Here is a 57,324-nt window from a genome sequence, read left to right as displayed (position 1 = left end):
GATCCTCGCGTGCCGAACGCAAGTATTTCTCCAACAGGACGCCAGGCGGTTCATCCGAGAATGCCGCGTGCGGCGACCTACTTGAGGCCGAGCCGCTTGGCAAGACGGTTGAGGTTGGCGCGATCCAGGCCGAGTTCACGCGCGACGGCGGCCCAATTCTGGTTGTGGCGAGCCAGCGCGTCCACCACCATGGTTCGCTCGAAGGCTGTCACGGCGCTACGAAAATCCCGCTCCGCGCTCGGCGCCGCCGCGTCATCAGCCGCCGCTGCGCCACGCTCGCTGTGACTCGCAGACAGCGCCAGGTCTGCTGCCGTCAAGGTGAGGATGCGGCGCCGATCGCGATTGGACGCCAGTGCCTTCAGTGCGCTTCGTCCGATCAGATGCTCGAGTTCGCGCACATTGCCCGGCCACGGATAACGCAGCAGGGCTGCTTGCGCGTCAGCGGCCAGACGTATGCTGAGCAGGCCCAGTCGCGAGCGGTTTTCTTCAATGAAGAACCCGGCTAGCAGCAACACGTCATGCCCTCGCTCGCGTAGCGGCGGCACACGCAGCGGGTAGACGCTGAGACGGTGATAGAGATCTGCGCGAAAACGTCCAGCGCGAACCTCTTCGGCCAGGTCGCGATTGGTGGCCGCGATCAGCCGTACGTCCACCTGATGTTCGTGGTCCGAACCGATGCGCTGTAACTGGCCGTTTTGCAGCACACGTAGCAGCTTTGCCTGCACGGCGAGCGGCAATTCGCCGACTTCGTCAAGAAACAGCGTGCCGCCGTCAGCGAGTTCGAATTTGCCGCGCCGGTCCGACGATGCGCCCGAGAATGCGCCGCGTACATGTCCGAACAATTCACTTTCGACGAGCGTATCCGGCAACGCCGCACAGTTGAGACTAATCAAGGGCTTGCCGGACCGCGACGAGAGCGCATGGATCGCATTGGCCACCAGCTCCTTGCCGACGCCCGTTTCGCCCGTGATCAGTACGGTGAGATCGCTGCTGGCGACGACTTCGATCTCTTCGGTCAGATGTTTGTGCGCCTCGCTGCTACCGATCATTTCGCGGCCGCTTTGGCTACTGGCCTGCCGGTAGGCTTCCGCGCGCTGCCGTTCCTCCTCGCTCGTGCGAGCCAGCGTATCGATGCGCTCCACCACGCTGACGGTCGCGGCTGCGAGGCTCAGGAAGGCCTGCAGTGAAGCCATATCCGTGGTGTCGAAACGCGCCGGGTCCAACGCGTCGAGCGTGAGCAGACCCCAAGGCCGGCCGCGGACGAACAACGGGCACCCGAGGCAGTCGTGAACCTCGAGGTGCGCAACCACGCCTTCCACGAGGCCGTCGTAGGGATCGGGCAAATCGGAGTCCGCGGCAAAGCGTGTCGGTTCAGGTCGCGACAGCAGTTGCGCGAAGCGCGGATGCTCGCTCACGCGAAAGCGGCGGCCAAGTGTATCGCTGCTCAATCCGTCGATGGCGAGCGGCACCAGCGTGTCGCCGTCCAGCCGCAGCAGCGCGGCTGCGTCGGCAGGAAACAGCGAACGCAGGCTACTCAACAAACGTCGATAGCGTTCGTCGTCAGGCAGGTCATGCGAGAGATCCTGCACCAGCGGAGTCAGCGCGTCGAGCACGGCGCGCGCAGTCATTCCGACCTCGTTTGGAGTCGATCTGACTAGTGTCGAATGGACCATCTGATTTTTCAAGTCATTGATTTGCAGCGATTTTACACCTGGCACAGAACGTGGATATAGAGAAGCACCAGTCACCCTTGCCTCAACTTTCACGTCACAAGGAATCCACACCATGCTCTCCGCCGAACACCGCACCATCGTTAAAGCAACTGTCCCTCTCCTCGAAACCGGTGGTGAAGCGCTGATCAAGCACTTCTACACCCTGCTGATGGACGAACATCCCGAAGTCCGGCCGTACTTCAATCAGGCGAATCAGGCGAGCGGCGCGCAACAGCGCGCGCTGGCCAACGGCGTGCTGATGTACGCCCGTCACATCGATGAGCTCGAACAACTTGGCGGCCTCGTCGGCCAGATCATCAACAAGCACGTGGCATTGAACATCTTGCCCGAGCATTATCCGATCGTTGGCCAGTCCCTGCTCAGATCGATCCGTGAAGTGCTCGGCGCGGAGATCGCCACTGACGCGGTCATCGAGGCATGGGCCGCCGCGTACCAACAGCTTGCCGACCTGCTGATCGGACTCGAAGAGCAGATGTATGCCAAGCGGGAAGCGGCACCCGGCGGATGGCGCGGCCTGCGTCTGTTCCGGGTCGCGCGCAAAGTGCAGGAGAGCGATGAGATCACGTCGTTCTACCTGCGCCCCGACGATGGCGGCGCAGTGCTGGCGTTCGAGCCGGGCCAATACATTGGCGTGCGGCTCGTCATCGAAGGGGAAGACGTTCGTCGAAATTATTCGCTGTCGGCGGCCGCCGATGGCCGCGAGTACCGCATTAGCGTCAAGCGCGAACCCAATGGCAAGGTCTCGAACCATTTGCATGCCAACGTCAACGAAGGCGATACGCTCGGACTGCTGGCACCGGCAGGCGACTTCAAGCTCCAAAACAGCGACAAACCCCTTGTGCTGATCAGCGGCGGCGTCGGCATCACCCCGACTCTCGCAATGCTGCAGGCCGCGCTCAAAACCAATCGTCCCGTGCACTTTATCCACTCCGCCCGTCACGGCGGCGTGCATGCGTTTCGCCGCACGCTCGATGAACTTGCTGCCCGTCACCCGCAACTCAAGCGTTTCTACTGCTACGAGCAGAAGCGCGCAGAAGATGGCGAAGTAAGCGGTATTGGCTACCTCGATCAGGCACGGCTCGCTGAATGGCTGCCTAAAACGCGTGACGTGGATGCCTACTTCCTCGGTCCAATTGGATTCATGAAGGCAGTGAAGAAGCATCTGAAGGCGATTGGAGTACCGGAATCGCAAAGCCACTACGAGTTCTTCGGTCCTGCTGCCGCCCTTGAATAACACTCTGTCGTGCAGCTAGTGCAGCAATTGCGCCGCGGGGTCGTCCGCGCCTCAGTGACCCAGGCCGCTCGCGGCAATCTGCTGCTCCACAAACTGCGCGAAGAGCGAATGCAGGTGCGTCGTTGGATGCAGGTCGTCGGCGAACATGTATGTCTGATCCGCGTTGGCGCTCACGTAAGTGGCCGGCGAGCATAGCAACGACGTGTCATCGGGCGTTTTCTTGGGGTCGCAGGCCTGGCCAGTGTTCGACACGGAGAAGCCATTGGCCTGAAAGTTCGCGATGATCCCGTTCAGCCACGTGTAGGCGTCAATCTGGATAACCTTGCTTTGCAGGCCGTTGGTCTGCAAAGTGGAGGTCAGCGTACTGTTGAAGAGTTCGGATAACTGAGTGAAGTTTGCCCCGCCATCGGACGAAGCGAGGCCCTCGGGCGATAGCCCAATGTTCGGAAGATTGACCACCACGACATGCGTGGCGCCATTCTGGACGATCTGCCCAACCAGCTGCGCGAGCGTCGTAGCGGCGATCTGCACGGTAGTGGTTGCGGCCGGCGGCGTCCCGGCCCGCAGCACGTCGTTGGCACCGGCCCATACCAGCACCAGTTGATTGGAGTTAAAGCTCGTGTGAGCGCTCAGATAACTCGAAACCTGCTGGTTGACAGGCATTTCGATATTGCCAATGACGTCGGTCAGGAAATCGTTCTGGTTGGCCGGCGTCGCTACCGTGGCGCCGCCTTCCGCGTAACCAAAGCCACCCTGAGCCTTGAGTTCATGCGTGAGGTCGATCGTGTACGCCGCGGTAAGCGTATCGCCGTAGTATTGCGCGACATTCTGGGTCCACACTTGTCCGGGATTGGTCGTGAAACGCCCGCCGCCAACGGTGCTTGCGATCGGCGCATAAGTGCCGACGTCCGAGAGGCTGTCGCCGAACGAGACAACTTGCAGATTGATGCCGCCCGCTGGAGTAGCTGGTGTAGTTGCGCTGCCGCTGCTCGAACTGCCGCCTCCGTGCCCGCCGCCGCAAGCGGAAAGCAATGAGATCGCGACGGCAAAAATTGCAGCGCGTACCGTGTCATTTAATGCTCGCATCGCTACTCCTCAGTGACCGGCTGGGGCGCTGCGGGCACTTTAAGGCCTGATCTCGCGCATCGCCCTCAATAATCCCTACGGAGTAGCAAAAAGCGTGCACCATCGCGGTCGGGCAGATCCGGTGAGATCCGCCCCACTCGCGGCTTACGCGACGGCAGGGTAGAGAAAGGCGCCGAGGCGCAAATGGCCAGTGCGTGTGGTCATGGTGGGCTGCGAGGAGGCGTCAGTGGACTTTCGGAAAACCGTGGCGTTCGGCGAGCAACGCGAGGGTTCGAGGACTAAGAGGAGGTCTCGGCTCATGATGTGCGGCAGTCCAGAGAGTAATGAGTCGAACGATTCTCAACGCTTGCATGGCATTGCGCCACGAAGAAATCTGCACAACGATATGCGGCCTGGAACTTAACACGACCTGGCGGGTGCGCTGGAATCGGCCCAGCGCACGGTGCGATAGCCATGCGCCCTTGCCGACCTGCATCCGGCCCCATCCCTCTCCTCTGCAAGGCATAAGCTTCAAACAAAAAATTCGTTGCATTGGCCGGGCGAAACCCTATGGTAGTGGGTCTGTAATGCATCACAGCATGATGAATCCATCCTGAGCCCCATGTCACCCCATACCGAAACGATTGCCGACTGGTTGTTATCCGGTCTCGAACTGAAAAGCACGATCTTTCACGTCGGCCAATATTGCGGCGCCTGGCAGGCGTCGACGGCCGGACGGCATCGGGCCAGCTTCCATCTGGCGCTACACGGCGAATCGTGGCTGCACCTGCCTGCCAACGCGGAGCGCGCCGCGCAAAGCGTGCGCCTCGCGCCCGGTGACGCGGTGTTCCTGCTGCACGATATGCCGCATTGCCTGTCACCGGATCCGAACCCTCCGGCCAGTGGCCGAGAAAGCGAACGGATTGGCACGATGTCGCCGCTGACCTCGCCCGACGATGCGCGCGCGCCCGCCGACGGCAGCGTGGGGATCGCCTGTGGCTTCTTCGAGTTCAACTCGGGACTCGACGACATGCTGCTTAGCCTGTTGCCGGACTATATCGTCGCGCGGCGCGACAACCCATCGCTCGATGGCGCACGCGCGATTTTCGACCTGATTCGCACCGAAGCGCTGCGCGACGTGCATACGCCATCGCCGCTGATTGCCCGTCTGACCGACCTGCTGTTCGTCTACGTGCTGCGCGCCGTAGCGGGACGCGACGAGATCGCGCCCTGCTTCTGGTCGTTGATGCGCCGGCCGGAATTTGCGCCGCTCGTCGCGGCCATCATCGAAGCGCCCGCGGAGCGCTGGACCACCGACACGATGGCTAGTTTCGTCCATATGTCGAGGGCGCGCTTCTGCAAGCAGTTTGTCGATATCTCAGGGCAGCCGCCCGCCCAGTTCGTCACGCTGGTTCGCATGAAAATGGCAGCGGCCATGTTGCGTGGCGGTTCGAGCATGCCGGATGCTGCCGAGCGGGTCGGCTATCAATCGGAATCCGCGTTCGCGCAGGCGTTCAAGCGCGTCACCGGCGTGCAACCTGGCGCCTACCGCCGCAGCGCCGTGAAGCCCGCGGGACAGCAGGCTCGAGCGGCCGGCAGCACGCCGCCGTTCGCCGCGCTGCATTGATCAACGGGCTGCGAGTGGTGCCGACGCCCGGCGGTCGAAGCTGGACAAACTCGCAGGATTCGCAGACAGGCGCGCATTGTTCGAACACGGTTGCCGGACTCACAATGAGGCATCATCTGTGAGGAACCATCATGAGCCGTCTTCGTTTGCACACCACCGAGAGCGCCCCTGAGGCGAGCCGCCCCTACCTGCAACGCGTGCAGGCAAACAATGGCTACCTGCCGAATCTCGTCGCATCGCTCGCCAACGCGCCTACCGCGCTTGAAGCCTACTTGACGGTGGGAGAAATCAACGGACGCAGCGGCCTCACCCTGGCCGAACGCGAAACGATACAGATCACGGCCGCCGGTATTCATGGCTGCGGTTTCTGCGTGGCGGGACACACCGCGGTTGCACTGAAGAAGGCACAGCTCGAGCCGCACGTCGTCGAGTCGATTCGCGCCCAGCAACCGGTGTCGGATCCACGCCTCGAGGCCGTGGCCGTGTTCACGCGGGCGGTAATTGCCTCGCGCGGTGCTGTTACGGACGAAGCGCTTGCGACATTCCGCGCAGCTGGCTTTAGCGATGCGAATGTGCTGGAAGTCGTACTCGGCGTGAGTCTCGCCACCCTGTGCAACTTCGCCAACAACCTGGCGCAAAACGAGTTGAACCCGCAACTCGCCGCGTACCGCTGGACGCCACCGCAGGGACAGGCGACATGAATGCGCTGCCGTTAGCGAGCCGCGCGCCCGCGCTCGCGGCGTGGCTCGATGAGCATGCCGAAGCAATTGACGCCGACCAGGACCTCGCCGCGCAGATCTTGCCGCAGCTCGGTCGTGCGCAGCTATTGCGGATCGGCGTGCCGGTCAATCTGGGCGGTTCCGATGGCACCACGGTCGACGCGATCGACGCGATTGCGGGCGTCGCCGCGCACTCGCTCGCGGCCGCCTTCGTCTTCTGGGGGCAGCGGACCTTCATCGAGTATCTGCTGCATAGTCCTAACGAGGGCTTGCGCACCCGCTGGTTGCCGTCGCTCCTGAGCGGCGAACTGGCCGGCGCAACAGGTCTCTCGAACGCCATGAAGTACCTCTCGAGTCTGGAATCGCTGCAGATGAATGCAACGCCGCTGGGCGATACGGATGGCATCAGGCAATGGACATTGAACGGCAGCCTGCCGTGGATCACGAACTTGCGCCGAGAAGGGTTTCTGGCCGCGGCTGCTTTCGATCATAGCGACGGCGCACCGCCTTCGATCTTTGCGTTACCACATGACGCTACCGGCCTCACGCGCAGCGACGACCTCGACCTGATCGCGCTGCGTTCGAGCAACACAGCGGCGTTGCGGCTCGATGGCGCAGTGCTCGACTCGAGCTGGCAGATCACCGACGACGCACGCAATTTCCTGGTGCGCGTGCGCCCCGCCTTCCTCGGTCTGCAATGCGGCATGTCGATTGGCCTCGCGCGCCGTGCGCTCGCGGCGGTCGAAGCGAGCAGCGCTGCCGCACGTGAGGCCGTAGCAGACGAAGCGGCATATCTGACGAACGAACTGGATGTACTGTCGCAGCGTTTGTTCGACGGCGTTCAGCACGGCACCTTCCTCGCCACGCCGGCCGCGTTGTTCGAAGTGCGCATCGCGCTGGCCGCGCTTGTGGATGCGGCCGTTCGCCTCGAAGTGCAGACAACCGGTGGACGCGGCTATTTGCGCGGCCAGAGCGGCTCCGCCCGCCGCACGCGTGAAGCGGCCTTCGTGCCGATTGTCACGCCGAGCATCGTGCAGCTGAAAAACCAGCTTGCCCAGCATCGACAGACGAAAGCGGCATGAGCCACGCGATCGGCACGTCCGCACCGCGCGTCGAACTAGGGAAGTTGGCCTGAGCTACCCAGGCCGGCACGTACTGCACGGCGTCGGCCTGAGCGTGCAGCCGGGAGAGCTGGTGTCGATACCAGGGCCGAGCGGCTCCGGTAAATCCACGCTGTTGCGTATCATCGCGGGTCTGCAGAAACCCACCAGTGGCCCGGTTCTGGTTGACAGTGAAGCCGTCGGCGGCTCACGTCCCGATGTGGGAAATGCTCGGCGTCAGCTCCGGAGTCGGTTATCTGATTCTCGATACGGCGAGATTGCTTTATCGGCGCTTTGGCGCAGCCCAGTTGCAGTCCGACGAAGGATAACGCGGCTTACGGCTTGCGCCCCGCTCTCTTCTTTTGATCGTAAAGCAATGCGCCAGTCTCGACCGGAATGAACGGCGCCTGAAAATGGTTGATCAAAAAGTCGATAAATGCACGGGCACGCGCAGTCTGGTTGCGCTGGCTGGGATAGTAGACAAACAGGTCGGCTGACGGCAGCACGATATCCGGCAACACCAGTTTGAGCCGCCCGCTTTGAACGTACTTTGCCAGATCCCATTCCGAGCGGATCAATATCCCGTGTCCGTCGAGCGCCCAGCGCAGCACGATATCGCCATCATTGCTTGAAAGCGCACCTTTGACTTTCAACGCTTCGGCGTGGTCTCCCTGCATATACCGCCACACACCGTAGGCATCGTCGTTCTGGCGATGAATGATGCAGCGGTGCCGAACGAGATCCTCTACACGCTCCGGTGTCCCAAAGCGCTCGAGGTATTTCGGGGAAGCGCAAAGAAAACGGCGATTGCTCATGATGCGCCGGGCGCTGAGCCGGCTGTCGGGAAGCGTTCCAAAACGGATCGCCATATCGAACGCTTCCTCAACCAGATCGATGGGCCGGTCGGTCACTTCAAACTGGATTTCCACGTTGGGAAACCGCTTCGCGAACTCGGACACGAGCGGCGCGATGGTCGTGCGCCCGAAGCCGAGCGTCGCGTTGACCCGCAACAGACCGTGGGGATCGGATCGAGCCCCGGATATTTCATCTTCCATTTGCCGGACCTGTCCGATGATCTGCGTCGCGTAGCGCAGGTAAGTCTCGCCTTCCGGCGTCAGGCTGACACTCCGTGTTGTCCTGTTGACGAGGCGCGCCCCGAGTCTTTGCTCGATGAGCCCAAGTCGCTTGGTTGCGGCCGGTGGCGTGAGATCGAGCGCGCGTGCCGCCCCCGACAGGCTTTTGAGTCTGGCGAGCAGAATGAAAAATTCGAAATCGGACGCCGAATCGCTTGTCACCTCAGTGTTCACCTAAAGTAAAAAATGAAATGAATTCAAGTGAATTCTAACCCCTCATTTCGTCGCTAAGCTAGCTTCCATCGTAGTCAGACGCATGCAGTCGCATGCAATGCGTGCCCAAAACTCAGGAGACACCGCCATGAGAATCGTTGAAATCCGCGAATTGACCGTTCCGATCAGCTCCCCCATCCGCAATGCCTACATTGATTTCAGCAAGATGACGCTGAGTCTCGTCGCCGTGGTGACCGATGTGATCCGGGACGGCAAGCCGGTTGTGGGTTACGGCTTCAATTCCAACGGCCGTTACGGCCAGGGCAAGCTGATGCGCGAGCGCTTTATCCCGCGCATCGTCGAAGCCGATCCCGCCACGCTCGTCAACGACGCGGGCGACAACCTCGATCCGCACAAGATCTGGGCGACCATGTTCCAGAACGAAAAGCCTGGCGGCCATGGTGAGCGGTCGGTCGCGATCGGCACCATCGACATGGCGATCTGGGATGCGGTAGCAAAGATCGAAGGCAAGCCGCTGTTCCAGTTGCTGGCTGACCGTTACGGTAATGGTCAACCTAACCGCAAGGTTTTCGTGTACGCGGCGGGCGGTTACTACTACCCTGGCCAGGACCACGGGAAGCTGAAAGACGAAATGCGCAGCTATCTCGACCGCGGCTACACGGTCGTGAAGAAGAAGATTGGCGGCGCTTCGCTCGACGAAGATCTGCGTCGCATTGATTCGATTCTGAGCGTGCTCGGTGACGGCCAGAAACTTGCCGTCGACGCCAACGGCCGCTTCGATCTCGACACCGCCATCCAGTACGCGAAGGCGTTGTCGCAATACGACCTGTTCTGGTATGAAGAACCGGGCGATCCGCTCGACTTCGAATTGCAGGCGACACTGCGCAATTACTACGACAACCCGATGGCGACCGGCGAAGACCTGTTCTCGATGCAGGACGCCCGCAACCTGATCCGTTATGGCGGTATGCGTCCGGATCGCGACTGGTTGCAGTTCGACTGCGCATTGAGCTATGGCCTCGTCGAGTATCTGCGCACGCTCGACATGCTGCATCAGCACGGCTGGTCGCCGAGCCGCTGTGTTCCGCACGGCGGACACCAGATGTCGTTGAACATTGCGGCTGGCCTTGGCCTGGGTGGCAACGAATCCTATCCGGACCTGTTCCAGCCTTATGGCGGCTTCCCCGACGGCGTGAAAGTCGAAAACGGCTTCATCACGATGCCCGATCTGCCCGGCATCGGCTTTGAAGGAAAGGCGGATCTCTACGCCGAGATGAAAAAGCTGTCGGCATAAGCCATCAACCGGCAAAACGCGCCGGCGCAGCGAGCAACAGCAGCGCCGGCGCAGCATTCATACAAGAAGAAGATGCCACGCATAGGAGACAGTCATGCGGGTTTCAAGGATCGGAAAAACTCTTTCCAAGCTCTATGTACAGGTTCTGATTGGCATTATTGCCGGTGTCCTCGTCGGCCATTTCTACCCTGACATCGGTTCTCAACTTAAACCACTCGGCGACCTGTTCATCAAACTGATCCGGATGCTGCTTGCGCCGATCATTTTTGCATCCGTTGTGGTCGGCATTGCCCGCATGAACGACCTTCATGAGGCCGGCCGGGTCGGCGTCAAGGCGGTCGTCTACTTCGAGATCGCATCGACGATTGCGCTCGCGGTTGGCCTCGTAATAGTGAACGTCATCAAGCCGGGCAGTGGTATGAACATCGACCCTGCACATATCGACAGTTCGGGCATTTCCACTTACACCCACGCGGCACAGCAGCACGGGATGCTTGATTTCCTCATGAGCATTGTTCCGAACAGCATTGTCGGTGCGTTCGCGAATGGGGATATGCTGCCCATCATCTTCTTCTCGGTTCTGCTCGCCATTGCTTTTGCCCGGCTGGGTCCGCGCACCGCGCCGTTCGTCGACATGCTCGACATGCTGCTTCAGGGCATGTTCGGCGTCGTGCGCATCGTGATGTATGCCGCGCCCATTGGTGCCTTTGGCGGCATGGCATTCACCATTGCGCGGTACGGAATCGGCACTCTGGCATCGTTCGGACAACTGATGCTGTGCCTTTACCTGACCTCGATCTTCTTCGTGGTCGTCGTACTTGGCCTCGTGATGCGAATGTGCGGGCTGTCGCTGTGGAAGTACCTCCGCTATATCAAGGATGAAATTCTGATTACCCTCGGTACAGCGTCGACCGAAGCGGTGCTCCCCCAGATGCTGATCAAAATGGAGAAGCTGGGCTGCTCACGGCCCGTTGTTGGGATGGTGTTGCCTACGGGCTATACCTTCAATGCCGATGGTACGGCGATCTATCTGACCATGGCTTCGATGTTCGTTGCGCAGGCGCTGAATATCCACCTGACGATCTGGGACCAGTTGCTGCTCCTCGGCGTAATGCTGCTGACATCCAAGGGGTCTGCAGGCGTGGCCGGAGCCGGATTCGTGGCGCTGGCTGGCACCTTAGCCTCGATGCACAAGATTCCTGTGTCGGGGCTGGTGCTGCTGCTTGGCGTTGATCGCTTCCTCAACGAGGCTCGTGCGGTCACGAACCTGATCGGCAATGGCGTGGCGACCATTGTGGTAGCGCGATGGGAAGGAGCCCTCGATATGAACAGGGCGCGGGCGATGCTCGACCGGAATGCCGACATGAGCCTCGATGCATTGCAATCCATCGACGAGGCGCAGGCAGACCGGACGCCAGCGAACGACGGCATGATTACGCCGCACACGCATTAAGGCTTGTGCGGTCATGTTCGGCCCATTTTGGCCCTTCGACATTGCCGCCTGAATCGTCGACAATTGCGAGCATGTCACTGGCCATAAGCTAATGGGCCAGCGCTTCGAAGGGGCGGGAAAACGGCTTCAGTTGGCGAAGAGGGTCGGCGAATATGAACTCAGCTCGTCTCCGATCGATAGTCCGCGACGCTACCGGCGCCCTTGCCGGTGCGTTGACCGTCGTCCCCATCATCCTCAGTTGTGGCGCCGTGCTGTATGAAAGCATGGGGTCGGCCTGGGTGACGGCCGGCATATCGGCTGCCTTTGTCGCGGCGGTTCTGGCTGCCATCGTCGCGGCGCTGTTTGGTGGCACGCCGTTGCACATGAATTCGCCGAAAACAACCCACGCCGCCATTTTGTCGGGGTTGATTGCCAGCGTGGCGATGGATCCGTCGTTTAGCGCTGGAAACGGCAGTGGCGGCGCCGTGCTCCTGCTGGTAGCGTCCACCGCACTGCTGGTTTCCGGCATCGTTCAGACGATTCTGGGCGCGTCGCGCCTCGGCTTGCTCGTCAAGTTCGTGCCGTATCCCGTTCTCGCGGGGTTCATCAATGGCTTTGCGATCCAGATTATCCTGAATCAATTACCCCGCGCCCTCGATATCGACGGGCCGCAAGAGCTACTGCGGGCGTTCAACGGCACGGTGCCGGTCAACTGGTGGGCGTTGGGATTCGCCTTCCTGTCCGGTGGATTCGCTATTTTGGCGAAAAAAAGAAGCGGGCCTGTGCCAGCGGCATTGATCGGCCTCTTTGCCGGAACCGCACTTCAGATGCTGTGCTTGCGTCTGGTTCCCCACGAAGACCTGGGCGCCACGATTGGAGCGCTGCCGCCAGGCATCCCGCTGAGCTTGCGCATCGCCGACATCCTCAACTTCGTCACCTCTGCCGGCTTTCGCAATCACGCTGCTGTGATATTGGCGACCGGCATCACGATCGCTCTGGTGTCGTCCATACAATCCCTGCTGAGCATTTCGAGCACTGAACAGCTCTTCGGCGCCCGCCACAACAGTAACCGCGAACTGGTCGTGCAAGGCGCCTCCAACATCGCGTCCGCACTGTTTGGCGGCGCGCCCAGCGGCGGCTCGCCGAACATTACCCGAATCGTCCATGCAAGCGGAGGGCGGACCGCGTTTGCCAACTTCGCTTACGCATGCATGCTTCTGGCGCTGTCGTATGGGTTGAACCGGATTGTCGGCTTGATTCCGCTGTCAGTGATGGCGGGTGTGGTGATCGTGACCAGCGCGGAGGCGATGGACAAATGGACACATCAACTGCTGATCGGAGTGGGTTATGGCGGCCATTCTTCGACCCGTTGGGAGATTTACCTTAACCTGACGCTGGTGTTCGTCGTGACCGCGTTAGTCGTGTTTACCAGCGTACTGGTGGCGCTGGGTGTGGGTTTCGCCGCTGCGTTGATCGCATTCATCTATCGCTCGAATGCGCAAATGATCCGGCGCGTACAACACGCAACACAGCTTCGCTCCAGAACGCAAAGATCGCGTGCGGCGCTTGACGCGCTTGGCCAGTATGGTCGTCGGATCGCTATCGTCGAACTCGACGGCCCGCTTTTCTTCGGCTCGGCGGAGAGAGTTGAGCGAGTGGTTGGAGATGAATTGTCCGCTAGCGACTGGGTGTTGCTCGACCTGAAACGTATCAGCCATTTCGACAGTAGCGGCGTATTGATGTTGAAGCGGCTCGATGAACTGCTGGTCAGGTCCGGGAGACGTCTGTTTCTTGCACCGCTTGTCGCCGGGGGACGCCGCCGGAAGTTTCTGACCGAATGGGGGCTGACGAAGCCGGAAGCCGAGTTGCGCGTATTCGAAAGCACCGACGCCGCGCTTTCGCAAGCCGAAGACGAACTGCTCGACAAGTTGGCCGCGCAGGAGAGCGATGAAGAAATCGATCTTGCCGCCTTTCCGGTGACTCAGGACATGAACGATAGCGAGCGCGCGCTGTTGATGAGCCTGGCGATGCGCAGGTCCTTTGCTGCCGGTGATGTCGTGATTGGCCGCGAGGCCCCGCGTGGTGGTTTGATACTGCTGACACGGGGCCGGCTTAGCGTCCTGTGGGAAAAAGACGGGAAGGCCTTGCGCACTGCGAGTTATCGGGCGGGCATGGCGCTCGGCGAAATACCGTTGATGCTGGAGCGGCAGCGTTTGTTAAAGCTCGTGGCCGATACGCCTGGTGTCTTGCTGGAGCTATCGCAGGAGGCGCTTGGACATCTGCGCGCGACGATGCCGGGCCTTGACGCGAAACTGATGCGGAATTTGAGTAGTGAAATCGGCTATCGTCTTTGCGATCTGCTTGAAATGGTGAGAGACCTCGAGGGCGACTGAGCGGCGGGTGGGCGCGGTGCGGCCTAACCGGTGTGTTGTAGAACGCGAGCGACGGCCGCACGGTCTCCTCAAGGCCATAGCGCCGCAAGACAGGCTGTGCGCAATGGTGTCCGGCGCGCACGGCAATGCCCTTGGTTCATCCCTCGCCTGCAGACTTTCCTGTCCGCGAACGACGATTTGCGTGAGGAACTGCTCCCGAAAGAACACCACACGCCATTTCAGCAACGCCGCGCGTATCTCGGCGACCTGCTGAACCGATAACTTCTGCGTGAGATCGACACCTTGAATTTCCGCACCGATATGCGCCGAGAGAGGCGCAACCTGGAGCGAGGTCGCTTCGGCTGAGACGGCTGCACACATTGAAGACTCCTGATAGATGGATCACATAGGCGACAACCCATCAACAGTAAAGTCGTGCCCGCACCGATCCAACCAATCTTTGCGCATATGCAAAACAGTTCCGGTGCGAAACGCACAGTCATGACGCGCGCTTTTAGTGGGCCCGAATCAGAAGTTCGAAGGTGGCATCGACGCTCGCGGTGGACTTTCGGCCGCGCCCCCAGCCTACCGCGTCGCGATAGCTGCCCATCAACGCGCTGTCCGTGACACTGGCTTCGTCGACAGCGCAAGCACCCTCAGCCTGCGGCGCAACGAATAACGCATCCTCCGGGCAGTAAAGCTCGCACATGAAGCAGGCTGGCACTCCGGGAATAAGCTGCCCCCGCCGACGGTATAGCAAGAGAGAAGACACGAAACGGTGGACAAAATGGACATCATCGAACTGGCCCGGTCATCGGGCATGGCAGTCATCCTCGACGGCAGGATCGGACGCGAGGAATATCAGAGCGTATGCGGTTCTCTGTCGGCGTTACAGCGATTTGCCGAAGCGGTGAGTCACTGCGTCGCGACCGGGAATCAAAGTCATAAGCGCGGGCGCAAGGCCTCCCGCCGCGCGCCAATACCTGCGCGGCCGCCGCTATGAGACTCGTTCCGTCCGGCCCCCACATCAAGGGAGTTTCTGTGCAACTCGTTTTGCGCCGCTTGCAGCTCACATCGGGCCTGGTACTGCTGACCTATCTCTTTCTTCATCTGGTCAACCACGCACTCGGCATCTGGTCGCTGGATCTGGCCGGACGCGGCCTCACCCTGGCCATCAGGCTCTGGCATAGCTGGCCAGGCACACTCCTGCTATACGGAGCAGCCTCCCTGCATTTTTCGCTGGCGCTGCACACGATCTATGGTCGCCGCGACTGGACGCTGACGCCGACCGAGTGGGTTCGCCTCTGGGCCGGCCTGAGCCTGCCGCTGCTCTTGATCCGCCACGCAGTCTCAACCCGGCTCGCAGCGTCGCTCTATGGCTTCGAACCGAACTACGAGCGCATCGTCATCCTGCTGATTACCAGCGGCACGCAAGGCTTGCAGCTTGCGCTGCTCGCACCAGGATGGTTGCACGGTTGCTTAGGACTGTGGCTGCGTTTGCGGCACTATCCGGCTGTGCGGCGCGCGAAGCCCGCACTGCTTGCGGTACTGGTGGGCATGCCCCTGCTGTCGGCGGCAGGCTTCGTGCGGATGAAACAAGCTGTGCTCGCCATGCATGCCAGCCTCCCTGCGCCTGATCCAAAACTGGTTGACCATCAGGCGTCGCTCGACGCGTGGCGCCACAACCTCGTCGCCCTGTATATAGCGCTGGTCATCGGCGCCTTGGTAGCCGGTCTGTTGCGCAACTGGCTTGAGGTTCGAATGTTGCGAGCGCGTGATTTGAAACAAGTCACCACCTCGCCGGCCGAAAACTGAGCCAGGTATCACCGCCTTACCCAGCGACAAATTGTACGTTGTGCCTGTATTGGCTGGGTGTCACGCCTTGCTGACGAACGAAGAAACGCGTGAAGTTTCCTGGCGAGTCGAAGCCGAGATCGAGCGCAATATCCTGCAGGGCGGTCTCATCCCGCGAGACGCTTTCAATCGACAGATCCATCCTCAGCATGCTGCTGAAAGTCGCAGGCGTCATGCCTGTCTGCTTGCGGAATAGATGAAAGAAATGCGGACGCGATAGCCCAACGGTTTGCGCGAGATTGTCGAAATCGGGTGCGACGCCCCGTACCTGCTTCATTGCGTCGATTGCGCGACGAATCCGGACGTCATACGCTATTCCGCCAACGGACCCGGCTCCTGACAGTTCGTTCCTGCGGGGTGACATACCGACCAGTTCGCCGGTCAGGTCCGCGATCAGCCCTTGGACCGCCTGAAGCGATTGGCCCTCGCGGTCGGTCAGAATATCGAGCAGGTCAGCATGGAGGCGCTTAAGCTTCCCCTGCACCGGCACGGAAGGCCTCGGAAAGAAACGGGGATGAATGCTGTACGCGAAACGCCGGTCGACATCCCTCAGCCAATCCGGCTCCAGATAGAGTGCAAGCAGCACCGTCGGCTGCGCTTGTGGTCGATGCTCATAGAAATGCGGCTCCCAGGCATTCACCAGTAGCACGTTCTTGTCTGACAAAACGCGCTCACGATTGCGGACTCCGAACTGGATGTCAGAACCGCCTTCCTTGAAGATGACGTGAGCAACCCGATGTGCATGCAAGACCATGCTTTTGTCGAGCAGCAGCCACGCCACTCTTCCAAACGGCCCGTGAATGATACGTAAAGGTTCCGACATTGCTCGCCTCCTGCCGTCCCGATGACTTCAAAGCGTTTTTGCTGTCTCTCCGCCGCCTCGGGCAAAAAACCACCATCCTCAGTGATAAATCGGCCTCGTCGGTGACAAGTTTGCATACGACCCGGGCCACTACAACTGGGACATTCGCCTACTCTGCGTACAGGCTCTCTCGCTCTGCAGCGATTGAAGTACGGTCCAGCGGCCGGCCAACACGTTTTGAAGTCCGAACGTGAATGGCGTTTGCTGCAATGCGGAGCCCCCTCGCTACACTCGCACACTTAAGGAGACGATCATGGCTGGCGTCGGCAGTGAAAAAGTATTTGAAAATGAACATGTCATTGTATGGAACTTTGTGCTCGCTCCGGGCGAGGAAACACCGGTACATACTCACACGCATTCGTATATGTGGTACGCGATCGAAGGCGCGCCCTTGCATATATTCGACGAAAACGGCGGGGACCTCGGCATCTTCGAAGTGCCAACGGGCGCGATTTACTCGCTCAAATGCGCGGACGGGTATCTGGAAGTGCTGTCCGAGATCGGCAAGGGCGCCAAGGTCCCTGCGACTCACAAGGCGCGCAACGAGGGAAGCACGGCCTACCGCGAAGTCCTGGTCGAATACAAGTAGCAGCGCGCTTGTGTGAGTCTGTCTGAGCAGACTCCCCGAACGCCCCCTGAAGCGAGGCGGCGTTCGGGCGAAACTGCAACTGCGCAGACAAACGCCACGCGAATTTTACGCACGAGATCAAACCGCGGCTTAAGCCCGATGCTGCAGCAGCGCTGTCATGTTGCGAGTCTCGAGTTCGATGAACTGTGCCACGGCATCAACACCATCCAGCGACAGATCCGGGTCAAGCCCGTCTGCGAGACGTTCGAGCTGCATGTTGTTCCATGGAAGAAGATGGAACGGATGGAGCGCGGCTTCAGGGCTGGCAGCACGATCGACCTCACCCGAGAGAAGGCGCTTCGGAACATCAGGATCGGCAACGATGGGTCGGCCGAGCCCGATCATGTCCAGTTCGCCGCGCTCCAACGATTCGATCATCGCTGCGGTCGTGCGAAATCCCCCAACCACCATGACCGGCATCTTCGCCGCCGCGCGAACCGAGGCCGCAAAGTCCACAAAGAATGCTTCGCGCTTGACGGTACTTTCGCGCGGCGCGTCTTCTCCCTCGTCCTTCAACGTGAGACCGGCGATCTTCGGCTGTTCGAGTGAGCCGCCTGACAGCTCGAGCAGATCCAGCGTCGAATCGTTGAGCTGCTTCACGAGTTCAATGCACTCCGCGTTGGTGAAGCCGCCCTTCTGGAAATCCGAGGAATTGAGCTTTAGCGCAACGGGGAAAGCGGGCCCGACAGCGGAGCGAACTGCAGCCACGACCTCCAGCACGAAGCGGAAACGGTTTTCAAGCGAACCTCCCCAGCGGTCGGTACGCTTGTTGGCAAGCGGGCTAAGGAACTGCGAAATCAGATAGCCGTGCGCCCCATGCAGCGAGACACCGGTGAAACCGGCCTCGCGGACCTTCCCGGCCGCGAAGGCGAATTGGCCGATGGCCTGCAGGATCTGCTCCTCGGTCATTTCACGCGGCGTGGCAAAAGAAAATCCTGCGCCCCGCATCACATCAATATCCACAGAGGATGGCGCGAGTGGCGAGGGATTGATCGCGTCTTGCACCTGCCGGCCGGTATGACTGAGCTGGGCCCAGAAATGCGCGCCTTCCGACGTTCCGGCTGCGGCGAGCCGCGCCAGTTGCACCTGCCCGCTATCGTCATGTATGACGATGTTGCCTGGGCGCTCGAGGTGCCACCGATCCACCTGGATATTGCCGGAAAGGAGAAGGCCGGCGCCAGAACGCGCCCAGCGGCGGTACAGCGCCTCGAGGCGCGGTGTCGAATGGTTGTTGGCATCGGCCATGCCTTCGCTCATCGCCGCCTTGGCGAGACGGTTTGCCAGGATGGCGCCGCCGGGCAGGCGCAGCGCCTGCGAGAGAGGATTGATCATCTGAATGTCCATCGGGGAAAGGTTATGTGGAGGTCGAGCCCCTCCCTGACAACGTAAAAGCGACTCGCCGCACAAACGACAGTACTCGCTGTCGTTTGTAGTATAGTGATCGCTGTCGTATGATGCGTCAAGCAGATAAAAGAGGGACACGTGATGGTCAAGACCTGGTCGGACGACAATCCAAAGGCCGCGCTGATGTCGCGCAAGCGAACGATGATCGTCGACGCTGCGCTGCGGGCGTTCCTTGAGAATGGCTATGCGGAGAGTTCAGTCAATCGCATCGCCGAGGAAGCGGGCGTGTCGATCAAGACGCTGTACCGCCACTTCGAGAGTAAGGACGATCTGTTCAGTGCGGTGATGCACGCGGCCTGCTCAACGCCGGATACCCAGTCGATTTCCACAACGGGAGTAAAAGAGGCCGACGAGCCGGACTGGTTTCATGCCCCCCCGACGGTCGCACTACCGCTAGCAGGGGGCGAGTATCTTAGGCATGCGCTTTCGGAAGAACAGTTGGCCTTATATCGCGTAGTCACGCGCGATGCGCCTCGTTTCCCCGAACTGGCCCGCCGGTACCGTGAGCAGGTTACGGGTACGCGCGACGCACTATTCGCGAGCTACCTGGAGCGGTGGCTGCCTGTCGTGGGCTGGCAGGTAGCCGACAAATACGGTGCTGCCGCCGTCTTTGCGGCGCTGCTAAAGGCCGCGCTTTTTGACGATGTGTTGTTCGGCGTGAAAGGCGTCAGCGAAGAAGAGATTGCCTCTTGTGCCAGCAACGCTGCGACTCAGATGCTGGCCCTCATGGAAGGCGGCCGGCTCTAGCATGATTGCTGTTGAGGAAACGGGCGTGCGCGTCCGGAGGCAAGCTGACGGCGTCAGTGCCGGCTACGCCGCCCGTGCCATGCCAGAATTGAATGGCGATATCCCTCGGGGAGTGCAGCGGGGAGCGCATTGATGTCGAAGGCGCCCGCCTGGAGGTGCTCTTCGCTAATTTTCAGGGGGAGCGCCCCAGCCAGCCTGCAGCCGTATGTCACGACATACCGATCGTTTAGGCGTTTGCAGGACTCCCGCCCACGGCAAGCGGATCGACATAATCCTCAGCGTCGATGTCGTACCCCGACGGCTCCCACCGGATTGCCAGCAAAACCAGCAGCGAAGTCAGTGGCGCAACCGCGATCACCCAGAACACCTTCGTGCCAAGCGCGGCCGAGAGGACCGGAAACAGAAACAGCGAAACCGTCGAAGCCGAGCGCACGAGTGTCTGGTTAAATCCCACGCCAATGCCGCGAATAGAGGTCGGATAGCTGAGCGATGCATAGGTCATCGAATGCGATCCAGGCCCAAAGCCCTGCCCGAACAGATAACCCCCCAGCAACAGAATGGCCAGCACCACGAGCACACCGCTGCCCGGTTTGCCGATCAAGGCGAGCCCGATCAGCGAGGCGAACTGCAGCGAGTGCCCAAGCACTGTCATCTTCCATGCACCGACGGTCGGCGCGGTGCGCACGCCGATCAATCCGCCGACAAAAGCAAACGCCAGATTCAGCGTTAGCGCGGCGATGATCGTCGTGAGCGGTCCTTGATGAAAGAAGCTGGTGATGATCACAGGCAAGCCGAAGATGATCGCGTTGTAGCCGAATGACGATGCAGCGCCAATCGTGGCGGCGAGAATCGTACGACTGCGGTAAGTCCGGTTAAACAGCACTCCGTAGTTGCGCCAAGACGCGGCGCGCGGCGCCTTGACCGGCGCGGCGCTTTTCTCGACCACAGCATCCACGCCATACGAGCGCTTGAGAATGCGCGCGGCTTCATCCAGATCGCCCTGATTTGCAGCCCACACCGGCGACTCGCTGATGTAGCGGCTGCGCACGAGAATAATCACGATGGCGGGCACCGCGCCAAAGGCGAGCGTCAGGCGCCACAGCCAGCCCAGTTGATGCTCGGGGAGGATCGCATACAGTCCGAGGATCAGCAGATAACAGGTACTGGTAGCCGCATACCACGCCGGGCACCACGCAGCCACACTGGCCGCCTTGTTGCCCTTGCCCGCTACGCGCGAAAACTCCGCCAGAAACGCCATGGCCACCGGCAGATCGAGGCCAACACCGAAGCCCATCAGAAAACGCGCACCGCCAAGCACCCATGCGTTCGGCGCAAGACCCGCCGCGATGGCGGCGACCACGAAAAACAGCATGTCAGCCATGAACACGCGATAACGTCCGATCCGGTCGGTCAGATAGCCGCCAAAAAGCGCGCCGAGAACGGCACCAAACGTGATCGCGGATGAAACGAAGCCCACCTGTACCGGCGAAAGCGAAAATTGGCGCGCGATGTCCTTGATGCCGTAAGCGAGCGAAGTCAGATCGTAGGCGTCCAGAAAGACCCCACCCAGTGCAATTGCAATCACGACGCGAGCGTTGCTTCCTTTCGCAGCGCCCGCGTTGACGATGCGCGAGACGTCCTGAGCGGAGCGGATGACGGCGGGACGGGAAGCACTGCCGGCCTCCGGCTGCGTGTCGACGGTCGTCGACGGAAAAGCAACGGTGGACATGATGTCGGATTTCGCGTGAGTAGCTGAAGCGTTGCATGGTAGCCATGCGCACTGCATCGGCAAAACGACGAATTCATATATGCAAATCTGCCCTTTGCCCGGTAGCCCGCTCCCCCCTTCAACCCCGATTTTGCAGCGTGCCCGATAACCTAAACAGCAAAACGCGGATAAGCATCTGAGGATTCGTTATTGGAGGGGCTCCTTGCCCATTCTTATACTCAGTCACGGTCAGCACTCGCCAGCGAAGAGTGCCAAATCTCCTCCGCAGGAACGTCTAAATAAGCCTACGTCCTTTGCATGATCGCGTCATCGTCAAGCGTCTCGATCAGGCGACCAAAACTGCCTCGGGCATCGTGATTCCCGAGAGCGCCGCCGAAAAACCCGACCAGGGCGAAGTGCTCGCCGTCGGTCCCGGCAAGCGCGATAGCGACGGCAAGCGCATCGAGCCGGATCTGAAGGTGGGCGAGCGCGTGTTGTTCGGCAAGTACTCGGGCCAGCAGGTCAAGGTCGACGGTACCGACCTGCTCGTGCTGCGCGAAGAAGACATCGTCGCCGTAGTCCACCAATAACGGAGCATCACAAGATGGCAGCCAAAGAAATCGTCTTTAGCGACAACGCGCGTTCGAAACTGGTCGAAGGCGTGAACCTGCTCGCGAATGCAGTGAAGGTCACTCTGGGTCCGAAGGGCCGCAATGTGGTGCTGGAGCGCACGTTCGGTGCACCGATCGTGACCAAGGATGGCGTGTCGGTCGCCAAGGAAATCGAACTGGCCGACAAGCTGCAAAATATCGGCGCGCAACTGGTGAAGGAAGTGGCTTCGCGTACCAGCGACGCCGCAGGCGACGGTACCACTACCGCCACCGTGCTGGCTCAGGCTATCGTGCGTGAAGGCCAGAAATACGTTGCCGCAGGTCTCAACCCGCTCGATCTGAAGCGTGGCATCGACAAGGCCGTGATCGCCGCCATCGACGAACTGAAAAAGATCAGCAAGCCGACCACCACCAGCAAGGAAATCGCCCAGGTGGCGACGATCTCCGCTAACGGCGAGGAATCGATCGGCCAGCGTATCGCCGAGGCGATTGACCGCGTCGGCAAGGAAGGCGTGATTACCGTCGAAGACGGCAAGTCGCTCGAGGACGAACTGGAAGTGGTCGAGGGTCTGCAGTTCGATCGCGGCTACCTGTCGCCGTATTTCATCAATAACCCGGACAAGCAGGTCGCCGTTCTCGACAACCCGTTTATCCTGCTGCACGACAAGAAGATTTCGAACATTCGCGATCTGCTGCCGGTGCTCGAGCAGGTCGCCAAGGCGGGCCGCCCGCTCCTGATCATCGCCGAGGACGTCGAAGGCGAAGCACTGGCGACGCTGGTGGTCAACAACATCCGCGGCATTCTGAAGACGGTCGCGGTCAAGGCGCCCGGCTTCGGCGACCGCCGCAAAGCATTGCTCGAAGACATCGCGATCCTGACCGGCGGCCAGGTCATTGCCGAAGAAACCGGCCTCACGCTCGAAAAGGCCACGCTAGCTGAGCTGGGTCAGGCCAAGCGCATCGAAGTGGGCAAGGAAAACACCACGGTGATCGACGGCGGCGGCGACCCGAAGACCATCGAAGCGCAAGCGAAGCAGATTCGCGTGCAGATCGAAGAAGCCACCTCCGATTACGACCGCGAAAAACTCCAGGAGCGTGTTGCGAAGCTGGCGGGCGGCGTGGCCGTGATCAAGGTGGCGGTGCGACCGAGATTGAAGTCAAGGAAAAGAAGGACCGCGTCGACGATGCGTTGCATGCAACCCGCGCGGCTGTCGAAGAAGGCATCGTGCCGGGTGGCGGTGTAGCGCTGATCCGCGTACGGAACGCGATCGTCAATCTGAAAGGCAGCAACGCGGATCAGGACGCAGGCGTAAAGATCGTGCTGCGTGCACTTGAAGAGCCGCTGCGCCAGATCGTCTCGAACGCCGGCGAGGAAGCCAGCGTGGTGGTGGCGAAGGTGTCGCAAGGCAGCGGCAACTTTGGTTACAACGCGCAGACTGGCGAATACGGCGATCTGGTGGAATCGGGCGTGCTCGATCCGACCAAGGTCACGCGCACGGCACTGCAGAATGCGGCTTCGATTGCGGGCCTGTTGCTCACGACCGATGCGACGGTGTACGAAGCACCGAAGGATGCCGCGCCGGCAGCGTCTGCAGGCGGTCCGGGTGCCGGCGGCCCGGGCTTCGATTTCTAGGCGCCTATGCTTGCACGCCGCTGATTCCGCGGTCTTCAAGGACGAACATGCCCGCCTCGTGCGGGCATGTTCGCATCGATTCGCTCCGAATCGTCTATAACAGCTTACTAGCACTTCATCTGCACTGGCTGAGCGATCCGATCCGTGGCAGCGCCTCTGTCGCCCAGCCAGCTTTCGTTTCTTTCTGGATAGAGCCATGACGACACCGAACGCCCGTACTGCGGACCATCCCATCGACAAACAGTTTCTTAGCCGCTGGTCGCCTCGCGCGTTCACGCCGGAGACCATTCCCGAGTCGACGCTATTGACGTTCTTCGAAGCGGCGCGCTGGGCGCCCTCCTCCTACAACTCGCAGCCGTGGCGATTTGCCTACGCCCGGCGCGACACGGAGCATTGGACGCGCTTTCTAGGCTTCCTCAATGAGTTCAATCAGAGTTGGGCCCAACATGCGGCGGCCATCGTGATCGTGTTGTCGAAGAGCACCTTTACGCCGCCCGGTGGGAGCGCTGAAGTGCCCGCGTCGACGCACTCATTCGACACCGGCGCGGCATGGGGCTATCTCGCGCTGCAGGCCAGTCTCTCGGGATGGAATGCTCACGGTATGGCCGGTATCGAGCACGACAAGATTCGTCAGGGACTGGCCGTCCCCGACCTGTATTCGATCGAAGCGGGGGTTGCAATCGGACGGGCCGGCGACAAGAGCTTGCTGCCGGAGGGGTTGCAGGCCCGTGAAGTGCACACCCCGCGCAAGCCGTTGGCTGAGTTCGCTGCCGAGGGCCGTTTCGTTCCGTGATGGTGCAGTCGCCATAGGCCTGCGTCAGTGCTTGAGCCGGCCGGTCGCCTTAACCGGCCCTGTTGAACGAAAGCGGAATACGCTGGCCTGTGCGATCCGATTCGACGATCTGGTCCATCAGTTCATGCATGCGAACCGCGTCGACGAAAGTGGGCGCGAACCATCGCCGTAAACAAGACGTCCAGGAAGTGGCCACCATAGATTGAAAGCAAGCTGGAGAAGTTCTCTTCGGGAATCGTGTAGTACAGCGAAGCAGGCCGTTCTCGCTGAAAGTACTCCACACTCACGTGCAGGCGCGCCGAGCGTACTTCGCCAATCTCGCCTCGCTCCAGCAAATCACGCACATAACGGTAGCCCGGATTCAGGCGCCGTTGCAGACCGACGATGGTGCGCACACCCACCTTATCGCCTAACTCAAGCAACTCCTTGCACAACGCCGTGCTGGGCGTCAGGAGCCATTCGCAGTAGACGTCCTTACCTGCCTCGATGGCGGCGCGGATGCCCTCCTCGTGCTGGAACGCAGGCGTCAATACGAGTACGAGATCCACTTCCGGATGCGATACCAGTTCCTGCAGCGAGCTTGCCGCGTATCTGTAGCCTTTTGACCTGTGACGCGCTGCGGGGCGCGCCAGTCCGGCCTGGTACGCCACAATTACGGACCTTTCTGTCCTATATATTCGGAACCTTAGCCCATTTTTCTTCTCTCGGTCCACCCATACACTGCTCCTCAAGGTCGAAAGCCCGCTGTCGATCAAGCGTCACCGGCCACTACTCTCGAGGAAATCATGTCCAAACTTCATTCCGCAGTCAAAGTCGGTCCCTACGAATTTAGCCATCGCGTAGTACTGGCGCCGCTCACGCGCATGCGGGCCGAAGAAGGCGCCAGGCCCGGCCCGCTGATGGCCGAGTACTATGCGCAACGTACATCAGAAGGCGGCTTCCTGATCAGCGAAGCCACCATCGCCGCGCCCAACGGCAACGGCTACCTGGGTGCGCCCGGCCTCTACGACGACAGCCAGATCGCCGGCTGGAAGCAGGTAACCGACACCGTGCACGCCAAGGGCGGCCGCATCTTCCTGCAGCTCTACCATGCCGGACGTCAGTCGAACAGCCAGTTGCAGCCGGGCGACGCCGCGCCTGTGGCACCGTCCGCCGTACCCCATGGCGGTGTTGCATACACCGAAGCTGGCTGGATTCCGAACACGCCCAGCCGCGCGCTGACCATTGCTGAAATCGCCGAGCTCGTCGAAAGCTTCCGCACTGCCGCGATTCGCGGCAAGGAGGCCGGCTTCGACGGCGTTGAATTGCACGCCGCAAATGGCTACCTGTTCGATCAATTCCTGCAGGACGGCAGCAACAAGCGCACCGACATCTACGGCGGCTCGTTCGAAAACCGCGCCCGCTTCCTGATGGAAGCCACGCAGGCCGTCATCTCGGTGTGGGGCAGCGACCGCGTGGCTGTGCGTCTTGGCCCGAGCGGCACATGGGGCGACATGTCCGACAGCGATCCGGAGGGCCTCTTCGCTTATGTCGCGGAGGAACTGGCCACAATGAAGCTGGCTTACCTGCATCTGATTGAGCCGCGTGTGCTGGGCAACGTCGATGACGACAGCAAGGACCAGAACCCGGTTGCAGCGCAACTGATCCGCAAGCACTACAAGGGCACCATCATCGCCGCCGGCGGCTTCAAGGCCCATGCGGCCGAAGCCATCCTGCAGGCGGGCGACGCCGACCTGGTCGCATTTGGCCGCGACTTCATCGCCAACCCGGATCTGCCCGAACGCCTGCGCCTGCAGTTGCCGCTGAACCCGTACGACCGCCCCACTTTCTTCGGCGGCACCGATGTCGGCTACACCGACTACCCGTTCCACAGCACCGAAACGGTGGCTGCATAAGCGGAGCACGCGATGAACTCCATCATCCGGCCTACTTCCCTCGCGCCGCTGTATTGGCTGGCGCTGGGGACATTCGCAGTCGGCACCGAGAGCTTCATGATTGCCGGCCTGTTGCCCAACATTGCCACGGACCTGCATACCAGCATTGTCGCCACGGGCCAGCTAGTCACGGTGTTTGCGCTGGCCTACGCGCTCAGTTCACCGGTCCTCACAGCAGTGACCGGCGCGTTCCACCGGCGCACGCTGATGATCCTGTCGCTCTGCGCGTTCGCGGCAGCGAACATCATCGCGTGGGGCGCCCAGAATTATTGGGAATTGATGGCGGCCCGCATCCTGCTCGCCGCAGCCGCCGGTCTCTATGTTCCCGGCGCGAACGCGCTGGCCGGCGCGATCGCCGGTCCAGAACGGCGCGGCACGGCGCTGGCCGTCGTCAATGGCGGCATTACGATCGCGGTTGCCTTCGGCGTGCCGCTGGGCGCATTGGTGGGTGACCGGCTCGGTTGGCGCATGACCTTTGCGGGCGTCGCCGCCCTGTCCGCTGCAGCGACCGCGGGCTTGCTGTTCGGCCTGCCGCGTAACATCGGCGCAGGATTGCCGGTCGCCACGCTGCGCGAGCGTATCCATGTCGCCCGCCAACCGGTCATCCTGATGACCTTGCTCGTCACCACGCTGTGGGCGATGGGCGCCTATACGATCTACACGTACCTGGCGCTGTTCGTTGCCAGCACCACGCCGTTGCATGGCGCACAAATCGGCTACGTGCTGTTCACGTGGGGCGTTGCGGCAGCCGTCGGCGTTTTCATCGGCGGCAAGGCAGTGGACCGCCTGGGCCCCAGCCGCGTGATCATCCCCTGCCTCGCCGTGTCGATCCTCGCTTTCTCGCTCATGTCGGCGAGTGCGCACTGGCTGCCGAAGACGTTGGCGCTGGTCCCTATTCTGATCGGCGTGGTGGCCTGGGGCATTGCGCACTGGTCGTTTTATCCCGCACAGCAAGCAGGACTAATCAATCTGGCTGGCCTGCGCGGCACGCCCGTCGCCCTGTCACTGAACGCTTCGTTCATGTATCTCGGCTTTTCTCTAGGTGCCGCGCTCGGCTCGCTTACCTTGACTATCACGTCCGTGGACAACCTTGGCTGGACCGCCGCTGCGTGCGAAGTCGCAGCGCTGATCCTGAGCGCAAGCATCGGCAAGCATCTGGTACGGGCGCAAAAATGCGCGGTCACTGCCGCGTAAGGTATCGCCACTGTGCGGCTGACGAGTCAATCGCCGCGCCCATTTCATTCGACACTCAGCAAGGTTTCACCATGACCCAACTCTTCTCGCCGCTTCAACTCGGCCCTTACACTTTGAATCACCGCGTGGTGCATGCGCCGACCACGCGCCTTCGCGCCAACCGCGACGACCGTCCGAGCGACATGATGCTCAAGTACTACATGCAACGAGCTTCTGCCGGCGGTCTGATCATCACCGAATCGACCCACGTGTCTTACGACAGCCGTGGCTACCTCGGTGCGCCCGGGATCTGCGAAGACTCGCACATCCCGGGCTGGAGGAAGATCGCGGATGCCGTCCACGCGAAGGGCGGCCGCATCTTCATGCAGTTGGGCCACGACGGACGCCAGTCACGATCGCTCGGCGTTCTGGGGAGGCACACATGTCGGCCATACGGACTACCTCGACTATCAAGAGGAGGAAAAGAAACGCGCCGCCTGATAGCCGAGCGGGTCTACACGATCTCCGCCGTCCGGCGTCGAAAACTCGCGGCCGCATGCCGTCCGGGCAACAGGTCACCCTCACCGAACAGCTTGTTTCTTAAGGTACCCTCACCATAGGCCGTCTTGTACAGCCCGCGGTTTTGTAACTCAGGCACCACCAGATCGATGAAGTCCTCGTAACTCTCCGGCACGACGGTGCGGCTTAGATTGAAGCCGTCTACGCCGGTTTCCTCGACCCATGCCTGCAGTTCGTCCGCGACCTGGGCGGGGGTACCGACGATAGCCGGATAGCGGCCACCGAGTTCGAACATTTCGAGCAGCTTGCGACGCGTCCAGCCATGCTGCTTCGCGGTACGCGTCGCCGATTCGATGGCGTTCGTCGGCGCATAGTCGACCGGCGCGTCGAGATCGTACTGCGCGTAGTCGATGCCGGTGCTCGCCGCGAAGTGCGCGAGCCCTGCTTCGCGGCTCGCATAACGCAGATAGTCCGCGTATTTCTCACGCGCTTCGCTTTCGGTGGTGCCCGTCACGACCGCGGCCCCTGTGAACACCTTGACGTCGTCCGGTCGCCGCCCGGCCTGCACCAGTTGCTCGCGCAACGTACACACCGTCTCGCGTCCGACTGCCCGGTTCGGCGGCGAGATGAACACGCACTCGGCGTGCCGCGCCGCAAACTGCTGGCCACGCCCGGAGCTCCCCGCCTGAAACAACACCGGTGTGCGTTGCGGCGACGGCTCGGAGAGGTGGTAGCCCTCGACGTTGTAGTAGCGCCCCGCGTGCTTCACCTGATGCACCTTGGCCGGATCCGCATACACGCGCCCCACCTTGTCGCGCAGCACCGCGCCCTCTTCCCAACTGCCTTCCCACAGCTTGTAGAGGATGTCGAGATACTCGTCCGCACGCTCGTAACGCTCGTCGTGCGGCAGTTGCTCGTTGAGCCCCATCGCCCGTGCCGCGCTGTCGAGATAGCCGGTCACGATGTTCCAGCCAATGCGCCCTTGCGTCAGATGATCGAGCGTCGAGAAGCGGCGTGCCAGCAGATAAGGCTGCTCGTAGGTGAGATTGACCGTCACGCCGAAGCCGAGGTTCTCAGTGACGGCTGCCATCGCCGACACCAGAAGCGTGGGATCGTTGACCGGCAACTGGATCGACTCGCGCAACGTGACGTCCACGTTGTGCTGATAGACGTCGTACACGCCCACGATGTCGGCCAGAAACAGGCCGTCGAACAGTCCGCGTTCCAGCGTGCGAGCGAGATTGGTCCAGTACGGCAACAGCCGATAGTCCGTGGAGCGGTCGCGCGGATGCGTCCACAGGCCATGGTTGATATGACCCACGCAGTTCATGTTGAATGCGTTGAGCAGAATCTGTTTCTTCGCCATCACAAGGCTCCATGCCGCGGCGGCAGCTTGTCGTTGAGGTAGAAGTTACCCACCGCATGATACTTCCAGCGCACCGGGTCATGCAGCGTATGGGTGCGCGCGTTGCGCCAGAAGCGGTCGAGTCCGAGGCCATCGAGTGTGGCAGCGGTGCCGGCCAGTTCGAACAGGCGCGAGCCCGCGTCCAGCGACACGGTGGTAGTCAGCGCCCGCGCCTCGGCCACGGCGACTGAGGCCTCTGCCACCGAACGATCGGTGGAATTAGCCTGGGCTGCGTCGACGAAGCGGCCGGCGCGGCGCAACAACGCTTCCGCCGCACGCAGACGCACGGCGAGATCGCCGAACTGCGCGATGGTCAGCGGATCGTCGGCGGCATGTTCGACCTTCGCGTCGATCCATGGCCGCGAACGCTCGCGCACGAACTGCAAGGCGGCGTCGAAGGCGCCGCGAGCCTGGCCCAGGTCGATGGCAGCGTGCATGATCTGCGCGACCGGTCCGATCGTCGTCGCCTGCTCGAACGACACCTGAAACGGCACGACCCATTCGGGTTCGACACGCACATGCTCGAACTGTACCGAGCCGCTGCCCGTGACGCGTTGGCCGAAACCGTCCCAGTCATCCGTTACCGTGACACCCGGCGTGTCGCGTTGAACGAAGGCCAGGTAGGTGACGTCGCGTCCTTCGTCGTCTGCGACCACCAGCGTGGGTATCCAGTGCGCGTAGAGCGCGCCGGTGCAATAGAACTTGCGGCCGTCGACATGCCAGCCGTCCGCGGCCCTTGTGAGGCGCGTGCGGCGCTTGAAGTCCTTGTGGCCGATTTCGGCAAGCGCATTGCCGAAGCGCTCGCCCGCCAGCACGCGCTCATAGAAAAAACGCTGCTGCTCGACGCTGCCGCCGACGCGCAGCACTTCCAGCGCGTAGAAGTGGTTTTGCGGAATCTGCCCGAGCGAGCCATCGGCCGCCGCGATAATGGCCGTCACTTCGGCGAGCGTACCGTTGCGCACGCCTGCACCGCCGAATTCGCGCGGCACCGTTATACCCCACAGGCCGCTCGCGACGAACGCGTCGAGTTCGGCCCACGGCAGGCGTCGTTCACGATCACGTTGCGCGGCTTCGGGTGCGAATTTCTCGGCAAGTCGCCTCGCTGTCGCCAGCGCCTGCTCGTCGTCAGTAATCAGATCGGGCTTCAAAGGTGGGCGCAGTTCGGGAGGCAACGGATTCGCCGCCACGGCGTCGCTTGTTTCTACGGAAAGGTCGAGAGTCATGTTTCAATTCCACGAATGACGCGCGGGCAGCACGTGATTCAGGTGATAGTTGCCAAGCAGATGCAACTTCCAGCGAACCGGGTCGTGCAGCGTATGGGTACGTGCGTTGCGCCAATGGCGATCAAGGTTATGCGCTGCGCGCGTGGAAGCAGAACCGGCTAGCTCAAACAGCTTTTCGCTCGCTTCCAGTGCGATACGGGTGGTCAGGATCTTAGCTTCGGCCACCGCGACTGAGGCGCGTGCGCTCGCCTCGGCGTCGATTGATGGCGCGACGGCGATGGCGTCGAGTGTGTGGCCCGCCTCCTGCAGTACCTCATGCGCGGCGTGCAGGTCGATCTGCAGACGGCCGACATCGGCAATGATGTACGGGTCGTCGGTCGCGTGCTCGAGGCCGGAATCGACCCAGGGACGCGCGCGTTCGCGGACGAACGCGAGCATGTCGGCAACTGCCGCTTGCGCGATGCCCTGGTCGATTGCCGCCTGAATGAGCTGCGAGGTGGGTCCAAACAGGCCCGGACGATCGGCGAGTTGCCAGATCGGCAGGACGTCCTGTGGGTCGACCGGCACGTGCGCGAAGGTCACCGTGCCGCTTGCCGTTGTACGTTGACCGAACGAACTCCAGTCGTCGACGACCGTCAGTCCTCGTGCATCGCGCGGTACCCAGACCTGCACGGCGCGGCCTTCGTCGTCGGTTGCGCGCGTGGGAACGCGATGGGCGAAGAGCGCGCCGGTGGAATAGAAACGCTGGCCGTCGAGGCTCAAACCGTCAGGCGTCCTGGTGAGCCGTGTCGTGCCTTGCAGAATCGTATTGACGCTTGCGGAGCGGCGTTCCGGGCCGGCATTGCCAAGCCGCTGGCCCGCCAGCACCTCACCAAACAGACGCGCTTTCTGCGCCGGCGTGCCGATCTCACGCAGTACGCCCAGTACGCCGAAATGGTTTTGCGGAATCTGCCCCAACGCAGGATCGGCCGCGCACAAGATCACAAAGACTTCCGCCAGCGTGGCATACGACACGTCGGCGCCGCCGTATTCGCGCGGCACCGTGATCGCGCCGAGGCCACTTGCCGACCAGAGATCCAGTTCGGCCCATGGAAGCAGACGTTTGCGGTCGCGTTCGGCAGCGTTGACTGCGAACCCGGCGGCAAGTGCGTGCGCGGCAGCGATCGCTTCTGCATCGCTGGCGATGCGGCGCACACGGGCTGGGTCGGGACGCCGAGGCAGAGGTGCCTCGGCAGGGGAAGATTCGAGAGTGGACATGATGTTTCGTACCGACAGAGGTGACAGCTGTCCGCCCGCAGCGCCTCACCCTCTTTTGACGGAGAAGCGCACAGCCTGCGTAACGCTTGTGGCGAACAGGTTGAACCGTCTATTGGACCAGCCGAGGCTCGCCACGCCTACTATCGAATTGGAACTTGCTTATCAGGAATCCAGATTTCCCGATCGAGCCGCTCAGGCGAGCGTCGCGTCCTTGGTGACGATCTTGCGCGGAATCAGTTTCAGTTCGTAGAACGTGTCCGCAATGCGCTGTTGTTCGGCAAGCACTTCGGCGTCGATCGGCTTGTAGACGTGTGCGTAGTGCTCAAGGCTCGTCTGGATGATCGACGCGTCGAGCCCCTGAATGGGCGCGAGTTCCGCGGCCGCGGCGGCCGTGTTCTGCTTCACCCATTGCCCTTGCTTGTTCAGTTCTTCCATCACGATTGAGATCACGTTCGAACGCTTTTGTGCAAACTCACGCTGGCTCAGAAAGAACTCGTGGTGACTGGCGACGCCCTGCGCATCGGCCAGCAGACGCGCGTTGCCTTGCGCCTGCGCTGCGGCGAGAAACGGGTCCCAGATCGCCCAGGCGTCGATTGAGCCCTGCACAAGGGCCGCACGCGCATCGGCGGGCGCTAGATAGATGGGCTGGATATTGCCGAAGTCGAGACCGTGCTTGCGTAGCAGTGCAACGATGAACCAGTGAACGTCCGAACCCCGATTGAACGCAATCTTCTTTCCCTTCAGCTCGGCGACGGACTTGATAGGCGAGTTCTTTGCGACGACGACGCCTTCCGCAAGCGGCGCCGGAAGTTCATACGCGGTATAGACGAAGTCCGCCCCTGCGGCCTGCGCAAACACTGGCGGCGCCTCGCCCACATAGCCGAAATCGATCGCGCCGACGTTCAGTCCTTCCAGCAACTGCGGTCCGGCCGTGAATTCATTCCACGAGACCTTGACGCCAAGTGGCGCAAGCCGCTTTTCCAGCGTGCCGTGCGCCTTTAGCAACACGAGCGTGCTGGCGGACTTCTGGTAGCCGATCCTGAACTGATCGGCTTCGTACTTGGCCCAGGCCGGCAACGCAGCGCCTGCGAGCGTTGCGCCCACGGCGGCAAGAAAAGTCCGGCGGCCCCGGAATGTTGAGTGGTTCATCGTAGCGTGTCCATGGTTGATGGTTCGCGTTGGCCTCGGTTGGGGTCAACGTCATAGGTATGAAGTTTGGAACACGGATGCCCGCACCGGCAGACTTCGCTCACCCCGGCCGCGCTGCTTGCGTTTCCAATGGAGCCGGAAATCTTACGCGTCGTATGCGAGGCATCGAAATGATCTTTCGCGGTAAGCAAATATCTGGTTGTGGATAGCGCGCGTTTGCGCTTTTCATATATGCCTCAGCGGATTTAGCAACCAACGGAAAAGTATTTGCCAGCGGCCTGCGTTGTTACATAGCATTCGGCCATCATCAACCACATGACTACCGTGTCTCATGAATAAAAGAAACCTGCTGAAAACCGCGCTGGCCACCGTTGTCTTCGGCCTGGGGGTCGCCACCTCGCAACTCTCACTGGCGGCTCCTCAAACCCTGCGCGTCGGCATCATGTCCGGCGAAGATGAGGACGTCTGGCGCGTCGTCGCCGCAAACGCTGCCAAGCAGGGTCTCACCATCAAGATCACGACTTTCTCCGATTACACGCAACCGAATGAAGCGCTTTCGGAGCACGACCTGGACGCCAATTCGTTCCAGCACAAGCCGTATCTCGATGCGCAGATCAAGGCACGTGGCTACAAGATCGTGCCGGTGGGTTTTACCTACGTGCAGCCGATTGGCCTGTACTCGCGCAAGGTGAAGTCGGTGGCCGATCTGCCGGATGGCGCCACCATCGCCGTGCCGAACGATCCGAGTAACGAAGGACGCTCGCTGCTGTTGCTGCAGGCACAGCACCTGATCAAGCTGCGCGCCGATGTTGGCCTGCTGCCGACTGCCCGCGACATCGCGGACAATCCGAAGCACATCCATATCAAGGAACTCGACGCAGGTATCGTGGGTCGCGCGATCGGCGATGTGGATGCCGCTGTGATCAACACGGACTGGGCCGTCAAGGCCGGTATCAAGATTCCACAGGAACGGATCGCACAGGAGCAGGTGACGGGCAATCCATATCGCAACTTCCTCGCCGTGAATGACAAGGACGCGAATGCGCCTTGGGTCCACGCGCTGGTTCAGAGCTATCAGCAACCTAACGTGGCCGCTGAAATTCTCAGCGTGTATCACGGTGCAACGTTGCCGGCGTGGAATGACGCTAGTCACTAAGTACTACAGCGTAAGTGTGTGATTGAACCGAACGGCGCCCGGGTGCGATGGGTATATACATCGGGACGTCGGGTAAAAAAGCTGGAGCGGGCCTCGTTATGAGAACGGCGCCCGCTCCAGTTTGCATTGTGGCCCGTTCATTCCGAACCAACGCTAAGCAGGCCTATTCTATTGACCGGCTGGCTCCGCAAGGTGGTAGAGGCAATCGCCCCGTTGAACCATCGCGGGCACGCGTTTGCAGACCACTTCCCCCGCGCTTGCGAAATGCTGCGTGACGGGCTCGCGCAAGGGAGTATCGGGAAAATGGATACGCGCGGCCGCCTGCCCTTCGACGACCTGTTCGCCCAATTCGACCAGTGGTTCGTACAGCCCGCGATCGTAAGCGTAGACATAATGGCGCGAGCCCGAAACGCGCATGAAGCGGGTAATACCCGGTGCGTTATCGGGCACGAGCGCGCCGTGCAGCACGCCAATGAAGCCCAGCAGATGCAGCAGCCCCTGGCGCCCCTCGCGCAACAGATTGGCCTGCACCGTGCCGCCACCACCCAGTTCGGTCAGGATCGAGATTGCTCCCTGACGCCGTGCGGCAGTCGCCGCATGGACCGGATTCTCGGGATGCAGAAACGCTTTGGACAAGCCAAACGCGGCGAGCAGCGCGCGAAGCCGCGCGTCCTCGTCAGCGTCGCGTGGCTCGATCGCCAGCATGTTCGCACCGTGGTACAGCAAGGAACTGCCGCCCGAATGCAGGTCGATCAGGTAGTCCGCTCGGGCGAGCAGCGTATGCTCGATGTAATCGGCAATCACCTCGGTTGGCGTGCCGGCCGGATTGCCGGGGAAGGTCCGGTTCAGGTTGCCACCATCAAGCGGTGACGTGCGCAAGCCCGCTTCCGCGGCCGGGAAATTGGCCATCGGCAGCAGGATCAGCTGGCCTCGGACCATCTGCGGCCCGATCTCGCGGATCAGTTGGGAGACGATCACCTGGCCTTCGTATTCGTCCCCATGATTGCCGGCCATGATCAGCACCACCGGTCCATCGCCGTTCCGAATGGAAGCGATGGGAATCGGGATCCAGCCATACGCCGAGCGGTGTACAGAATGTGGCAGCCGCAGGTATCCGGTCTGTTTGCCGCTCGAATCCAGATCGATTTCACTGCGGATGGGATTGGCTGCTTGCGCGTCTCGGGTCATCGGTCGTGGCTCTGGGATTGAGGTTACGTTGCATAGGAGGCGAACCTCTCATTCTCGACGACCTCGCCTGCGGCCGTTACCAAGTTATACAACGATCCAAATCCACAGCAAAGCTAAGACCGCTTAAGCAAGCGTGGCCGGGATCCTGCACCCCAGCCTTTGTGCACCAAGGAAGGTATCAGCGGTTCGGCAAGGGCGCGTGGTTCGGAGCGCCTGAGGAGCGCATAAGGAGCGTTTGCGGAAGGACAAATCAGCGACGCGTGTCGAGAAACGCGTCAATCTCGTCGGCATCCGGAGCCGTCGCCGGACCATGGCGCGTCACGGCCAGCGCCGCCGCTGCGTTGGCCCGCGCGGCCGCTGTGCGCGCATCGGCGCCACTCGCCAGCATGGCGAGGAGTACACCGGTGTGGGCATCTCCGGCGCCGTTGGTGTCGACCGCGCCCACCCTGAAACCAGGTACATGATCGCGCTGCCCCATCACACGCATCTCGCATCCGCGCGCGCCGTCGCGCACAACAGTCAGCGCATCGGCTGGCAAGCGGGCGGCGATGGACTCGAACGCTGCGTTGAGGTCCTCCGTCTTGGCAAATCGCGACGCTTCCACGCGATTGCTCGTCCAGATCGATACGCGAGCCAACACCCGTTCGAGCAGCATGGCGTCAATGGCGTCTACGAGTGGACCCGGATCGAACGCAACACGCGTCCCTGCAGGTAGCTGTTCCAGCCAGGCCAGCAGCACCGTAGCCTTATCCGCGAGCATCAGACTATAACCGCTCACATAGACGATATCGTCCTGCGTGACCTGCAGCCCGTCCAGCACGCTCCGTTCAAGCACACCTTCCGCACCGATATGCGAGACGAAAGTGCGCTCGGCACGCGCGTCGACGAGGGCCACACAGAGGCCCGTGTCCTCGCCCGTCACTTGCGAACCCGCGATCTCCACACCCTCTTTCTCCAGTGCCGCACGGGCCATATCGCCGAAACGCCCGCTCCCATGCCCCCCGGCATACACCACATGCATGCGGTTGCGACGCGCCGCAGCCATCACATTGAAGCCGCCGCCCACTGCGAAAAGCGCGTTGGCCGCGAGCACGTCGCCGCCAGGCGCAGGCAGCGCGTCGATCTGCATGACGAGATCAACGATGACCTGGCCGGTATGAATCAATCGGGATACATTTACGGGAACTGCCTGATTCATGCTGTTTTCCAGTTTTTTGCCGAATGGCGTGCGCCGCCCAGGCTCGCATAGACGCCTGCTGCGATCACGAAAGTGACAATCCAGCCCAGACCATTGCGGCCGAGCCACGAGTTGGCGAAGACGCCATGTATCGCACCGGTCGACAGGAAGCAGAAGCCGAGCACGATGGCGAGCGCCCACGCGCTCAATGCGCGCCACTCGACGCCGCCTTTGTACCAGTATGCGCTACCCGGCGAGACGTCCAGCAGATCGCTTGCCGAGTACTCCTGACGATGAATCAGATCGACCACAAAAATTCCGACCCATGCCGTAATCGGCACCGCCAGCAGCGATATAAAGCCGATAAACGGACCGTAAAAGCTGCCGGCGATCAGCATGAAGTAGATCGAGCCGGTGAAGATGACCACCACGTCCACCACCACCGCCTGAACCCGTTTGACTTTCAGGCCCAGCGTCAGCGTCGTCAAACCCGCCGAATAGACCGACAGGTAATTGGATAGCAACAGGCCGCCGAACGCCGTGATCAGATAAGGGATCGCCATCCACGTGGGCAACATGTCGCGAATCGTGGCAATCGGATCGGAGGTCGAGGCGAGCTGGTCGTTGCCGACCGCCAGCAAGGCGCCGAGCGTGACCAGCAGAATCAGCGGAATGCCCGCGCCGAACGCCGCCGACGCCACCAGAGCCGGACCTTTGACCGACGGCGCCTGATAGCGCGACATGTCCGCGCCCGCATTGGCCCAGCCGATGCCGGTGCCCGCGGCAATCGTGCCGATCCCGATCACGACCGCGCTCATCGGCGCCGGTGCGACATGGAAGACGCTGTGCCAGTTGATGCGCGTCGCCAGAAAACCGGCCACGATCAGATTCAGGACCCCGAACACATAGGTGGACCACTTCTGGATCACCAGCAAGGTGGCGTGACCGAAGCCCGAGACGATCAGCGTCAGCACGACGAACACGGCAATGAACACGAGCGTGAGCACCGGCGCATGGCTCGCTTGCGCCGGCGTGCCGAACAGGATCGTCGCGAGCGAGAGCAAAACGTAGGCGGCGGTCGTTGTGTTCACCGTTTCCCAGCCGAGCCGCGACAGTAGCGAGACGATGGTCGGGCCAATATTGCCGCGCACGCCGAAGATCGCCCGCGAGAGGGTCAGACTCGGCGCATGCCCGCGTCGTCCGGCAATGGAAATCACGCCAACAATGGCGAACGATCCGGCCGCGCCGATGATCGCCACCAGCGCCGCTTGCCAGATCGCAAGATGCTGGAAGGCGACGAGCGTTGCGCCGAGCGGCAGGCCGAGAATGCTGATGTTGGCCGCAAACCAGACCCAGAAAAGCTGGCGCGGATGTCCACGGCATTCACCAAGCGGTACGGGTTCGATACCGCGCGTCTCGACTTGGCGAGCGCTGTTTGACGGGCGTGACGAAGCCATCTGAGTCGAATCTCCAGATTGAAGGAAACTACCGGAACGGACCTGCGCACTCAGTCGGTGCGGGCGCGCAATCCAAGCAAACTGTCGACCAGCGGATCGAGATCGAGCGCATTCACGCGTCGGATCGTCGCTACTGGTTCGGCCGGGAGCGCGTCATAACCCGAGCACGCGCCGAGAATCGCGCCGAGCATCGCCGCGATCGTGTCGGTATCGCCGCCCAGACTCGCGGCCGCGCACAAGGCGGCCTCGATCGAGCCGCCGCGGCGCTCGGCGTCGAAGGCGAGCGCAAAGGTGGCGACCACCGATTCCTGCGACGCGACCGAGGTGCCGACCACGTCGTAAATCACATCTACAACTTCGTGTTCCGAACAACCGCGCATCAGGTCACGCGCGTGACGCAGACGCGGCGCAATCTTGCCTCCGGCCACCCAGAACCCGCGACTCGCAGCCTGTTCCGCCATCTCTATTCCCGCTTCGAGCGCTGCGGTCAGGCTCGCGCCGTTGACGCCCGCCGATACCGCGGCGGCCACCGCCGCCGCGCTCGCAATGCCAAGCGTGGTGTGGTGCGTGACGACGCACGACTGGACCACCGCGTCGATAAACCCCTCGCGCTGTCGCAGATCGAATGCAATACCCACCGGCGTCACACGCATGGCCGCACCGTTGGTGGTGCCGAAGCGCCCTGTGCGCAGCGGATCTTCACCGGCAGCGATGCGTTCGATCGCCTGTTTGGTCGAAGGTCCGAGCAGGTCGAGCGAGCCGCGCGCCTTCATTGCCGCTTCCCATTCCATCAACGCATGCGCGAACGCCTTCGGCTCGATCGTGCCGTTGCCTCCGACCAGCAGCTCGGCCACCAGCATCGCCTGCTCGGTGTCGTCGGTAATCGAGCCGGCCGGCAGATTCGGGGCGATCGGCTGATCGGCAAACGCGTTCTCCAGTTTGCCGATCCGTCCAAACTGTTCAACGATGCGCTCGCGGCTCAGCGACTGCGTGGGCATGCCATACGCGTCGCCGAGGGCGAGACCATAAAACGCGCCACGCGCACGTTGCGTCCATTCAGGGTGAGTCAAATGCAAAGACGAAGACATCAGAATTCCAGATGTAGTGCAAAAAACGCCGGATCCAGCAGACTCACGACGTACTCGATGATGCGATCTTCGCGGTCGCGCGTGAGCCGTCGCGAACGCAGAAACGATGTACCGGCGCGGCGCTTGAGCAGACGCGCATCCGCCGCCTCGAGGCCGACCACTTCGGCCCATTGCTCGCCGTGATGCGGCACCATGCCGTGCTCGATCAGCGTGCGGTTCAACGATCCGCCTACCAACCCTTGCAACGGCAGCGCGGCCAGCTCTTCGCTGAACGGCAGACGGCTGCGCTCGAGCGAGATACATTGCGACTCGGCGCCGACGACCCGCATGCGGTCAATCGCCACAAACGTCGAACTCTTGAGCTTCAGCTCCTGCGCAAGCGGCTCGTCTTCGACCAGCGCAATCTGCAGCAGGCGGGTCTGCGCCCCACCCTCCGCTTTTTCGATGGCGGTGGTCCAGCCCAGCGTGCCGTCGAGCGTCTGGCCGTTGAACGTCACGAACGACCCAATGCCACCTTTGCGCGTAATCAGCCCGCCGTTCGTCAGCAGATCGAGTCCCTTGCGCACGGTGTTGCGGCTCACCGCGAAGCGCTCGACCAGTTCGTGCTCGCTTTCCAGTTGCTGCCCGAACGGCAAGCGTCCGCTCAGAATCTCCTGCTCGATCGTGGCGGCTACCATATGCGCCTTCGAGCGCCCGACTTCCGCGCTCTTTACTGCCCGTTTCACCATCTTGCGGCTCCTGTGCCTGGGAGGGCCCGGCCATCGCAGCGGCCAGCCCTTCATTCGAAAAGCACAAGTATGCACATGTTTTCCTTAAAAACGCTGCACGATGCCCAACTGAAACCCACGCGCGTCCGCGCCGGGGTACGCAAGCGGCAGTCCGGCATTGGCCGACCCCGCCAGCCGGTATTCCGCCTGACCACGGTTTTGCAGGAACGACAACGCGCTGTACAACGTGGTGCGTTTGGACAGCGTATAGGTGTAGAGCGCGGCCACCTGGCTCGCGTTGTCGCCCTGTCCTGTCTCGTCGTGCAGATAGGTATAGCCAAATGCGAGGGCGCTCGACGGCGTGAACTGATACAACGCCGATGCGCCGTATACGTTCACATCCAGATCGATATCGGCCCACTTCGAACCGCTCCATCCTGCGTAAAGCGTCGTCTTGCCGATCTGGTACGACAGCCCGGCCTCCTCGGTCCGGTCCGTTGCGCTGCCATCCGCACTCTTCACGGCTTGCGCGGCGAACACGGCTGCAAACGGTCCATGCGAGTAGGTGACGTCACCCTGATAGCTCGAGCCCGGCGAGCGGAACCCGCCCGCATCGCCGAGACCCGCGTAGAGGCTGAACTGCAAGCCGGCGAGCGTGGGCGACGTGTATGAAACCGTGTTGCTCGTGCGCACCGTGAAGGTCATGAAGTTGCTGAAGCCGGATGCCTGGGTCGACGCGCCGAACGCGTCGAGGCCGCCCTGATCGTTGAATACCGGTGAGTTCTGGCGCCCGGCGCGCAGTTCGCCCCATCCACCCGATACGCCAACCCACGCGGCGCGATTGAACAGGCTGCCCGGCGTAGCGAACGTGCCATCGTTGGGGTTGAAGCCGTTCTGCAGATCGAAATTGATGTGGTTGCCACCGCCGATATCCTCCGTGCCGCGCAGGCCGAAACGGCTCGCCCACTGCCCTGACGAACCCACTGCACCGGTATAGCCGCTGCCCGTATTCACCACCTGGACGAATTCGTCGAGGATGCCATACAGGGTGACGCCCGAATCCGCGTGCGCGGCGGGTGCAAGGCAAATCAGCATTACGGCGGCCGGCAGGCGAATGTTCATGATGAGCGATGTCGGGTGGGCAAATCGCGGGCGCGATTACCTGTTCCTTTTTGCGCGCCTCAAAAAGTACATGTAGGAACATGTACGCAATCTAAGGCGCCGAATCGCGCTGGTCAAGCAGGATCGAATCAGGGAAAACCCGTGCGGGAATACGCGTGGAGCGAAGTTTGGCGTGTCCGTTGATAGCCTAATCTGGCACAATTTACCCCCGCTATTCACCCCACCGGCCTTCTCGCGAAGGGTGTAGCGTCATATGCTTGGATTCATCGGGTGAAAGCGCCTTCGAGTGCCGTTAAGTGCTCTTGAGGCAATACCCACGTATCAATTCGTCAGAGAGACATCGAAATGGCCACTGTCACGCCACGCACGAACAACGCAAACCTGTCGGGCTTGTTCAGCAGCGGCCGAATCACACTTGGCGCACGCATCGTGCTGAGCTTCGGCGCGCTCTTCCTGCTGATGCTGGTGATGGCCGTGATTTCATACTCGCGGCTGCGCAACATCGACGACGAGGCGGTCAGCTTGCGCCGCGACTCGGTGCCGGGCCTCTACTTCGCGACTGCGCTGCGCGCGGCTTCCAACGAAAGCTATGCGACGCTAGAACGGGCCATTTTCCTGGACCCTGACGCGGCCAGTATGAAGAACGACCTCGATCGCCTGCCGGATACCCTGCGTGCCTTCGACAAGGTTGCGGCCGACTATCAGGGCACGGTGTTTCGCGAGGACGACCGCGGACGCTTCGACACCTTCAAGGCCGCCTACGATCAGTATCTGGCGCTCTTCAACCAGGCCGCGACCCAGGCGCGCACCTCGAAGTCCGCGGCGCAGGCCACCTTCATCCAGCTCACGCCCGCGTGGAACAACGTGATTCAAGGCGCGAACACGCTGGTCGCGGAAAACCATACGCAGGCCGACGACTCGGCGGAACTGATCCGCTCCTCGGTGACAGGCACCGAAGTCACGCTGGCCACCGCGCTCGGCGTCGTCCTGCTGGTTGCGCTCGTGACCGGTTACACCCTCTTCAAGGCAGTCACGGTGCCGATGGCGCGGCTCGTGGAAGTGCTCGACATCATGCGTACGGGCAATCTGGCGCAACGCCTGAACCTGCGCCGCAGCGACGAATTCGGCACGCTGGAGAATGGCTTCAACCGGATGGCCGAGGAGTTGACGAGCCTTGTGTCGCAGGCGCAAAAGTCCTCGTTACAGGTCACCACTTCGGTGACGGAGATCGCCGCGACTTCCAAGGAACAGCAGGCCACCGCGAGCGAAACGGCCGCGACCACCACCGAGATCGGCGCCACCTCCCGCGAAATCTTCGCAACCTCACGCGACCTGCTGCACACCATGAACGAAGTCGCGGGTGTGGCGGAACAGTCGGCGACGTTGGCCGGCGCCAGCCAAAGCGGCCTCACGCGCATGGAAGATACGATGCGCAGCGTGATGGAGGCTGCCGGCTCGGTCAACGCCAAGCTGTCGATCCTCAACGAGAAAGCGGTCAACATCAACCAGGTTGTCGCGACCATTACGAAGGTGGCAGATCAGACCAACCTGCTGTCGCTGAACGCGGCTATCGAAGCCGAAAAGGCCGGCGAATATGGCCGCGGTTTCGCGGTGGTGGCGACAGAAATCCGCCGTCTCGCAGACCAGACTGCGGTGGCGACCTACGACATCGAGCAGACAGTCAAGGAAATCCAGTCGGCGGTGTCCGCCGGTGTGATGGGCATGGATAAGTTCTCCGAAGAAGTGCGCCGTGGCATGCGCGACGTACAGCAGGTGGGCGGCCAGCTCTCGCAGATCATCAACGAAGTGCAGACACTCGCGCCGCGCTTCCAGATGGTCAACGAGGGCATGCAGACGCAAGCCACCAGCGCCGAACAGATTACCCAGGCGTTGTCGCAGCTGTCCGAGGCGGCACAGCAGACCGCAGAGTCGCTGCGCCAGTCTTCGCAGGCGATCGACGACCTGACGCTGGTCGCCAATCAATTGCGCACCGGTGTGTCGCGCTTCAAGATCGACGCGTGACGCGCGCTTCACGCTAAACACGGACCCCCGCGATGCTCTTCCTCCTGTTCGATCTGGACGGCGACCGCTACGCGCTTGATGCGGCCGGGATCGCCGAAGTGCTGGCGCTCGCGCCCACCAAGTCGATTCCCGGTGCGCCGGCGTGGGTTGCCGGGATGTTCGAGCGGCATGGCGAGCCGGTGCCCGTGATCGACGTGTCGCAACTCGCGCTCGGACGCCCAGCTCGTCAGCTCCGTTCGACGCGCCTCGTGCTGGTTCGCTACAGCCTTGGCCCGGACAATACCTCGGCGCAAGCGGGGGCACGCGGCGACAGTGACGCGCCCTCACATCTGCTCGGTCTGATCGTGGAGCGGGCGACGCAGACGCGGCGTATCGAACGTACGCAGTTTCTCGATAGTGGCATTGCCACGCCGCATGCACGCTGGCTTGGACCCGTCGCGAACGACGGCGTGGGCCTCGTGCAATGGGTCGAGGTACAGCGCATGCTTAGCGACGAGGCAAAAGCCCTGCTGTTTCCGCAAGCGGCTCCCACGCAACCGTCGCCCTACTACTTGTGACAGGCAGCCTGAACCGCTCCATGAACGCCACCGACCCCTGCTTTGCAGCCTGGCTCTCGAAAGAGACGGGGATCGACGCGCACTCGCTCGGTATCAATGCACTCGAGCGCGCCGTGCTCGAACGCGTGCGCGCCACACGGGTGGGCTCCTCGGCCGCCGACGCCGCCGACGGTGCGGTGGACCTGTACTGGCAACGGCTTAACGACTCGCCGGACGAACGGCTCGCGCTGGTCGAAGCGTTAGTGGTACCCGAGACCTGGTTCTTTCGCGACCGCGAGGCCTTTGTCGCGCTGGCGCGGCTTGCCAATGAAAAGTTGGCGCGCGATCCGGCGCGAGTGCTGCGCGTGCTGAGCGTGCCTTGCTCAAGCGGTGAGGAACCGTACTCAGCGGCGATGGCTCTCCTCGACGTGGGGATCGGCGCGGAGCGCTTCACCATTGACGCAATGGACATCAGCGCTCGCGCCATCGAGCTGGCGCAAAAAGCCGTCTACGGACGCAATTCGTTTCGCGGCGGCGAGTTCGGATTCCGCGAACGCCATTTCAGTTCGAGGGACGGAGGATGGGTGCTGAACGAACGCATCCAGCAGACCGTGCGTTTTGCGCAGGGGAATCTGTTCGAAACGTCACCCAACGCCGGGGGACGCTACGACTTCATCTTCTGCCGTAACGTGCTGATCTATTTTCAGCGGGACGCGCAGGATCGCGCGATTCATTTGCTCGACGCTCGACTGGCCGAGGGCGGAACGATCTTCGTCGGCCCTGCCGAAACCGGCTTGATGATGCGTCACGCGCTTAGCTCCGCACGCATTCCGCTGGCGTTCGCGTTTCAGCGCACGCCGCCCGAGGAGACCGGGACGCGCAGTTTCGCGTTGTTTGGGAAGGTGCCGGATGCGGCATCGGCTTCGGCTAACGCCACAGCGCTGCACGGTGTCTATGGGACGCTCAAGCCTGCGGTGGCGCGTGCTATTGCGCCGGTCTCCGTGCCCTCGCCCGTATCGAGCGCTTTTGTCCCTGCGGCTTCCGTGGCCGCTCCCGCAATTTCGCCCGCTTCGGCAGCGCGAGCCACGGCCACTGCGCCTCTGCTACGCGCGGCGACGCCCGCGCACGCCCAGGCCAATGGCCATGGCAACACGCATGCACATGCGCAGACACATGCACATGCCCGCGCGAAGCCTTCCGCCGCCGCCGCACCCGCCGCGTCGCTTGCCGAAGCACGGCGTCTCGCCGACGCCGGGCAGTTCGACAAAGCCGAACACGAGGCGCAGAGTTTCGTCATCCTGGACGGTACGGACGCCGAGGCCTTTCATCTGCTCGGCCTGATCGCCGACGCGCGCGGCCGCACCGCCGACGCGAGCGATTATTACCGCAAGGCGCTCTATCTGGCGCCTGCTCACTACGAGGCGCTCACGCATCTCGCGGCGCTGCTCGACATGACAGGCGACACCGCCGGCGCCCAGCAACTCATGCGACGCGCCCAGCGCGCCGCCGCCAGGATGCCGGCGATGGCGGACGCTCCCCTGAACCCACCGCGAGGCGCAAATGGCACACGGCGCCATTGAGAATACTGACGTAGTGACGCGCATCGACGATTGCTGGAATCGCATCGGCACCCGGGGTGACGGCTCGTGTCCCAAGCTGGCTGAACATTCGCGCTGCCTGAACTGTCCCGTGTTCGAAGACGCCGCAGCACGGCTGCTCGATCGGCCGGTGGGCGATATGGAGCTTGGCCAGTCTGCGGCTTCAGTGCCGAACGCGCTGTCTCGCGAGCCCGCCTCCGCAGCCCTCAACGAGCCCGTTGCGGTCGAAACCAGCGCCAACTCCGGCGCAACCCAATCCGCGCTGGTGTTTCGGATTGCCGAAGAATGGCTCGGCCTGCCGACCGCGGCGCTGCGGCAAGTCGACGATATCCGTCCGATCCATTCCCTGCCGCATCGACGCAATCGTGTCGTGCTCGGCCTCGTCAACATTCGTGGCGCACTGACGGTCGCCGCCTCGCTCGGCGAGCTTCTACATCTCGATCGTACGGTTAGCGGCAAGTACGAGTCGAGCAATGGCTACGCGCGCATGCTGGTCGCCGCGCATCGCGGCGAGCCGGTGGCCTTTCCGGTGGATGAAGTCGAGGGCGTCGTGCGCTTCCCGGCGAACTCGTTGCTGCCGGTGCCGACCACCCTCGCGCACGCCAGCGCCTCGCACGCCCGTGGCGTGCTCGCGTGGCGCGACCGCACCATCGGCCTGCTCGACACCGACCGTGTCTTCGAGTCGCTCGCCCGGAGTTTGCGATGAGTATCGACGACGATCTGAGCCGCCGCTCCTTGCTCGACCTGTTCCGCGAAGAAGCGCAGACGCAGACCCGCGTGCTGTCCGATGGACTGCTGGCGCTTGAACATACGCCGACGGACGCCTCGCAGCTCGAAGCCTGCATGCGCGCCGCGCACTCGCTGAAGGGTGCGGCGCGCATCATCGGCTTGCAGGATGGTGTCGACATTGCGCACCTGATGGAGGAATGCTTCGTCGCCGCGCAAACTGGCGCGCTCCGCCTCTCTACGGCACATATCGACGAACTGTTGCGCGGGCTCGACCTGCTGCTGCGCGCGGGCAACGCGGACACGGAGACGGCGCTCAGACGAGACGAAGTCGACGCCTTCATCGCGCGCCTCGCCGCGTTCAGCGATGCGGCGAACGATGCGCACGCGCTGCACACCGACGCCTCGGCCACGTCACCTTGGGGGACCACGTACGGCGCAATCGAAGACCCGGACGACGACGCAACGATGCGCGCCGCGCTCGCCATCCTCGGCGCCGACGCTGCAAAACTGCCGCTGAGCTTTGCCGAGCCAACGCCGGACCTTGAAGGAGCCGCTGCGGCCGAAACGTCCACGGTAGAGCAGTCCGTCACGCCAAGGACAGCGCCGGCCCCGAGGCTCGACACCCCGATGAACGTCCACGCCGCGCGCGACCCAGAGCGCATGCTGCGCGTGCGCGCCGACAACCTCGACAGGCTGCTGAGCCTGTCGGGCGAGTCGCTGGTCGAATCGCGCTGGCTCAAACCGTTCGCCGAGTCGATGCTGCGCGTCAAGCGCACGCAGCGCGATGCGGCACGCGCGCTCGACACCTGTTTCGAAACGCTTGCGGAGCGTCTCGACCCGCAAGCCCTGACAGCGCTCGATGCCGTGCGGCAGACGCTCGGCACGATGCAGCATCTGCTCGCCACGCGCATCGACGAGCTCGACCGGTTCGACCGCCGCAGCTCCAACCTCGCGCAGCAGTTGTACGACGAAGCGCTGCAATGCCGGATGCGCCCGTTCGGCGACGCAACGCATGCCTATCCGCGCATCGTGCGAGATCTCGCCCGCTCGCTCGGCAAGCGGGTGCGTTTTTCGATTGTCGGCGAGTCGACCCAGATCGATCGCGACATCCTCGACATGCTCGACGCCCCGCTCGGCCATCTGCTACGAAACGCACTTGACCACGGTGTCGAAGCCCCTGAGCAGCGTCTCGCGCAGGGCAAGCCTGCCGAAGCCACGCTGACGCTGGAGGCCCGCCATAGCGCGGGCAAGCTGCTGATCAGCGTCAGCGACGACGGTACCGGCGTCGACCTCGAGGCCGTGCTCGCTGCCGTGGTGCGACGGCAACTCGCCGACGCGGAAACCGCAGCCCGCATGTCGGATCAGGAACTGCTCGACTTTCTGCTGCTGCCGGGCTTCTCGATGCGCGCCCACGTGACCGACGTATCCGGTCGCGGCGTCGGACTCGATGCGGTGCACGAAATGGTCAAGGCGGTCCGCGGCACGGTGCGTATCGTCACGGAACCCGGCCAGGGCACGCGCTTTGTCCTGCAACTGCCGCTCACGCTCTCGGTGATCCGCAGCCTGCTCGTGCAGGTAGGTGGCGAGGCCTATGCGTTCCCGCTCGCGCACGTGCGCCGCACGCTGGAACTGGCGCGCGGTGAGATCGACATGCTCGAAGGGCAACAGCATTTCGCCTTCGACGGCCGCCCCGTGGGACTCGTCACCGCGCATCAGTTGCTCGGCACCGACACGCCGGACGAAGCACGCGCTAATGTCGCGGTGGTGGTCATCGGCGACGAACGCGGCACCTATGGCGTGGCGGTTGACCGTTTCCTCGGCGAGCGCATGCTGGTGGTGCAACCGCTCGACAGCCGCCTCGGCAAGGTCAAGGATATCGCGGCCGGCGCGCTGATGGAAAATGGCGAAGCAGTGCTTATCATCGACGTCGAAGACCTGCTACGCTCGGTCGACAAGCTCGTGCGCGGCGGACAGCTTGACAAGGTGCAGCGCGCCCAGGGCGTCGCGGCCCGGACCCGCAAACACGTGCTCGTGGTCGAAGACTCGCTGACGGTGCGCGAACTCGAGCGCAAACTGCTGGAAAAGCGCGGCTATACGGTGACGGTCGCGGTGGACGGCATGGATGGCTGGAACGCGCTGCGCAGCACCCATTTCGACCTGGTGGTGACCGACATCGACATGCCGCGCATGGACGGCATCGAACTGGTCGCGCTGATCAAGCGCGACGCACTGCTCAAAACCGTGCCGGTGATGATCGTGTCGTACAAGGATCGCGACGAGGATCGCCGCCGCGGGCTTGATGCAGGCGCCGATTATTATCTGGCCAAGGGTAGCTTTCACGACGAAGCACTGCTCGATGCGGTGCATGACCTGATCGGAGAAGCGCACACATGAACATCGGCATCGTCAACGACTTGCCGCTCGCCGTCGAGGCCATGCGCCGCGCGATCGCATTGCGGCCGGAGCATCGCGTGCTATGGGTGGCCACTGACGGCGGAGAGGCCGTGGACTTCTCCATCGCGCAGCCGCCCGATGTCGTGCTGATGGACCTGATCATGCCGAAGTTCGACGGCGTCGAAGCGACCCGCCGCATCATGGCCCGCGCGCCCTGCGCCATCCTCGTCGTGACGAGCAGCGTGGGCGCAAACGCATGGCGCGTCTACGAGGCGATGGCCGCCGGCGCGCTCGATGCAGTCGATACGCCGACCCTCGCCGACAACCGGCTCAACGACGCGTCGCAACCGTTGCTCGCCAAGATCGACCAGATCGGTCAACTGTTGGAAAAGCCCATACTCGCGCCCGCACCAAGGCCCAGTGCCGTGGTGTCGCGCGGCACCGCGCCGCTGGTCGCGATTGGCGCATCGGCGGGGGGCCCAGGCGCGCTCGCCGCGATACTCGGCAAACTGCCGGCCGACTTCGGCGCAGCCATTGTGATGGTGCAGCACGTCGACAAGGCATTCGCCGAAGGCATGGCGCAATGGCTCGACGGCCAGACCGAACTGACGGTGCGGGTGGCCATCAGCGGCGACCCGCCCAAAGCGGGCGAGGCTTTGCTCGCGGCAACCAACGACCATCTGTTTATGACACACACCGGCTCGCTCGATTACACCTCCGAGCCGGCCAGCACGCCCTATCGTCCCTCCGTCGACGTGTTTTTTCACAGCGTGGTGGAGCACTGGCGCGGCGACGCCATCGGCGTGTTGCTGACCGGCATGGGCCGTGATGGCGCGATCGGCCTGAAGGCGATGCGCGCCAAGGGTTACCGGACCATCGCCCAGGACGAAGCGAGCTGCGCGGTCTACGGCATGCCGAAGGCCGCCGCCGCACTCGACGCGGCACGCAGGATCCTGCCGCTCAGCAGCATCGCCGCTGAACTGGTGGAGAACATCAAACAATGAGCGAAAAGATTGGACATGAATGGCATAACACGCGAGACGCGCGTTTCCGAAACAGGTACGAAAATGGCAAATGATCAAACCGGCTCGCCTGACCAGCGAGCCAACGCGCCGGCTGCGCAGGACGGCGCAGACGCGACGCTCGAAGCAGCACGCGCGGCGCTGCAGACGCTTGCGCCGGCCGACCAGCCGGTGATGGTGTTGCTGGTCGACGATCAGGCGATCGTCGCCGAGGCCGTGCGTCAGGCGCTCTCCGCGGAAGACGGCATCGACCTTCACTACTGCTCGCGCGCCGACGAAGCCATGAAGGCCGCCGTGCACACCCGGCCGACGGTCATCCTGCAGGATCTCGTGATGCCCGGCATCGACGGGCTGACGCTCGTGAAGGCTTATCGCGCGACGCCGGCGATCCGCGACGTGCCCATCATCGTCCTGTCGACCAAGGAGGAGCCCGTCATCAAAAGCGCGGCCTTCGCGGCAGGGGCGAACGATTACCTCGTCAAACTGCCGGATCGCATCGAACTGGTGGCACGGGTCCGCTATCACTCGCGTTCATACATCAACCTGCTGCAGCGCGACGAGGCTTACCGGGCGCTGCGCCAGTCACAGCAGCAACTGCTCGAAGCCAATCTCGAACTGCGGCGTTTGACGCATTCGGACGGCTTGACTGGTCTGTCGAACCGGCGTTACCTCGACGAGTATCTGAGCGCCGAATGGCGGCGCGGTACGCGCGACAAAGCGGAAATGTCGCTGTTGATGATCGATGTCGACAATTTCAAGCTGTACAACGACACCTACGGCCATGTGGCGGGCGACGAAGTGCTCAAGCGAATTGCCGCGACGGTGGAACGGTGTCTTGGACGGCCAGGCGACCTGGCTGCGCGCTTCGGCGGCGAGGAATTTGCGGTCGTGTTGCCGGGCACGCGGCTCGAAGGCGTGCGCGCGCTTGCCGAAAAGATCCGCAGCGAAGTGGAGGCCTTGCAGGTGCCGCACGCGAGCTCGTCGACGGGGCAATACGTCACGATCAGCATTGGCGGCGCGTCGGTGATACCCACCGCCGACTCGCCGATGACGTCCCTGATCCAGGCAGCGGATCTCGCGTTGTATAAGGCAAAGCGCGGTGGCAAGAATCAGGTGACGCTGACCGGAGACTGATGTCGCGCGCTTATTTGACCGCTTATTTGTCCGCTTATTTGACTGCTTACGGACCGCGCATTTGACGGTCTACTTGACCGTCTGAATGACTTCGAAACCCTCGAATTCGGGGTGTCCGAGATAAAGCGAGCGGGTTTCGCCCCCGGCGTTGCGATGCGCCGCACGGAACGCGTCCGAGGTGGTCCAGCGCTCGAATGCCGCATGATCGGCCCAGACCGTGTGGCTGGAATACAGCACATGGTCTTCTTTCTGCGGCCCTCTCAGCAGATGAAATTCGATAAAGCCCGGCACCTCTTTCAGATGCGTGTCACGGCTAGTCCAAAGCGTTTCGAATGCGCTCTCCGAACCGAGAGCGACTTTGAAACGGTTCATCGCGATGTACATGGTGAATTCCTCACATCAAGGCCCGACTGCCCGCCTGCCCGATGGTCCGGTGAAGCGGGTAGCCCGGAGACAGGCTCGCCGCGCCGGCCTGGCGGCGCTGAGAGCCCGTAAGCGCCGCGCAGCGCCTCCGTAAATGGGGTGGGGCCGCGCGGGGATCGACGAGGCGATCAGGAGGCGTTTACCGCGTCCTTGAATGCCTTGCCGGCGGTGAACTTCACCGTCTTTGCCGCAGCGATCTGGATTTCCGCGCCGGTTGACGGGTTACGGCCAACGCGCGCAGCGCGGGCGCCGGTCGAAAATGCTCCGAAGCCGATCAACTGAACGGTTTCTCCTTGAGATACCGCCTTCGTCACCGCCTCGATGATCGCGTCGATCGACTTGCCGGTGGCCGTCTTGCTTTCGCCCGTCGCAGCCGCAACTGCGTCAATCAGTTCCTGCTTGTTCATTGCACATCCTTTCTGTATTTGATAGAACCGGCACCCCTTAAACGGCGCCAGACCCGCCACCCTACCTCATTCAGGCGCTTCTGCGCAAACTCGCGGCGTCGTGAATGCCTGCCCGGATGCCCCGGCCGCACGCCTTGACAGGCCCACGACGGCTCACATTCCGGGCGCCAGAAGCCCCATTCGAGGGCACTGAGATGCCACAGGGGCGCCCGCCACGAGCCCTTATCCTACCGCGCATTGGCCCACGGAAGCACGATAGGCACGGCTTTGAGGCGGTTGATGCGATACTTTGTCTTACCGTAGCGGAGTCTGACGGCTGCCGCCTGGGGGCTCCCTGTAAGGGTGCGTCAATACGCCCGCCCCCGTCAGATTGACAAGTAAAATAGACCGATAGACAGGTTCGTAAAGGTTGCAGTGTGGTTCAACAACAGCAGGGTTTTCTTCTTACCCGACATTGGCGTGATACGCCAGCTGGCACAGAAGTCGACTTCTGGCTGGCCACCGAGAGCGGTCCGCAGCACCTGCGCCTGCCGCCCCAGACCTCGGTAGCGTTCATTCCGGCTGAACAGCGCGAACGGGCCGAAGCGGTATTGCGCCACGAACGCCAGTACGAACTTCGCCCGCTCGGGCTGACCGATTTTCATCAACGCCCTGTCCTCGGACTGTATTGCAAGCAATATCGCCAGTTGCTCAAGCTGGAAAGGCTGTTGAAGGAATACGGCGTCAACGTCTACGAAGCCGATGTCCGTCCGCCCGAACGCTACCTGATGGAGCGCTTCATCACCGCGCCGGTCTGCTTCAGCGGCGAACCGGCTGGCGCGGGGCGCTGGCTCAACGGCGAGATGAAGCCCGATACGGCCTACCGCCCGGCGTTGAAACTCGTCTCGCTCGATATCGAAACCACCGCGCACGGCGAGTTGTACTCCATTGCGCTGGAAGGTTGCGGGCAGCGTCAGGTCTATATGCTCGGGCCGGCCAATGGCGACGCCAGCGGGATCGATTTCGATCTGGAGTATTGCGAGACCCGCCCGCTGCTGCTGGAAAAGCTCAATGCGTGGCTGGAACGGCACGATCCCGATGCGATCATCGGCTGGAATCTGGTGCAGTTCGATCTGCGCGTCCTGCAGGAGCACTCGCAGCGTTTCGCGGTTCCATTGCGTTTAGGTCGCGGCGGCGACGTGATGGAGTGGCGTGAGCACGGCGGCAAACAAAACCACTTTTTCGCGGCTGCCGCTGGACGGCTCGTTATTGACGGGATCGAGGCGCTGCGCTCGGCCACCTGGAGCTTTCCGAGTTTCAGCCTCGAATACGTGGCGCAAGAACTGTTGGGCGAAGGCAAAGCCATCGACAACCCGTACCAGCGCATGGCGGAAATCGACCGCCGCTTCGCCGAAGACAAGCCAGCCCTCGCGCGCTACAACCTGAAGGACTGCGAACTGGTCACGCGGATCTTCGCCAAAACCGAACTACTGACGTTTTTGCTGGAGCGCGCAACCGTCACCGGTCTCGCCGCGGACCGCAGCGGTGGTTCCGTCGCGGCTTTTACGCACCGCTACATGCCGCTGATGCATCGTCAGGGCTATGTGGCGCCGAATCTCGGCGATATGGCAGAGGAAGCGAGTCCAGGCGGCTTCGTGATGAATTCGCAGCCTGGGCTGTACGACTCGGTCCTGGTGCTGGACTATAAGAGCCTCTACCCTTCCATCATCCGTACCTTTCTGATCGATCCCGTGGGACTCATCGAAGGGATGCGCGATCCCGACGAGAGCACGTCCGTCGCCGGTTTTCGCGGCGCCAGTTTCTCGCGCAGCAAGCACAGCCTGCCCGCCATCGTCGGGCAGATCTGGCAAGGGCGCGAGGCGGCCAAGCGGCAACAGAACAAACCGCTGTCGCAGGCCCTGAAGATCATCATGAACTCGTTCTACGGTGTGCTGGGGTCGAGCGGTTGCCGCTTCTTCGATCCACGCCTCGCGTCGTCCATTACCATGCGCGGCCACGAGATCATGCATCGCACGCGCGAGCTGATTGAAGCGAGAGGCTACCAGGTCATTTACGGCGACACCGATTCCACCTTCGTGTGGCTCAAGCAGGCACGCAGCGAGGAACAGGCGGCGCATATCGGCCGTGCGCTGGTCAAATATGTGAATGAATGGTGGCGCGAGCATCTGCAGCAGGCGTTCGGTCTCGAGAGTGCGCTGGAATTGCAATTCGAAACGCACTACCGGCGCTTTCTGATGCCGACCATCCGCGGCGCCGAGCAAGGCAGCAAGAAGCGCTATGCCGGCCTCGTGGTGAAGGCCGATGGCAGCGAGGACATGGTCTACAAGGGGCTCGAGACGGTACGCACCGACTGGACGCCGCTCGCTCAACAATTCCAGCGGCAACTTTATCTGCGTATCTTCAAGCAGGAGCCCTATCAGGACTATGTTCGCGACTACGTTGAACGCACCTTGAGCGGCGAGTTCGACGACCTGCTGGTGTACCGGCGCAGGTTACGCCGCAACCTCGACGATTATCAGCGCAATGTGCCGCCGCATGCGCGTGCCGCCCGCATGGCCGATGAGTTCAACCAGCAGCAGGGGCGGCCCTTGCAGTATCAGAACGGCGGCTGGATTACCTATGTGATGACCGTGGCCGGCCCCGAGCCACTGGAAACGCGGCGCTCGGCGATCGACTACGACCACTATCTGACGCGCCAGCTACAGCCCGTGGCTGATGCAATTTTGCCGTTTTTGAGCGACGATTTTTCTGCCTTGATGACGGGGCAGAAGGAGTTGTTTTAACGATGCTGCAGCGGGTAGGCGCCCGCCGCAGCACTGGCAATTCAACTTCTACCGCTCACGCGTCCAGATACGCTACCTCGCCATGCAGCGCTGTATCGAGTCCGCGCTGCTCGGCAGCGGCGTCGAGCTTCACTGCAGTTACACGGTCGATCAGCCACAGCATCGCCCACGTAAACACGAACGCCCAAACCCCGGAGACGACGACGGCCACGCACTGCTTGACGAAGAACGCCCCGCCGCCCAGCAATAGACCGTCGGCGCCATTAGGATTCCAGGCTTTCGACGCAAACACGCCGAGCAGCACCGTGCCGGTCAGACCGCCCACGCCGTGCACGCCCCAAACGTCGAGTGCATCGTCGAGACCAAGACGGTTTTTCAGCGCGACCGCGTAGTAGCAGATCAGGCCCGCAGCAATCCCGATTATCGCCGCCGTGCTCGGCGACACATAGCCCGCAGCGGGCGTGATCGTCGCGAGACCCGCAACTGAGCCGGTCAACAGCCCGATGAACTTGGGCTGCCGGGCATTGAGCCATTCGATCAGCAACCACGTCACGGCCGCGAACGATGCGGCAATATCCGTGTTGAGAAACGACGAAGCGGTCACGGCATCGACGCGCAGCTCGGAGCCTGCGTTAAAGCCATACCAGCCGAACCACAGCAGGCCCGTGCCCAACGCGATCAGCGGCACGTTGTGCGGCTTGTGGGACATTACGCGACGGCGTCCCACATACAGCACCGAGGCTAGCGCAGCGAAGCCCGCCGTATTGTGCACCACGATCCCGCCGGCATAGTCGAGCACACCCCACTTCGCAAAAAGGCCCTCCGGACTCCAAACCATGTGGACGAACGGGAAGTACACGAGCACGAGCCAACCGGTCAGGAACAGGAAATAGGCCTTGAAGGTCACACGGTTGGTAAAGGCGCCCGTGATCAGCGCAGGCGTGATGATGGCGAACATCATCTGGTACGCCACATGGACCACCAGCGGAATGCCTGCGTCGTTGCCCGTGTACATGGTCTGCAGCGTCACGCCATGCAGGAATGCGTAGTAAGTCGGATCGCCGATGATGCCGTGCCAGGTCGGCCCGAAGCACATCGAGTAGCCGAAGGCGAACCAGAGCACCGTCGTCCATGCCAGAGAAATGAAACTCTGCATCATGATCGACAGCACGTTCTTGCGTTCTACCAGACCGCCGTAGAAAAACGCGAGTCCCGGCGTCATCAGCATGACGAGGCTCGCACACAGCAGCATGAAAGCGGTATTGCCGACGTTGATCGGCAGGGTTGCAGGAAGCACAGCTTGTCTCCTTGATTGTCTTCGCGCGGAACGATTAAACAACGCTTGTTTTCGTGGCTGTCGAAAAGTAGTCCCCCGCTGGCGGCAACACAATACGCGCGAGCGCTATTGCCGGATTCAGCAAGCCGATATGAGTACGCCAGGACGCGCTTGCGTCGAGATGCACAGGGGTAAACCACAGCGCCGAAACGTCACTGTGTCGAAGGATGTTCAAGAGACACGCAATACTGAGTTGTGGAAACGAAGGGAAACTGGAATTGCGGCGCAATTAGACTGTAATGATGGCGAGCGTGCTGAACGGCTTGTGCCAGTTCCCCGGTATCTCATCACGAACCAACTTTGGAGGGAGTGCATCATGAAAACGCTAGCCTATGCCATCGCCGCAGTATCGCTTTTGGCTGGGCCGATCACCTCCTCCGCGCAGTCGTCCAACGAGCCGGTCACGCGCGCACAAGTGCGCGCCGAACTCATTCGGGTGGAGCAGGCGGGATACAACCCCGCAACGTCGAACGATGCCTCCTATCCGGGAGACATCCAGGCCGCTGAAGCACGCCTGGGAGCGCAACAGCACATGGCCCAGGCGGGCGCAACCAGCTATGGTCCGGCAATGAATGGTTCGGCACAGTCCGGGGCGCAAGGCATGCAGCCGGCGACGAATCCGGCAAACGCCGGTCAATGACCGGGTCCGTACGATTCGTTCCCCTCATTACAGCTATCTCGAAGCCGGCCTTCACCGGATGCCTGCTTGCGCGCAAACTACAGACCATTCGCTCAACCTACGGAGAATGGCATGTTCGCAATGCAGTATTCACACCGGTTGCCCACCGATTACGACATGGAGATCATTCGCCGACGCGTTGCAGAGCGCGGGCCGCTGTGGAATGACACCGAAGGCCTCGTTTGCAAGCTGTTCGTCACGCAGCAGCGTAACCGGCACGGGGCAGCAGGCAACGTCTACGCCTCCATCTATTTGTGGCTCGACTCCGATGCAGCGGTCCGTTTTCTGATGGGGGAGCGGTTCCAGGCGGTGATAGATTCATTCGGCCGTCCGCAGATCGAAACCTGGTTGCCACTCGACGCGCGTCGCGGCAACGCGAAGCAAGCGCTGTCGATCTACCGCGACGAGCGTGTGCTGTCCGCCGCGACGGATCGCACGGCTTTGTACGCCGGTGAAGTTGAACGCAATCGGGAGATCGCGGTGCAGCCTGATACGGTCGCAGTGTGGGCGGCGCTCGATCTCCACGCGTGGAAGCTGATCCGGTTTACCGTCTCCTCAGTGCCGGCCGATCCGGCGCGAGGCGGCGAAGTGTATGACGTCCTGCACCTCGCGCAACCGGAGATGGGACGGCTTGCGTAGTATTCGACACGCGGCCCGCGCTCGTCAGACGTCGCGTGCCCCACTGCACGCACATCGCCAGCAAGGCGGCTTCGGCAAAGGCGGCAAGCGTGGCCTCGCGCGGCAGTGCGAAGGCCAAAAACAGGCAGAACGCCGCAAACGAGAAACGCCCCAACACCATCCCGCGCAACAGTGAAACGACGAAGTCCGGACCGTGAGCCCGATGCGACGATACCGACAACACGATACCGAGCAACGGAAATACCGCGAGCAGGCCGCTCCATGTCGCGCCCAATCGTCCGGAGAGCGACGTCACCAGTACGGTGAGCACCGTACCTGCCAGCATGCGGCTGAGCAGGTCGGTGCGGGTGAGCGGCGCCCCAGCCGCCACCGCGGCACTGCGCGGCAAGAAAGACTGCCCGAACAGCACCGCCGCCAATGCGACACCGAGCGCCCAGACTGGCGAGGCCGGCAAGAACGACAGCGCAGAGGCGGCCGCTAACCAGGTGACGAGCCCGGCCGCCAACGCGAGCGGCCACGCACGGATGCGGCAGGCCCATGCGTAGGCAAAATTGAATGCTTCGGAAGCGAGAATGGCGGACAGCGAAAGCGTTGCGGCATGCGCGCCGAACACCGGCCCGTGGGCCAGGACGAGCAGATAGAGAATCGGCCCGGCCACCACCGGCAGGCCTGCTAGCCACCCGGCGATGGATGGCCCCCACCACTTGCCCGACATCGACACGATCAACAGAAAGACGGGAACAAGCGTGAGCTTGAGTGCAAGCATGACAGGATCGCCCGGGTATAAAGCCGGATATTACCAAACCACCCTGCCGCCGTGAGACTGCTCATGAATCACGAAGCCTGACGATAGTAGAGATTCTGCGGATGCCGTGCTTCAGCGAAGAAAAACCAGCGCTCCGCCACCAGCCCCGCGTATTGCACGGCGCAGGCGGCACACAGCA

At 62.2% G+C, this 57,324-nt stretch carries 50 protein-coding genes and 4 pseudogenes; 29 read left to right on the top strand and 25 right to left on the bottom strand.

What is annotated here, in order from left to right:
• Window positions 1-77: 77 nt before the first annotated feature.
• Window positions 78-1,673: a nitric oxide reductase transcriptional regulator NorR gene (gene norR / locus P3T40_RS39085; protein ID WP_429273044.1), complete on the bottom strand. Its 1,596-nt coding sequence runs from the start codon at window positions 1,671-1,673 to the stop codon at window positions 78-80.
• Window positions 1,674-1,785: 112 nt separating this feature from the next.
• Here norR and hmpA point away from each other — a divergent pair, with 112 nt between their 5' ends.
• Window positions 1,786-2,967, top strand: coding sequence for an NO-inducible flavohemoprotein (hmpA, locus tag P3T40_RS39080; RefSeq protein ID WP_429273043.1), 1,182 nt, complete (start codon window positions 1,786-1,788; stop codon window positions 2,965-2,967).
• Between the two features lie 51 nt (window positions 2,968-3,018).
• Here the strand turns inward: hmpA and P3T40_RS39075 are convergent, their stop codons facing one another.
• Window positions 3,019-4,053 carry an SGNH/GDSL hydrolase family protein gene (locus P3T40_RS39075; protein ID WP_429273042.1) on the bottom strand — a complete coding sequence of 345 codons (1,035 nt, stop codon included), beginning with the start codon at window positions 4,051-4,053 and terminating at the stop codon, window positions 3,019-3,021.
• 601 nt (window positions 4,054-4,654) lie between these two features.
• On the opposite strand from P3T40_RS39075, the gene P3T40_RS39070 reads away from it, so the two are divergent.
• From P3T40_RS39070 to P3T40_RS39055, 4 genes are all read left to right on the top strand, one after another.
• The gene (locus P3T40_RS39070; protein ID WP_429273041.1) at window positions 4,655-5,659 is read left to right on the top strand and encodes an AraC family transcriptional regulator; all 1,005 of its coding nucleotides are present in this window, start codon (window positions 4,655-4,657) and stop codon (window positions 5,657-5,659) included.
• A 131-nt stretch (window positions 5,660-5,790) separates the two neighbouring features.
• The gene (locus P3T40_RS39065) at window positions 5,791-6,360 is read left to right on the top strand and encodes a carboxymuconolactone decarboxylase family protein (RefSeq protein WP_429273040.1); all 570 of its coding nucleotides are present in this window, start codon (window positions 5,791-5,793) and stop codon (window positions 6,358-6,360) included.
• Window positions 6,357-7,460 (top strand): acyl-CoA dehydrogenase family protein, encoded by a 1,104-nt coding sequence (locus P3T40_RS39060; RefSeq protein WP_429273039.1) that lies wholly within the window; start codon window positions 6,357-6,359, stop codon window positions 7,458-7,460. The genes P3T40_RS39065 and P3T40_RS39060 overlap by 4 nt, the downstream gene beginning before the upstream one ends.
• Before the next feature lie 94 nt (window positions 7,461-7,554).
• Window positions 7,555-7,878 (top strand): ATP-binding cassette domain-containing protein, encoded by a 324-nt coding sequence (locus P3T40_RS39055; RefSeq protein ID WP_429273038.1) that lies wholly within the window; start codon window positions 7,555-7,557, stop codon window positions 7,876-7,878.
• Here P3T40_RS39055 and P3T40_RS39050 read toward each other — a convergent pair.
• Window positions 7,814-8,773 carry a LysR family transcriptional regulator gene (locus tag P3T40_RS39050; RefSeq protein ID WP_429273037.1) on the bottom strand — a complete coding sequence of 320 codons (960 nt, stop codon included), beginning with the start codon at window positions 8,771-8,773 and terminating at the stop codon, window positions 7,814-7,816. The two genes, P3T40_RS39055 and P3T40_RS39050, sit on opposite strands and share 65 nt — an antisense overlap.
• Before the next feature lie 139 nt (window positions 8,774-8,912).
• Here P3T40_RS39050 and P3T40_RS39045 point away from each other — a divergent pair, with 139 nt between their 5' ends.
• The 3 genes from P3T40_RS39045 (at window position 8,913) to P3T40_RS39035 (ending at window position 13,904) form a co-directional block, all read left to right on the top strand.
• Window positions 8,913-10,079, top strand: coding sequence for a mandelate racemase/muconate lactonizing enzyme family protein (locus P3T40_RS39045; protein WP_429273036.1), 1,167 nt, complete (start codon window positions 8,913-8,915; stop codon window positions 10,077-10,079).
• 94 nt (window positions 10,080-10,173) lie between these two features.
• Window positions 10,174-11,532, top strand: coding sequence for a C4-dicarboxylate transporter DctA (gene dctA, locus P3T40_RS39040; protein ID WP_429273035.1), 1,359 nt, complete (start codon window positions 10,174-10,176; stop codon window positions 11,530-11,532).
• Between the two features lie 152 nt (window positions 11,533-11,684).
• Window positions 11,685-13,904 carry a SulP family inorganic anion transporter gene (locus P3T40_RS39035; protein ID WP_429273034.1) on the top strand — a complete coding sequence of 740 codons (2,220 nt, stop codon included), beginning with the start codon at window positions 11,685-11,687 and terminating at the stop codon, window positions 13,902-13,904.
• A 31-nt stretch (window positions 13,905-13,935) separates the two neighbouring features.
• On the opposite strand, the pseudogene P3T40_RS39030 reads toward P3T40_RS39035, so the two are convergent.
• From P3T40_RS39030 to P3T40_RS39020, 3 genes and pseudogenes are all read right to left on the bottom strand, one after another.
• A pseudogene (locus P3T40_RS39030) lies at window positions 13,936-14,037 on the bottom strand (aminotransferase class V-fold PLP-dependent enzyme); the annotation flags it as partial.
• Between the two features lie 47 nt (window positions 14,038-14,084).
• Window positions 14,085-14,264: pseudogene (locus tag P3T40_RS39025) on the bottom strand (TauD/TfdA dioxygenase family protein); the annotation flags it as partial.
• Window positions 14,265-14,397: 133 nt separating this feature from the next.
• A complete protein-coding gene (locus P3T40_RS39020; protein WP_429273033.1) occupies window positions 14,398-14,592 on the bottom strand; it encodes a hypothetical protein in 195 nt (64 codons plus the stop codon).
• Between the two features lie 78 nt (window positions 14,593-14,670).
• On the opposite strand from P3T40_RS39020, the gene P3T40_RS39015 reads away from it, so the two are divergent.
• Both P3T40_RS39015 and P3T40_RS39010 read left to right on the top strand, forming a co-directional pair.
• Window positions 14,671-14,886, top strand: coding sequence for a hypothetical protein (locus P3T40_RS39015; protein ID WP_429273032.1), 216 nt, complete (start codon window positions 14,671-14,673; stop codon window positions 14,884-14,886).
• A gap of 38 nt (window positions 14,887-14,924) precedes the next feature.
• Window positions 14,925-15,698, top strand: coding sequence for a hypothetical protein (locus tag P3T40_RS39010; RefSeq protein WP_429273031.1), 774 nt, complete (start codon window positions 14,925-14,927; stop codon window positions 15,696-15,698).
• Window positions 15,699-15,714: 16 nt separating this feature from the next.
• Here the strand turns inward: P3T40_RS39010 and P3T40_RS39005 are convergent, their stop codons facing one another.
• Entirely contained in the window at window positions 15,715-16,560 is an 846-nt protein-coding gene (locus P3T40_RS39005; protein ID WP_429273030.1) for a helix-turn-helix transcriptional regulator, read from the bottom strand.
• Between the two features lie 292 nt (window positions 16,561-16,852).
• Here P3T40_RS39005 and P3T40_RS39000 point away from each other — a divergent pair, with 292 nt between their 5' ends.
• Window positions 16,853-17,188 (top strand): hypothetical protein, encoded by a 336-nt coding sequence (locus tag P3T40_RS39000; protein WP_429273029.1) that lies wholly within the window; start codon window positions 16,853-16,855, stop codon window positions 17,186-17,188.
• Window positions 17,189-17,317: 129 nt separating this feature from the next.
• Here P3T40_RS39000 and P3T40_RS38995 read toward each other — a convergent pair whose 3' ends face one another.
• Window positions 17,318-18,559, bottom strand: coding sequence for an NADH:flavin oxidoreductase/NADH oxidase family protein (locus P3T40_RS38995; protein WP_429273028.1), 1,242 nt, complete (start codon window positions 18,557-18,559; stop codon window positions 17,318-17,320).
• Window positions 18,560-18,712: 153 nt separating this feature from the next.
• Between P3T40_RS38995 and P3T40_RS38990 the strand changes: the two genes are divergently transcribed.
• Window positions 18,713-19,378 (top strand): TetR/AcrR family transcriptional regulator, encoded by a 666-nt coding sequence (locus tag P3T40_RS38990; protein ID WP_429273027.1) that lies wholly within the window; start codon window positions 18,713-18,715, stop codon window positions 19,376-19,378.
• A gap of 226 nt (window positions 19,379-19,604) precedes the next feature.
• On the opposite strand, the gene P3T40_RS38985 is transcribed toward P3T40_RS38990, so the two are convergent.
• The gene (locus tag P3T40_RS38985; RefSeq protein ID WP_429273026.1) at window positions 19,605-21,107 is read right to left on the bottom strand and encodes an MFS transporter; all 1,503 of its coding nucleotides are present in this window, start codon (window positions 21,105-21,107) and stop codon (window positions 19,605-19,607) included.
• A gap of 278 nt (window positions 21,108-21,385) precedes the next feature.
• Between P3T40_RS38985 and P3T40_RS38980 the strand changes: the two genes are divergently transcribed.
• The 3 genes and pseudogenes from P3T40_RS38980 (at window position 21,386) to P3T40_RS38970 (ending at window position 24,123) form a co-directional block, all read left to right on the top strand.
• Entirely contained in the window at window positions 21,386-21,676 is a 291-nt protein-coding gene (locus P3T40_RS38980) for a co-chaperone GroES (RefSeq protein WP_429273053.1), read from the top strand.
• Window positions 21,677-21,690: 14 nt separating this feature from the next.
• Window positions 21,691-23,330 (top strand): annotated as a pseudogene (groL, locus tag P3T40_RS38975) (chaperonin GroEL).
• A gap of 196 nt (window positions 23,331-23,526) precedes the next feature.
• The gene (locus P3T40_RS38970) at window positions 23,527-24,123 is read left to right on the top strand and encodes a nitroreductase family protein (RefSeq protein ID WP_429273025.1); all 597 of its coding nucleotides are present in this window, start codon (window positions 23,527-23,529) and stop codon (window positions 24,121-24,123) included.
• A gap of 122 nt (window positions 24,124-24,245) precedes the next feature.
• Here P3T40_RS38970 and P3T40_RS38965 read toward each other — a convergent pair whose 3' ends face one another.
• Window positions 24,246-24,773, bottom strand: coding sequence for a Gfo/Idh/MocA family protein (locus P3T40_RS38965; protein WP_429273024.1), 528 nt, complete (start codon window positions 24,771-24,773; stop codon window positions 24,246-24,248).
• A 135-nt stretch (window positions 24,774-24,908) separates the two neighbouring features.
• On the opposite strand from P3T40_RS38965, the gene P3T40_RS38960 reads away from it, so the two are divergent.
• The 3 genes from P3T40_RS38960 to P3T40_RS38950 are packed head-to-tail and all read left to right on the top strand — an operon-like array spanning window position 24,909 to window position 27,850.
• Window positions 24,909-26,018, top strand: a complete 1,110-nt coding sequence (locus P3T40_RS38960; protein WP_429273023.1) for an alkene reductase — start codon at window positions 24,909-24,911, stop codon at window positions 26,016-26,018.
• Between the two features lie 12 nt (window positions 26,019-26,030).
• Window positions 26,031-27,251, top strand: coding sequence for an MFS transporter (locus tag P3T40_RS38955; RefSeq protein ID WP_429273022.1), 1,221 nt, complete (start codon window positions 26,031-26,033; stop codon window positions 27,249-27,251).
• Window positions 27,230-27,850, top strand: coding sequence for a hypothetical protein (locus P3T40_RS38950; RefSeq protein WP_429273021.1), 621 nt, complete (start codon window positions 27,230-27,232; stop codon window positions 27,848-27,850). The genes P3T40_RS38955 and P3T40_RS38950 overlap by 22 nt, the downstream gene beginning before the upstream one ends.
• Here P3T40_RS38950 and P3T40_RS38945 read toward each other — a convergent pair.
• From P3T40_RS38945 to P3T40_RS38930, 4 genes are all read right to left on the bottom strand, one after another.
• On the bottom strand, window positions 27,745-29,115 hold the full coding sequence (locus tag P3T40_RS38945; protein WP_429273020.1) for an LLM class flavin-dependent oxidoreductase: 1,371 nt from the start codon (window positions 29,113-29,115) through the stop codon (window positions 27,745-27,747). The genes P3T40_RS38950 and P3T40_RS38945 overlap by 106 nt on opposite strands.
• Window positions 29,115-30,377, bottom strand: coding sequence for an SfnB family sulfur acquisition oxidoreductase (locus P3T40_RS38940; protein ID WP_429273019.1), 1,263 nt, complete (start codon window positions 30,375-30,377; stop codon window positions 29,115-29,117). Before P3T40_RS38940 ends, P3T40_RS38945 begins: the two co-directional genes overlap by 1 nt.
• Window positions 30,378-30,380: 3 nt before the next feature.
• Window positions 30,381-31,634, bottom strand: a complete 1,254-nt coding sequence (locus tag P3T40_RS38935) for an SfnB family sulfur acquisition oxidoreductase (protein ID WP_429273018.1) — start codon at window positions 31,632-31,634, stop codon at window positions 30,381-30,383.
• A 192-nt stretch (window positions 31,635-31,826) separates the two neighbouring features.
• Complete coding sequence (locus tag P3T40_RS38930) at window positions 31,827-32,783, bottom strand: sulfonate ABC transporter substrate-binding protein (RefSeq protein WP_429273017.1); 957 nt, start codon at window positions 32,781-32,783, stop codon at window positions 31,827-31,829.
• 331 nt (window positions 32,784-33,114) lie between these two features.
• On the opposite strand from P3T40_RS38930, the gene P3T40_RS38925 reads away from it, so the two are divergent.
• A complete protein-coding gene (locus tag P3T40_RS38925) occupies window positions 33,115-33,939 on the top strand; it encodes a MetQ/NlpA family lipoprotein (protein WP_429273016.1) in 825 nt (274 codons plus the stop codon).
• A gap of 168 nt (window positions 33,940-34,107) precedes the next feature.
• Here P3T40_RS38925 and P3T40_RS38920 read toward each other — a convergent pair whose 3' ends face one another.
• The 6 genes from P3T40_RS38920 to P3T40_RS38895 form a co-directional block, all read right to left on the bottom strand.
• On the bottom strand, window positions 34,108-35,127 hold the full coding sequence (locus P3T40_RS38920) for a succinylglutamate desuccinylase/aspartoacylase family protein (protein WP_429273015.1): 1,020 nt from the start codon (window positions 35,125-35,127) through the stop codon (window positions 34,108-34,110).
• A gap of 250 nt (window positions 35,128-35,377) precedes the next feature.
• A complete protein-coding gene (locus P3T40_RS38915; RefSeq protein WP_429273014.1) occupies window positions 35,378-36,325 on the bottom strand; it encodes a PfkB family carbohydrate kinase in 948 nt (315 codons plus the stop codon).
• Window positions 36,322-37,761 carry a purine-cytosine permease family protein gene (locus P3T40_RS38910; protein ID WP_429273013.1) on the bottom strand — a complete coding sequence of 480 codons (1,440 nt, stop codon included), beginning with the start codon at window positions 37,759-37,761 and terminating at the stop codon, window positions 36,322-36,324. Before P3T40_RS38910 ends, P3T40_RS38915 begins: the two co-directional genes overlap by 4 nt.
• 50 nt (window positions 37,762-37,811) lie before the next feature.
• Window positions 37,812-38,849 (bottom strand): ADP-ribosylglycohydrolase family protein, encoded by a 1,038-nt coding sequence (locus P3T40_RS38905; RefSeq protein WP_429273012.1) that lies wholly within the window; start codon window positions 38,847-38,849, stop codon window positions 37,812-37,814.
• Window positions 38,849-39,577 (bottom strand): GntR family transcriptional regulator, encoded by a 729-nt coding sequence (locus tag P3T40_RS38900; protein ID WP_429273011.1) that lies wholly within the window; start codon window positions 39,575-39,577, stop codon window positions 38,849-38,851. Before P3T40_RS38900 ends, P3T40_RS38905 begins: the two co-directional genes overlap by 1 nt.
• A gap of 84 nt (window positions 39,578-39,661) precedes the next feature.
• Window positions 39,662-40,678, bottom strand: a complete 1,017-nt coding sequence (locus P3T40_RS38895; protein ID WP_429273010.1) for a porin — start codon at window positions 40,676-40,678, stop codon at window positions 39,662-39,664.
• Between the two features lie 345 nt (window positions 40,679-41,023).
• On the opposite strand from P3T40_RS38895, the gene P3T40_RS38890 reads away from it, so the two are divergent.
• From P3T40_RS38890 to P3T40_RS38860, 7 genes are all read left to right on the top strand, one after another.
• Window positions 41,024-42,700, top strand: a complete 1,677-nt coding sequence (locus P3T40_RS38890; RefSeq protein WP_429273009.1) for a methyl-accepting chemotaxis protein — start codon at window positions 41,024-41,026, stop codon at window positions 42,698-42,700.
• A 32-nt stretch (window positions 42,701-42,732) separates the two neighbouring features.
• Window positions 42,733-43,257: a chemotaxis protein CheW gene (locus P3T40_RS38885; RefSeq protein WP_429273008.1), complete on the top strand. Its 525-nt coding sequence runs from the start codon at window positions 42,733-42,735 to the stop codon at window positions 43,255-43,257.
• A gap of 20 nt (window positions 43,258-43,277) precedes the next feature.
• Window positions 43,278-44,816, top strand: coding sequence for a CheR family methyltransferase (locus tag P3T40_RS38880; RefSeq protein ID WP_429273007.1), 1,539 nt, complete (start codon window positions 43,278-43,280; stop codon window positions 44,814-44,816).
• Window positions 44,797-45,540, top strand: a complete 744-nt coding sequence (locus P3T40_RS38875) for a chemotaxis protein CheW (RefSeq protein WP_429273006.1) — start codon at window positions 44,797-44,799, stop codon at window positions 45,538-45,540. Before P3T40_RS38880 ends, P3T40_RS38875 begins: the two co-directional genes overlap by 20 nt.
• Window positions 45,537-47,957, top strand: a complete 2,421-nt coding sequence (locus P3T40_RS38870; protein WP_429273005.1) for a hybrid sensor histidine kinase/response regulator — start codon at window positions 45,537-45,539, stop codon at window positions 47,955-47,957. Before P3T40_RS38875 ends, P3T40_RS38870 begins: the two co-directional genes overlap by 4 nt.
• The gene (locus P3T40_RS38865) at window positions 47,954-48,961 is read left to right on the top strand and encodes a chemotaxis response regulator protein-glutamate methylesterase (RefSeq protein WP_429273004.1); all 1,008 of its coding nucleotides are present in this window, start codon (window positions 47,954-47,956) and stop codon (window positions 48,959-48,961) included. Before P3T40_RS38870 ends, P3T40_RS38865 begins: the two co-directional genes overlap by 4 nt.
• Window positions 48,962-49,024: 63 nt before the next feature.
• Window positions 49,025-50,113, top strand: coding sequence for a GGDEF domain-containing response regulator (locus tag P3T40_RS38860; RefSeq protein WP_429273003.1), 1,089 nt, complete (start codon window positions 49,025-49,027; stop codon window positions 50,111-50,113).
• 69 nt (window positions 50,114-50,182) lie between these two features.
• Here P3T40_RS38860 and P3T40_RS38855 read toward each other — a convergent pair whose 3' ends face one another.
• Both P3T40_RS38855 and P3T40_RS38850 read right to left on the bottom strand, forming a co-directional pair.
• Window positions 50,183-50,497: an antibiotic biosynthesis monooxygenase family protein gene (locus P3T40_RS38855; protein ID WP_429273002.1), complete on the bottom strand. Its 315-nt coding sequence runs from the start codon at window positions 50,495-50,497 to the stop codon at window positions 50,183-50,185.
• A 167-nt stretch (window positions 50,498-50,664) separates the two neighbouring features.
• Window positions 50,665-50,961 carry an HU family DNA-binding protein gene (locus tag P3T40_RS38850; protein WP_429273052.1) on the bottom strand — a complete coding sequence of 99 codons (297 nt, stop codon included), beginning with the start codon at window positions 50,959-50,961 and terminating at the stop codon, window positions 50,665-50,667.
• Between the two features lie 398 nt (window positions 50,962-51,359).
• On the opposite strand from P3T40_RS38850, the gene P3T40_RS38845 reads away from it, so the two are divergent.
• A complete protein-coding gene (locus tag P3T40_RS38845; protein ID WP_429273001.1) occupies window positions 51,360-53,726 on the top strand; it encodes a DNA polymerase II in 2,367 nt (788 codons plus the stop codon).
• A gap of 55 nt (window positions 53,727-53,781) precedes the next feature.
• On the opposite strand, the gene P3T40_RS38840 is transcribed toward P3T40_RS38845, so the two are convergent.
• The gene (locus P3T40_RS38840; RefSeq protein ID WP_429273000.1) at window positions 53,782-55,023 is read right to left on the bottom strand and encodes an ammonium transporter; all 1,242 of its coding nucleotides are present in this window, start codon (window positions 55,021-55,023) and stop codon (window positions 53,782-53,784) included.
• A gap of 355 nt (window positions 55,024-55,378) precedes the next feature.
• Here P3T40_RS38840 and P3T40_RS38835 point away from each other — a divergent pair, with 355 nt between their 5' ends.
• Window positions 55,379-55,702 carry a DUF4148 domain-containing protein gene (locus P3T40_RS38835; RefSeq protein ID WP_429272999.1) on the top strand — a complete coding sequence of 108 codons (324 nt, stop codon included), beginning with the start codon at window positions 55,379-55,381 and terminating at the stop codon, window positions 55,700-55,702.
• Between the two features lie 111 nt (window positions 55,703-55,813).
• Window positions 55,814-56,380 carry a DUF4865 family protein gene (locus P3T40_RS38830; RefSeq protein ID WP_429272998.1) on the top strand — a complete coding sequence of 189 codons (567 nt, stop codon included), beginning with the start codon at window positions 55,814-55,816 and terminating at the stop codon, window positions 56,378-56,380.
• On the opposite strand, the gene P3T40_RS38825 is transcribed toward P3T40_RS38830, so the two are convergent.
• Both P3T40_RS38825 and P3T40_RS38820 read right to left on the bottom strand, forming a co-directional pair.
• Entirely contained in the window at window positions 56,286-57,146 is an 861-nt protein-coding gene (locus P3T40_RS38825; protein WP_429272997.1) for a hypothetical protein, read from the bottom strand. The two genes, P3T40_RS38830 and P3T40_RS38825, sit on opposite strands and share 95 nt — an antisense overlap.
• A 68-nt stretch (window positions 57,147-57,214) precedes the next feature.
• Window positions 57,215-57,324: pseudogene (locus P3T40_RS38820) on the bottom strand (DMSO reductase); the annotation flags it as partial.

The sequence above is a fragment of the Paraburkholderia sp. EB58 genome (assembly GCF_050436665.1).
Lineage (GTDB): Bacteria > Pseudomonadota > Gammaproteobacteria > Burkholderiales > Burkholderiaceae > Paraburkholderia.
Note: the sequence above shows the minus strand (reverse complement) of the source record. Positions and strands in the feature narration are given on the sequence as shown.

Coding starts and splice junctions, on each gene's coding strand:
- P3T40_RS38895 (WP_429273010.1), bottom strand. CDS start 40,678: ATGAACATTCGCCTGCCGGCCGCCGTAATGCTGATTTGCCTTGCACCC.
- P3T40_RS38870 (WP_429273005.1), top strand. CDS start 45,537: ATGAGTATCGACGACGATCTGAGCCGCCGCTCCTTGCTCGACCTGTTC.
- P3T40_RS38940 (WP_429273019.1), bottom strand. CDS start 30,377: ATGACTCTCGACCTTTCCGTAGAAACAAGCGACGCCGTGGCGGCGAAT.
- P3T40_RS38960 (WP_429273023.1), top strand. CDS start 24,909: ATGTCCAAACTTCATTCCGCAGTCAAAGTCGGTCCCTACGAATTTAGC.
- P3T40_RS38830 (WP_429272998.1), top strand. CDS start 55,814: ATGTTCGCAATGCAGTATTCACACCGGTTGCCCACCGATTACGACATG.
- P3T40_RS38890 (WP_429273009.1), top strand. CDS start 41,024: ATGGCCACTGTCACGCCACGCACGAACAACGCAAACCTGTCGGGCTTG.
- P3T40_RS38925 (WP_429273016.1), top strand. CDS start 33,115: ATGAATAAAAGAAACCTGCTGAAAACCGCGCTGGCCACCGTTGTCTTC.
- P3T40_RS38930 (WP_429273017.1), bottom strand. CDS start 32,783: ATGAACCACTCAACATTCCGGGGCCGCCGGACTTTTCTTGCCGCCGTG.
- P3T40_RS39020 (WP_429273033.1), bottom strand. CDS start 14,592: ATGTGCGAGCTTTACTGCCCGGAGGATGCGTTATTCGTTGCGCCGCAG.
- P3T40_RS39005 (WP_429273030.1), bottom strand. CDS start 16,560: ATGTCGGAACCTTTACGTATCATTCACGGGCCGTTTGGAAGAGTGGCG.
- P3T40_RS38880 (WP_429273007.1), top strand. CDS start 43,278: ATGAACGCCACCGACCCCTGCTTTGCAGCCTGGCTCTCGAAAGAGACG.
- dctA (WP_429273035.1), top strand. CDS start 10,174: ATGCGGGTTTCAAGGATCGGAAAAACTCTTTCCAAGCTCTATGTACAG.
- P3T40_RS38920 (WP_429273015.1), bottom strand. CDS start 35,127: ATGACCCGAGACGCGCAAGCAGCCAATCCCATCCGCAGTGAAATCGAT.
- P3T40_RS39000 (WP_429273029.1), top strand. CDS start 16,853: ATGGCTGGCGTCGGCAGTGAAAAAGTATTTGAAAATGAACATGTCATT.
- P3T40_RS38825 (WP_429272997.1), bottom strand. CDS start 57,146: ATGCTTGCACTCAAGCTCACGCTTGTTCCCGTCTTTCTGTTGATCGTG.
- P3T40_RS39035 (WP_429273034.1), top strand. CDS start 11,685: ATGAACTCAGCTCGTCTCCGATCGATAGTCCGCGACGCTACCGGCGCC.
- P3T40_RS38990 (WP_429273027.1), top strand. CDS start 18,713: ATGGTCAAGACCTGGTCGGACGACAATCCAAAGGCCGCGCTGATGTCG.
- P3T40_RS38865 (WP_429273004.1), top strand. CDS start 47,954: ATGAACATCGGCATCGTCAACGACTTGCCGCTCGCCGTCGAGGCCATG.
- P3T40_RS39015 (WP_429273032.1), top strand. CDS start 14,671: ATGGACATCATCGAACTGGCCCGGTCATCGGGCATGGCAGTCATCCTC.
- P3T40_RS38900 (WP_429273011.1), bottom strand. CDS start 39,577: ATGGTGAAACGGGCAGTAAAGAGCGCGGAAGTCGGGCGCTCGAAGGCG.
- P3T40_RS39075 (WP_429273042.1), bottom strand. CDS start 4,053: ATGCGAGCATTAAATGACACGGTACGCGCTGCAATTTTTGCCGTCGCG.
- norR (WP_429273044.1), bottom strand. CDS start 1,673: ATGGTCCATTCGACACTAGTCAGATCGACTCCAAACGAGGTCGGAATG.
- P3T40_RS38875 (WP_429273006.1), top strand. CDS start 44,797: ATGGCACACGGCGCCATTGAGAATACTGACGTAGTGACGCGCATCGAC.
- hmpA (WP_429273043.1), top strand. CDS start 1,786: ATGCTCTCCGCCGAACACCGCACCATCGTTAAAGCAACTGTCCCTCTC.
- P3T40_RS39065 (WP_429273040.1), top strand. CDS start 5,791: ATGAGCCGTCTTCGTTTGCACACCACCGAGAGCGCCCCTGAGGCGAGC.
- P3T40_RS38910 (WP_429273013.1), bottom strand. CDS start 37,761: ATGGCTTCGTCACGCCCGTCAAACAGCGCTCGCCAAGTCGAGACGCGC.
- P3T40_RS38955 (WP_429273022.1), top strand. CDS start 26,031: ATGAACTCCATCATCCGGCCTACTTCCCTCGCGCCGCTGTATTGGCTG.
- P3T40_RS38935 (WP_429273018.1), bottom strand. CDS start 31,634: ATGTCCACTCTCGAATCTTCCCCTGCCGAGGCACCTCTGCCTCGGCGT.
- P3T40_RS38885 (WP_429273008.1), top strand. CDS start 42,733: ATGCTCTTCCTCCTGTTCGATCTGGACGGCGACCGCTACGCGCTTGAT.
- P3T40_RS38835 (WP_429272999.1), top strand. CDS start 55,379: ATGAAAACGCTAGCCTATGCCATCGCCGCAGTATCGCTTTTGGCTGGG.
- P3T40_RS38905 (WP_429273012.1), bottom strand. CDS start 38,849: ATGTCTTCGTCTTTGCATTTGACTCACCCTGAATGGACGCAACGTGCG.
- P3T40_RS38855 (WP_429273002.1), bottom strand. CDS start 50,497: ATGTACATCGCGATGAACCGTTTCAAAGTCGCTCTCGGTTCGGAGAGC.
- P3T40_RS38985 (WP_429273026.1), bottom strand. CDS start 21,107: ATGTCCACCGTTGCTTTTCCGTCGACGACCGTCGACACGCAGCCGGAG.
- P3T40_RS38970 (WP_429273025.1), top strand. CDS start 23,527: ATGACGACACCGAACGCCCGTACTGCGGACCATCCCATCGACAAACAG.
- P3T40_RS38945 (WP_429273020.1), bottom strand. CDS start 29,115: ATGGCGAAGAAACAGATTCTGCTCAACGCATTCAACATGAACTGCGTG.
- P3T40_RS38995 (WP_429273028.1), bottom strand. CDS start 18,559: ATGATCAATCCTCTCTCGCAGGCGCTGCGCCTGCCCGGCGGCGCCATC.
- P3T40_RS38860 (WP_429273003.1), top strand. CDS start 49,025: ATGGCAAATGATCAAACCGGCTCGCCTGACCAGCGAGCCAACGCGCCG.
- P3T40_RS39060 (WP_429273039.1), top strand. CDS start 6,357: ATGAATGCGCTGCCGTTAGCGAGCCGCGCGCCCGCGCTCGCGGCGTGG.
- P3T40_RS39045 (WP_429273036.1), top strand. CDS start 8,913: ATGAGAATCGTTGAAATCCGCGAATTGACCGTTCCGATCAGCTCCCCC.
- P3T40_RS39070 (WP_429273041.1), top strand. CDS start 4,655: ATGTCACCCCATACCGAAACGATTGCCGACTGGTTGTTATCCGGTCTC.
- P3T40_RS38915 (WP_429273014.1), bottom strand. CDS start 36,325: ATGAATCAGGCAGTTCCCGTAAATGTATCCCGATTGATTCATACCGGC.
- P3T40_RS38950 (WP_429273021.1), top strand. CDS start 27,230: ATGCGCGGTCACTGCCGCGTAAGGTATCGCCACTGTGCGGCTGACGAG.